Annotated in this window: 54 protein-coding genes and 3 tRNA genes (1 of these 57 running past the window's edge); 35 read left to right on the top strand and 22 right to left on the bottom strand. The window is 61.7% G+C overall.

Annotation, left to right across the window (positions count from 1 at the left end; genetic code table 11):
• The 7 genes from ACT3TP_RS12740 to ACT3TP_RS12710 all read left to right on the top strand — a co-directional run.
• On the top strand, window positions 1-385 hold the 3' portion of the coding sequence (locus tag ACT3TP_RS12740) for an NUDIX hydrolase (RefSeq protein ID WP_444620727.1). 338 nt of this gene lie to the left of the window's left edge; the window shows 385 of its 723 coding nt (coding positions 339-723); its start codon lies off the left edge, out of view; its stop codon occupies window positions 383-385.
• Window positions 382-1,665, top strand: a complete 1,284-nt coding sequence (gene nadA, locus ACT3TP_RS12735) for a quinolinate synthase NadA (protein ID WP_444620726.1) — start codon at window positions 382-384, stop codon at window positions 1,663-1,665. The genes ACT3TP_RS12740 and nadA overlap by 4 nt, the downstream gene beginning before the upstream one ends.
• Entirely contained in the window at window positions 1,662-3,275 is a 1,614-nt protein-coding gene (locus tag ACT3TP_RS12730) for an L-aspartate oxidase (protein WP_444620725.1), read from the top strand. The genes nadA and ACT3TP_RS12730 overlap by 4 nt, the downstream gene beginning before the upstream one ends.
• On the top strand, window positions 3,272-4,138 hold the full coding sequence (gene nadC / locus ACT3TP_RS12725; protein ID WP_444620724.1) for a carboxylating nicotinate-nucleotide diphosphorylase: 867 nt from the start codon (window positions 3,272-3,274) through the stop codon (window positions 4,136-4,138). Before ACT3TP_RS12730 ends, nadC begins: the two co-directional genes overlap by 4 nt.
• The gene (locus ACT3TP_RS12720; RefSeq protein ID WP_444620723.1) at window positions 4,135-5,280 is read left to right on the top strand and encodes a cysteine desulfurase family protein; all 1,146 of its coding nucleotides are present in this window, start codon (window positions 4,135-4,137) and stop codon (window positions 5,278-5,280) included. The genes nadC and ACT3TP_RS12720 overlap by 4 nt, the downstream gene beginning before the upstream one ends.
• Before the next feature lie 134 nt (window positions 5,281-5,414).
• Window positions 5,415-5,849, top strand: coding sequence for a hypothetical protein (locus ACT3TP_RS12715; RefSeq protein WP_444620722.1), 435 nt, complete (start codon window positions 5,415-5,417; stop codon window positions 5,847-5,849).
• Window positions 5,850-6,069: 220 nt separating this feature from the next.
• Entirely contained in the window at window positions 6,070-6,708 is a 639-nt protein-coding gene (locus tag ACT3TP_RS12710; RefSeq protein WP_444620721.1) for a hypothetical protein, read from the top strand.
• 150 nt (window positions 6,709-6,858) lie between these two features.
• Here the strand turns inward: ACT3TP_RS12710 and ACT3TP_RS12705 are convergent, their stop codons facing one another.
• Window positions 6,859-8,244, bottom strand: coding sequence for a D-alanyl-D-alanine carboxypeptidase family protein (locus ACT3TP_RS12705; protein WP_444620720.1), 1,386 nt, complete (start codon window positions 8,242-8,244; stop codon window positions 6,859-6,861).
• 271 nt (window positions 8,245-8,515) lie between these two features.
• Here ACT3TP_RS12705 and ACT3TP_RS12700 point away from each other — a divergent pair, with 271 nt between their 5' ends.
• Window positions 8,516-9,028, top strand: coding sequence for a GNAT family N-acetyltransferase (locus ACT3TP_RS12700; RefSeq protein WP_176484279.1), 513 nt, complete (start codon window positions 8,516-8,518; stop codon window positions 9,026-9,028).
• Window position 9,029: 1 nt separating this feature from the next.
• On the opposite strand, the gene ACT3TP_RS12695 is transcribed toward ACT3TP_RS12700, so the two are convergent.
• Window positions 9,030-9,401: an ArsR/SmtB family transcription factor gene (locus ACT3TP_RS12695; RefSeq protein WP_444620719.1), complete on the bottom strand. Its 372-nt coding sequence runs from the start codon at window positions 9,399-9,401 to the stop codon at window positions 9,030-9,032.
• A 163-nt stretch (window positions 9,402-9,564) separates the two neighbouring features.
• Between ACT3TP_RS12695 and arsB the strand changes: the two genes are divergently transcribed.
• The 4 genes from arsB to ACT3TP_RS12675 are packed head-to-tail and all read left to right on the top strand — an operon-like array spanning window position 9,565 to window position 13,005.
• Entirely contained in the window at window positions 9,565-10,617 is a 1,053-nt protein-coding gene (gene arsB / locus ACT3TP_RS12690) for an ACR3 family arsenite efflux transporter (protein ID WP_444620718.1), read from the top strand.
• A 4-nt stretch (window positions 10,618-10,621) separates the two neighbouring features.
• Window positions 10,622-11,041, top strand: a complete 420-nt coding sequence (locus tag ACT3TP_RS12685) for an arsenate reductase ArsC (RefSeq protein WP_444620717.1) — start codon at window positions 10,622-10,624, stop codon at window positions 11,039-11,041.
• A 21-nt stretch (window positions 11,042-11,062) separates the two neighbouring features.
• Window positions 11,063-12,484: an FAD-dependent oxidoreductase gene (locus ACT3TP_RS12680; RefSeq protein WP_444620716.1), complete on the top strand. Its 1,422-nt coding sequence runs from the start codon at window positions 11,063-11,065 to the stop codon at window positions 12,482-12,484.
• Between the two features lie 44 nt (window positions 12,485-12,528).
• Window positions 12,529-13,005, top strand: coding sequence for an SRPBCC domain-containing protein (locus ACT3TP_RS12675; protein WP_444620715.1), 477 nt, complete (start codon window positions 12,529-12,531; stop codon window positions 13,003-13,005).
• Between the two features lie 6 nt (window positions 13,006-13,011).
• On the opposite strand, the gene ACT3TP_RS12670 is transcribed toward ACT3TP_RS12675, so the two are convergent.
• From ACT3TP_RS12670 to ACT3TP_RS12660, 3 genes are all read right to left on the bottom strand, one after another.
• The gene (locus tag ACT3TP_RS12670) at window positions 13,012-13,341 is read right to left on the bottom strand and encodes a hypothetical protein (protein ID WP_444620714.1); all 330 of its coding nucleotides are present in this window, start codon (window positions 13,339-13,341) and stop codon (window positions 13,012-13,014) included.
• A 229-nt stretch (window positions 13,342-13,570) separates the two neighbouring features.
• Window positions 13,571-14,029 (bottom strand): MarR family winged helix-turn-helix transcriptional regulator, encoded by a 459-nt coding sequence (locus tag ACT3TP_RS12665; protein ID WP_096288552.1) that lies wholly within the window; start codon window positions 14,027-14,029, stop codon window positions 13,571-13,573.
• Entirely contained in the window at window positions 14,013-15,149 is a 1,137-nt protein-coding gene (locus ACT3TP_RS12660; RefSeq protein WP_444620713.1) for an LLM class flavin-dependent oxidoreductase, read from the bottom strand. Before ACT3TP_RS12660 ends, ACT3TP_RS12665 begins: the two co-directional genes overlap by 17 nt.
• A gap of 435 nt (window positions 15,150-15,584) precedes the next feature.
• Here ACT3TP_RS12660 and ACT3TP_RS12655 point away from each other — a divergent pair, with 435 nt between their 5' ends.
• On the top strand, window positions 15,585-15,863 hold the full coding sequence (locus tag ACT3TP_RS12655; protein ID WP_096288557.1) for a helix-turn-helix transcriptional regulator: 279 nt from the start codon (window positions 15,585-15,587) through the stop codon (window positions 15,861-15,863).
• Window positions 15,860-17,260, top strand: a complete 1,401-nt coding sequence (locus ACT3TP_RS12650) for a type II toxin-antitoxin system HipA family toxin (RefSeq protein WP_444620712.1) — start codon at window positions 15,860-15,862, stop codon at window positions 17,258-17,260. Before ACT3TP_RS12655 ends, ACT3TP_RS12650 begins: the two co-directional genes overlap by 4 nt.
• Before the next feature lie 573 nt (window positions 17,261-17,833).
• On the opposite strand, the gene ACT3TP_RS12645 is transcribed toward ACT3TP_RS12650, so the two are convergent.
• Window positions 17,834-18,502 (bottom strand): response regulator, encoded by a 669-nt coding sequence (locus ACT3TP_RS12645; protein ID WP_444620711.1) that lies wholly within the window; start codon window positions 18,500-18,502, stop codon window positions 17,834-17,836.
• Between the two features lie 15 nt (window positions 18,503-18,517).
• Window positions 18,518-19,867: a sensor histidine kinase gene (locus ACT3TP_RS12640; protein WP_444620710.1), complete on the bottom strand. Its 1,350-nt coding sequence runs from the start codon at window positions 19,865-19,867 to the stop codon at window positions 18,518-18,520.
• Between the two features lie 140 nt (window positions 19,868-20,007).
• Here ACT3TP_RS12640 and ACT3TP_RS12635 point away from each other — a divergent pair, with 140 nt between their 5' ends.
• Both ACT3TP_RS12635 and ACT3TP_RS12630 read left to right on the top strand, forming a co-directional pair.
• Entirely contained in the window at window positions 20,008-20,934 is a 927-nt protein-coding gene (locus ACT3TP_RS12635; RefSeq protein ID WP_444620709.1) for an ATP-binding cassette domain-containing protein, read from the top strand.
• A complete protein-coding gene (locus ACT3TP_RS12630; RefSeq protein WP_444620708.1) occupies window positions 20,931-21,725 on the top strand; it encodes a hypothetical protein in 795 nt (264 codons plus the stop codon). Before ACT3TP_RS12635 ends, ACT3TP_RS12630 begins: the two co-directional genes overlap by 4 nt.
• A 105-nt stretch (window positions 21,726-21,830) precedes the next feature.
• Here the strand turns inward: ACT3TP_RS12630 and ACT3TP_RS12625 are convergent, their stop codons facing one another.
• The 3 genes from ACT3TP_RS12625 to ACT3TP_RS12615 are packed head-to-tail and all read right to left on the bottom strand — an operon-like array spanning window position 21,831 to window position 23,170.
• Window positions 21,831-22,268: a DoxX family protein gene (locus ACT3TP_RS12625; RefSeq protein WP_444620707.1), complete on the bottom strand. Its 438-nt coding sequence runs from the start codon at window positions 22,266-22,268 to the stop codon at window positions 21,831-21,833.
• Complete coding sequence (locus ACT3TP_RS12620; protein WP_444615508.1) at window positions 22,261-22,683, bottom strand: organic hydroperoxide resistance protein; 423 nt, start codon at window positions 22,681-22,683, stop codon at window positions 22,261-22,263. Before ACT3TP_RS12620 ends, ACT3TP_RS12625 begins: the two co-directional genes overlap by 8 nt.
• Window positions 22,684-22,717: 34 nt before the next feature.
• Window positions 22,718-23,170 carry a MarR family winged helix-turn-helix transcriptional regulator gene (locus tag ACT3TP_RS12615; RefSeq protein ID WP_444620706.1) on the bottom strand — a complete coding sequence of 151 codons (453 nt, stop codon included), beginning with the start codon at window positions 23,168-23,170 and terminating at the stop codon, window positions 22,718-22,720.
• 219 nt (window positions 23,171-23,389) lie between these two features.
• On the opposite strand from ACT3TP_RS12615, the gene ACT3TP_RS12610 reads away from it, so the two are divergent.
• From ACT3TP_RS12610 to ACT3TP_RS12600, 3 genes are all read left to right on the top strand, one after another.
• Window positions 23,390-23,833, top strand: a complete 444-nt coding sequence (locus tag ACT3TP_RS12610) for a hypothetical protein (RefSeq protein ID WP_444620705.1) — start codon at window positions 23,390-23,392, stop codon at window positions 23,831-23,833.
• Between the two features lie 94 nt (window positions 23,834-23,927).
• Window positions 23,928-24,533 carry a DUF305 domain-containing protein gene (locus ACT3TP_RS12605; RefSeq protein WP_444620704.1) on the top strand — a complete coding sequence of 202 codons (606 nt, stop codon included), beginning with the start codon at window positions 23,928-23,930 and terminating at the stop codon, window positions 24,531-24,533.
• Between the two features lie 34 nt (window positions 24,534-24,567).
• Window positions 24,568-25,200: a CueP family metal-binding protein gene (locus ACT3TP_RS12600; protein WP_444620703.1), complete on the top strand. Its 633-nt coding sequence runs from the start codon at window positions 24,568-24,570 to the stop codon at window positions 25,198-25,200.
• A gap of 94 nt (window positions 25,201-25,294) precedes the next feature.
• Here the strand turns inward: ACT3TP_RS12600 and ACT3TP_RS12595 are convergent, their stop codons facing one another.
• From ACT3TP_RS12595 to ACT3TP_RS12585, 3 genes are all read right to left on the bottom strand, one after another.
• Window positions 25,295-28,657 carry an efflux RND transporter permease subunit gene (locus ACT3TP_RS12595; protein WP_444620702.1) on the bottom strand — a complete coding sequence of 1,121 codons (3,363 nt, stop codon included), beginning with the start codon at window positions 28,655-28,657 and terminating at the stop codon, window positions 25,295-25,297.
• A gap of 853 nt (window positions 28,658-29,510) precedes the next feature.
• Entirely contained in the window at window positions 29,511-29,948 is a 438-nt protein-coding gene (locus tag ACT3TP_RS12590; protein ID WP_096288587.1) for a DUF6036 family nucleotidyltransferase, read from the bottom strand.
• Window positions 29,945-30,532 carry a helix-turn-helix domain-containing protein gene (locus ACT3TP_RS12585; protein WP_096288590.1) on the bottom strand — a complete coding sequence of 196 codons (588 nt, stop codon included), beginning with the start codon at window positions 30,530-30,532 and terminating at the stop codon, window positions 29,945-29,947. Before ACT3TP_RS12585 ends, ACT3TP_RS12590 begins: the two co-directional genes overlap by 4 nt.
• Window positions 30,533-31,005: 473 nt before the next feature.
• On the opposite strand from ACT3TP_RS12585, the gene ACT3TP_RS12580 reads away from it, so the two are divergent.
• Window positions 31,006-31,554: an OsmC family protein gene (locus ACT3TP_RS12580; protein WP_217990425.1), complete on the top strand. Its 549-nt coding sequence runs from the start codon at window positions 31,006-31,008 to the stop codon at window positions 31,552-31,554.
• A 66-nt stretch (window positions 31,555-31,620) separates the two neighbouring features.
• Here the strand turns inward: ACT3TP_RS12580 and ACT3TP_RS12575 are convergent, their stop codons facing one another.
• The 3 genes from ACT3TP_RS12575 to ACT3TP_RS12565 form a co-directional block, all read right to left on the bottom strand.
• Entirely contained in the window at window positions 31,621-33,111 is a 1,491-nt protein-coding gene (locus ACT3TP_RS12575) for a malate:quinone oxidoreductase (RefSeq protein ID WP_176484283.1), read from the bottom strand.
• A 59-nt stretch (window positions 33,112-33,170) separates the two neighbouring features.
• Window positions 33,171-35,012, bottom strand: coding sequence for an ABC transporter substrate-binding protein (locus tag ACT3TP_RS12570; RefSeq protein WP_217990426.1), 1,842 nt, complete (start codon window positions 35,010-35,012; stop codon window positions 33,171-33,173).
• 173 nt (window positions 35,013-35,185) lie between these two features.
• Window positions 35,186-36,124: a 2-hydroxyacid dehydrogenase gene (locus ACT3TP_RS12565; RefSeq protein ID WP_096288600.1), complete on the bottom strand. Its 939-nt coding sequence runs from the start codon at window positions 36,122-36,124 to the stop codon at window positions 35,186-35,188.
• A 173-nt stretch (window positions 36,125-36,297) separates the two neighbouring features.
• Here ACT3TP_RS12565 and ACT3TP_RS12560 point away from each other — a divergent pair.
• From ACT3TP_RS12560 to ACT3TP_RS12535, 6 genes are all read left to right on the top strand, one after another.
• Window positions 36,298-36,370 (top strand) — tRNA-Lys (locus tag ACT3TP_RS12560).
• Between the two features lie 700 nt (window positions 36,371-37,070).
• Window positions 37,071-37,856: a DUF4839 domain-containing protein gene (locus ACT3TP_RS12555; protein ID WP_096288603.1), complete on the top strand. Its 786-nt coding sequence runs from the start codon at window positions 37,071-37,073 to the stop codon at window positions 37,854-37,856.
• A 434-nt stretch (window positions 37,857-38,290) separates the two neighbouring features.
• A tRNA-Lys gene (locus ACT3TP_RS12550) sits at window positions 38,291-38,363 on the top strand.
• Between the two features lie 66 nt (window positions 38,364-38,429).
• The gene (gene bcp, locus ACT3TP_RS12545; RefSeq protein WP_096288605.1) at window positions 38,430-38,924 is read left to right on the top strand and encodes a thioredoxin-dependent thiol peroxidase; all 495 of its coding nucleotides are present in this window, start codon (window positions 38,430-38,432) and stop codon (window positions 38,922-38,924) included.
• Window positions 38,925-39,013: 89 nt separating this feature from the next.
• A tRNA-Leu gene (locus ACT3TP_RS12540) sits at window positions 39,014-39,098 on the top strand.
• 184 nt (window positions 39,099-39,282) lie between these two features.
• The gene (locus ACT3TP_RS12535; RefSeq protein WP_255248526.1) at window positions 39,283-39,852 is read left to right on the top strand and encodes a MarR family winged helix-turn-helix transcriptional regulator; all 570 of its coding nucleotides are present in this window, start codon (window positions 39,283-39,285) and stop codon (window positions 39,850-39,852) included.
• Between the two features lie 4 nt (window positions 39,853-39,856).
• On the opposite strand, the gene ACT3TP_RS12530 is transcribed toward ACT3TP_RS12535, so the two are convergent.
• Together ACT3TP_RS12530 and ACT3TP_RS12525 are read right to left on the bottom strand one after the other, a co-directional pair.
• Window positions 39,857-41,326: an SDR family oxidoreductase gene (locus tag ACT3TP_RS12530; protein WP_444615516.1), complete on the bottom strand. Its 1,470-nt coding sequence runs from the start codon at window positions 41,324-41,326 to the stop codon at window positions 39,857-39,859.
• Complete coding sequence (locus ACT3TP_RS12525) at window positions 41,323-42,141, bottom strand: tryptophan-rich sensory protein (protein ID WP_096288609.1); 819 nt, start codon at window positions 42,139-42,141, stop codon at window positions 41,323-41,325. Before ACT3TP_RS12525 ends, ACT3TP_RS12530 begins: the two co-directional genes overlap by 4 nt.
• A 118-nt stretch (window positions 42,142-42,259) precedes the next feature.
• Between ACT3TP_RS12525 and ACT3TP_RS12520 the strand changes: the two genes are divergently transcribed.
• From ACT3TP_RS12520 to ACT3TP_RS12480, 9 genes are all read left to right on the top strand, one after another.
• The gene (locus tag ACT3TP_RS12520; protein ID WP_096288611.1) at window positions 42,260-42,727 is read left to right on the top strand and encodes a MarR family winged helix-turn-helix transcriptional regulator; all 468 of its coding nucleotides are present in this window, start codon (window positions 42,260-42,262) and stop codon (window positions 42,725-42,727) included.
• Window positions 42,724-43,824, top strand: a complete 1,101-nt coding sequence (locus tag ACT3TP_RS12515; protein WP_096288613.1) for a polyprenyl synthetase family protein — start codon at window positions 42,724-42,726, stop codon at window positions 43,822-43,824. The genes ACT3TP_RS12520 and ACT3TP_RS12515 overlap by 4 nt, the downstream gene beginning before the upstream one ends.
• Window positions 43,825-43,827: 3 nt before the next feature.
• Window positions 43,828-44,706 carry a phytoene/squalene synthase family protein gene (locus ACT3TP_RS12510; RefSeq protein ID WP_096288615.1) on the top strand — a complete coding sequence of 293 codons (879 nt, stop codon included), beginning with the start codon at window positions 43,828-43,830 and terminating at the stop codon, window positions 44,704-44,706.
• On the top strand, window positions 44,703-46,292 hold the full coding sequence (gene crtI, locus ACT3TP_RS12505; protein ID WP_096288617.1) for a phytoene desaturase family protein: 1,590 nt from the start codon (window positions 44,703-44,705) through the stop codon (window positions 46,290-46,292). Before ACT3TP_RS12510 ends, crtI begins: the two co-directional genes overlap by 4 nt.
• On the top strand, window positions 46,289-46,639 hold the full coding sequence (locus ACT3TP_RS12500) for a lycopene cyclase domain-containing protein (RefSeq protein WP_096288619.1): 351 nt from the start codon (window positions 46,289-46,291) through the stop codon (window positions 46,637-46,639). Before crtI ends, ACT3TP_RS12500 begins: the two co-directional genes overlap by 4 nt.
• A complete protein-coding gene (locus ACT3TP_RS12495; protein ID WP_444620701.1) occupies window positions 46,629-46,964 on the top strand; it encodes a lycopene cyclase domain-containing protein in 336 nt (111 codons plus the stop codon). The genes ACT3TP_RS12500 and ACT3TP_RS12495 overlap by 11 nt, the downstream gene beginning before the upstream one ends.
• Window positions 46,961-47,821, top strand: coding sequence for a prenyltransferase (locus tag ACT3TP_RS12490; protein ID WP_096288623.1), 861 nt, complete (start codon window positions 46,961-46,963; stop codon window positions 47,819-47,821). The genes ACT3TP_RS12495 and ACT3TP_RS12490 overlap by 4 nt, the downstream gene beginning before the upstream one ends.
• A gap of 32 nt (window positions 47,822-47,853) precedes the next feature.
• A complete protein-coding gene (gene idi / locus ACT3TP_RS12485) occupies window positions 47,854-48,372 on the top strand; it encodes an isopentenyl-diphosphate Delta-isomerase (RefSeq protein ID WP_096288625.1) in 519 nt (172 codons plus the stop codon).
• A 133-nt stretch (window positions 48,373-48,505) separates the two neighbouring features.
• Window positions 48,506-49,657 carry a N(5)-(carboxyethyl)ornithine synthase gene (locus ACT3TP_RS12480; protein ID WP_444615519.1) on the top strand — a complete coding sequence of 384 codons (1,152 nt, stop codon included), beginning with the start codon at window positions 48,506-48,508 and terminating at the stop codon, window positions 49,655-49,657.
• Window positions 49,658-49,735: 78 nt separating this feature from the next.
• On the opposite strand, the gene ACT3TP_RS12475 is transcribed toward ACT3TP_RS12480, so the two are convergent.
• The 4 genes from ACT3TP_RS12475 to ACT3TP_RS12460 all read right to left on the bottom strand — a co-directional run bounded on the left by ACT3TP_RS12475 (window position 49,736) and on the right by ACT3TP_RS12460 (window position 55,640).
• Window positions 49,736-50,452, bottom strand: coding sequence for a Crp/Fnr family transcriptional regulator (locus tag ACT3TP_RS12475; RefSeq protein ID WP_444615520.1), 717 nt, complete (start codon window positions 50,450-50,452; stop codon window positions 49,736-49,738).
• A gap of 97 nt (window positions 50,453-50,549) precedes the next feature.
• On the bottom strand, window positions 50,550-52,553 hold the full coding sequence (locus tag ACT3TP_RS12470) for a heavy metal translocating P-type ATPase (RefSeq protein ID WP_444615523.1): 2,004 nt from the start codon (window positions 52,551-52,553) through the stop codon (window positions 50,550-50,552).
• Window positions 52,554-52,588: 35 nt separating this feature from the next.
• Window positions 52,589-52,825, bottom strand: a complete 237-nt coding sequence (locus ACT3TP_RS12465) for a heavy-metal-associated domain-containing protein (protein ID WP_188687147.1) — start codon at window positions 52,823-52,825, stop codon at window positions 52,589-52,591.
• Between the two features lie 166 nt (window positions 52,826-52,991).
• Window positions 52,992-55,640: a helix-turn-helix transcriptional regulator gene (locus tag ACT3TP_RS12460; protein ID WP_444620700.1), complete on the bottom strand. Its 2,649-nt coding sequence runs from the start codon at window positions 55,638-55,640 to the stop codon at window positions 52,992-52,994.
• Between the last annotated feature and the right edge of the window lie 303 nt (window positions 55,641-55,943).

Genomic DNA, 55,943 nt, shown 5'->3' with positions numbered 1-55,943 from the left:
GGTGAACATCGAAGAGGTGGAGATGAGCGTCCCGGATGAAAACGTCGCCTGGTTTGACGTCGATGACCCGCACATATTGGAGATGGCGTTTGACCACCGAAAGATCGTGGACTACGCGCTATGGCGGCTGGCAAATAAAACCGAGTACGGGCAGATCGCGCATCGGCTGCTCGGCGAACGGTTCACGCTCGCACAGCTGCGAATGGTGTACGAAGCGATCTTGGGTAAGGAACTTGATCCGGCGAACTTCCGCCGGCAGTTGAAGAACACCGCCTCCATCGAGGCCACCGACGAATATTTAGCAGGCGGTCAGCACCGACCGCCACGGCTGTACCGGTATCTAGGACACGGCCCCGATCCTATGGAAGTAGACACCAGCATATGAGCACGCAACTCACCGATAACAACTCCGGATCCGTGGCGCAGAACATCACCCGGCTGACCCTGCTGGCCCCGGGCTCCACCTGCTCCACCGAACTGGCCTCCAATCCCTGGGACACCCCGGCCGGATACGGCCCGGGCGCCTCGCAGGAGGACAAAATCCCGTCCGGCTACCCGGTGCAGGGCAGCTTGCCGGAGGAATACCTCAAGGCCAGCGATGCCGAACTCGATACCCGCATCCGCGCGGCCAAGGACACCCTGGGGGAGCGGGCGGTGATCCTCGGGCACTTCTACCAGCGCGACGAGGTGGTGCAGTATGCGGACTTCGTGGGCGACTCCTTCCAACTGGCCAATGCGGCGCTGACCCGCGACAAGGCCGAGGCGATCGTCTTCTGCGGCGTGCATTTCATGGCCGAGACCGCCGACATTCTCTCGCGTCCCGAGCAGGCGGTGATCCTGCCGAACCTGGCCGCGGGCTGCTCGATGGCCGATATGGCCGATGGCCCCAGCGTCCAGCAATGCTGGGATGAGCTCACCGAGCTGTACCAGGACGAAGAAGATGACGGCCGGATGCCGGTGATTCCGGTGACCTACATGAACTGCTCGGCCGAGCTGAAGGCCTTTGTGGGACGCAACGGCGGATTGGTGTGCACCAGCTCCAACGCGGCGACGGTGCTGGAATGGGCCTTCGAGCGCGGGCGCCGGGTGCTCTTTTTCCCGGACCAGCACCTGGGCCGCAATACCGCCAAGGCCATGGGGATTCCGCTGGAAAACATGCCCATGTGGACCCCGCGCAAGGCGCTGGGCGGAAACAGCGAGGAAACCATGCGCGAGGCGCAGGTGATCCTCTGGCACGGGTTCTGCTCGGTGCACAAACGCTTCAACACCACCCAGATCGCCAAGGCCCGCGAGGACTACCCCGGCGTGCGCGTGATCGTGCACCCCGAATGCCCGATGGAGGTGGTGGATGCCGCCGATGAGGCAGGGTCCACCGACTACATCCGCCGGGCCATCGCCGAGGCCACCGAGCCGACCGTGTTCGCCATCGGCACCGAGATCAACATGGTCAACCGGCTGGCGGCCGAATACCCGCAGCACACCATCTTCTGCCTGGACCCGGTGATCTGCCCCTGCTCCACGATGTACCGCATCCACCCGGGCTATCTGGCCTGGGTTCTTGAAGAGCTCGTGGCCGGCCGCGTAGTCAATCAGATCCGCGTGCCTCAAAACCAGCAGGGGGACGCCAGGACTGCCCTGGACCGCATGCTTGCGGCCAAGCCATGAGCGAAAGCACCGGGAAGCGGATCGTCATTATCGGTTCCGGGGCCGCCGGGCTGAGCGCCGCACTGGAGGCGGTGCGCCTTGGCTTGACGGTAACGGTGCTGACCAAGGATGCGCTGGGGGACGGGAACAGCAAGCTCGCCCAGGGCGGGCTCTCGGCGGTGACGGCACAAGGTCTGGCCGCCGGAGACAGCGTGGCGGCCCATGTGACGGACACCTTGAAGGCCGGGGCCGGGCACTGCGGGCACAACGCCGTGCAGGAAATGTGCGGCGCGGCCGGGAGCCTGGTCGCCACACTGGAAGAGCATGCTGTCGCCTTTGATAAGAACACGGATGGAAGCTACCAGCTGGGTCTGGAGGCGGCGCATAGCGCGCACCGGATTCTGCACGTGGACGGGGACGCCACCGGTGCGGGGTTGATCGAGGCGCTGAGGCAGGCTGTGCGCTCCGCCCAGACGGCCGGGCAACTGGAGATCATCGAGCATGCGCTGGCCATCGAGCTAGAGTTCTCGGCCCAGCGGCTAAGCGCGGTCCGCTACCTGCAAGGCGACGAGGAGCTATTGCTGGAAGCCGACGCGGTGCTGCTGGCCACCGGGGGATTGGGCGCGCTCTACCAGGCGAGCACCAACCCGAAGGGTGCCACCGCGGATGGGATCGCTCTGGCCGCCCGGGCCGGCGCGGTGATCACCGACGCCGAATTCATCCAATTCCACCCGACCCTGGTGGACCCCTCGGCGTACCCGGGCGCCGGAATGATCAGCGAAGCGGTGCGCGGCGAGGGCGCGATCCTGGTCACCGAAACAGGCCAGCGTTTCATGCCCGGACTCCATGAACGGGCCGAGCTCGCCCCGCGCGATGTGGTCGCCCGGGCGATCCACGCGCAGAACCTCGCCGGGCACCGGGTATTTCTCGACGCCCGAGGCGTGGAAGCAGCGCGCGGAGCCGGGTTCCTGACGCGGCGTTTCCCCTCGATCTCTGCGCGGCTCAATGCTGCCGGGCTGGATCTGGCCGCGGAGCCGATTCCGGTGGTGGCCGCCCAGCACTATGCCATGGGCGGGATCCACACCGATACCCACGGACGCAGCAGCGTGCCCGGGGTCTATGCGGCCGGGGAATGCGCGAATACCACCGTGCACGGGGCGAACCGGCTGGCGAGCAATTCGCTGCTCGAAGCGATGGTCTTTGCCCGCAAGGCGGTGGCGGCCATGGCCCAGGACGAGCCCGGAAGCGCCTGCGAGCTGGATAACGTGGAGCTCGGCGCATTGCCGCCGGTGCGCACCGACGCGCCCCTGGAACTGCCGCAGCTGCAGGCGCTGGCCAGCGAGCACCTCGGCGTGCACCGCACCGGGCAAGGACTGCAAACCTTGCTCCGGGTGCTGGGCTCCAGCGCCCCGGTGGCCCAGGGGCGGCGCGAACTGATCGAACTGGGCAACCTCTGGATCACCGCGCGGATAGTCGCCCAGGCGGCCGCCGCGCGCAGTGCCAGCCTCGGCGCGCACCACCGGCTCGACGGCGCGAGCCCGGACGAGCACACCACCACACGATACGGCTGGGTTCTGGATGCTGCGCAGCACACCGGCAGCCGGCCACAAAGCAAGGAAATCAACGCGTGAACCAGCCAATCCACCCGGTGCCCACCGCGGCCATCGACCGCATCCTCGAATTCGCCTTTGCCGAGGATAATCCGCGCGGGGATCTGACCGCGGATACCATCGTGCCCGCCGGGGCCAAGGCCACCGCCGCGGTGCGGGCGCGCGAGGCCGGGGTCATGGCCGGCGGCGCCGTCTTCGCCCGGGCGATGAAAATGGTCAACTCCGAGATCCACGTGGTCCAGCTGGTCAAGGAGGGGCACGTCTTCGAGGCCGGGGATAGGCTGCTGACGGTGGCCGGTCCGGCCGCCGCGGTGCTCACCGCCGAACGGGTGGCGCTGAACCTGCTGCAGCGGATGAGCGCGATCGCCACCGCCACGCGTCAGCTGGTGGATCTGGTGGCGCACACCAACGCAAGGATCGCCGATACCCGTAAAACCACCCCGGGGCTGCGCGTGCTCGAACGCTATGCGGTGCGCTGCGGCGGGGGAGTGAACCACCGCGACAACCTCTCCGAGGCGTTCATGGCCAAGGACAACCACCTGGCCTTGCTGGATGACGGCGAAGAGCTGACCAATGCGTTGAAATCGGTGCGCGCCCGGCTGGGGCACACCACCGCCATGGAGGTGGAAGTGGACTCCATCGAGCAGCTTCCGGCGGTGCTGGCGGCGAAGGTGGATGTGATCATGCTGGATAACTTTGCGCTGGCGGATCTGCCGGCGGCCATCAAGCTGATCGACGGGCAAGCGATCATCGAGGCCAGCGGCAATGTGCGGGCCGAGACGGTGGCGGGCATCGCCGAGACCGGGGTGGATATCATCTCCTCCGGGGCGATCACCCACTCGGTGCAGGCCATCGACCTGGGGCTGGATATGGTGGTTGCATGATCTACATGGATGCCGCCTCCACCGCCCCACCGCGCCAGGAGGTGCTGGATCTGGTCACCCCGTTGCTGACCAGCAACTTCGGCAACCCCGCCTCGCTGCACGAACTGGGGCACCAGGCCAAGCGCGCCAACGACTGGGCCCGCACGCAGGTCGCGGCATCGCTGGGCGTCACCGAGCCGGAAATCTACTTTACCTCCGGCGGCACCGAGGCGGATAACACCGCGATCATCGGCGCCGCGCTCGCGGCGGCGCGCGGCAAGGTGGTGGTGACCAGCTCCATCGAGCACCCGGCGGTGCTTGAAGCCTGCGCCTATCTGGTGGACTTCCACGGATTTGAGCACCGGATGATTCCGGTGGATGCCACCGGGATGGTGCGCCTCGATGAGGCGGCGGCGCTGATCGACGAGCAGGTAGCCGTGGTGTCGGTGATGGCGGTGAACAACGAGGTGGGCACGATCCAGCCGATCGCCGAAATCGCCCAGCTGGCTCGGTCAGCCGGGGCGCTCATGCACACCGACGCGGTGCAGGCCGCCGGCTGGCTCGATCTGGCCGAATTGGCCTCGCAGGTGGATGCCTTGAGCCTGTCCGGGCATAAGATCGGTGCGCTCAAGGGCAGCGGAGTGCTGTACTTCTCCAAAGATCACGCCCTGGTGCCGCTGCTGCACGGCGGCGGGCAGCAGGGCGGGGTACGATCGGGCACCGAAAATCCGGCCGCCGCGGTGGGCATCGCCCGCGCCCTGCAGGTCTGCGCCGAACAGCGCCTGGCCGGAACCGGAGATGGCTACGGCGAGTACCTGATTGAACGCATCAGCAAGGGTCTCAACTCCAAAGAAGAAGGCCTGGTCCAGCTGACCGGGCATCGAGCGCAGCGTGTGGGCGGGATCGTTTCCTTCGTCTTTCCGCGCACCGCGGGGGAGACCGTGCTGATCGAATTGGAACGCCGCGGGGTGCTCTGTTCCTCGGGCTCGGCCTGCTCGGCCGGAAGCACCGAGCCCTCGGCGGTATTAACTGCGATGGGCTACGAGGCGCAGCTGGCGCACACCGCCGTTCGGCTGTCCTTCACCCGGGGGATCAAGGAAAACGAAATCAGCCAGGTAGCCAGCGCCGTGGTGGCCACGGTCAAGGCGCTGGTGGACAACTGATCGCCCGGATCATCCGATCCCGAGCGGGCTTGGGTGAACTATGGCGGCCGTGATTCCATGACTTCATGAGGATCGTGCTGGTCGAAGGTGAAAGCGACGCGGTGGCGGTGCGGACGTTGGCCGCAAGGCTGCAGATGCCCGTCCCGCAGGTGCTGCCGGTGGGCGGATCCAAGGGCGCCCGCCGTGCCGCCGTGCAACTGGAGGGCGCGCAGTTGTTCGGTTTGGTGGACGCCGCCGAGCGGCGCGATTTCGAACGCGTACTGGCAACGGTGTTCGTCTGCGATCCCGATCTGGAATTCGAATTCATCCGGGCGCTCGGACCGCTGGGCGTCGAAGCGGTGATCGCCGGGCAGGGGGAGCTGGGGTCCTTCCGCCGCCTGCAGACCCAGCCCTACCAGCAGAACCAGCCGGTGGAACGCCAGCTGGCCCGATTCTTCGGCGGGCGCAGCGGCAACAAGGTGCGCTACGCGCGGCTGCTGGCGCAGGCGGTGCCGCTGGAGGACATCCCGGCTCCGCTCGCGGCCTTGCTGGAGCGTCTTTGTTCCCCGCTTCCAAAGGGCGAAGTCTGAGTTTACGAGCGCGGCGGAGATCTTTCAACCGCAGCGCGACCCGGCGGAGGTTTACTCAATAGCGCCGCATTGAGCGGCGTAAATTGTGCGGGTTTGTACGGAATCGAGCAGCATCGGTGATTTTCGTACACTGGCCACCAGTTTCTCGTTACCTTGATGAATAGGTGCTGACTAGGGCGCTTATTCAATGAGAAGGTTTGCGGAAGGGAACAGACGAACGATGGCTATCACTCGTGAGCTGTATGCGAAAAGTTTGGAAAGCGAGCACGGAACGTGGGCCGTGTGGGGCGATGCGTCGGGAACGGCACCGGTTACCGGGGCGAACTTGCATTTTCCCTCTGAAGATCCGGGAATGCTTGACGTGTTGCATGCCGAGGTCGTTGTGGTGGCACTGAACCGCGGCAGCAAGCGTGCAGCCGGAGGACCTCCGAATTTTCACACCAGTGTGAAATCCAATGACCATATTCTGGGAGAGGCGTTCCGCGGAACCGCTGTCTGGGGAGCCTACATGACCGATCTGGTCAAGGATGTCTTCGACCCCAATGCCAGTCAGGCAGTGCCTGCGGCATCCGATTTCGACGCGCTGCTGGCCGAAGTGCACGCGCTGGGGGCCACCAGTCCGACCTTACTAGTTTTGGGAAAACAGGCCCATGACTTTGTGCAGCAGCTGGCGCTCGAGCGTGGCTATCCTGGCAAGGTAGTTCTGCTGCCACACTACTCCGGCGCGAACAATGGCAATATCTCGCGATACTACAACGAGAGATTCGGGCCAGGGACCGCCTCGGAAGTGACCCATGGAGAGCGATACCGCAAGGTCGTCCAAACCATACTGGACGGGCACGTAACCGCACCCCAGTAACGACGGAGGATTACTATTCGCTCGGCGGTGACATCCGCTTCGGGATCCGCATGCCGGAGCATGGCTAATCAATAAAGCATCAAGGCAGATCCTCATAAACGCTGGGGTCTGCCTTGATGCTACCGGGATTATTGTGTGCCGCGAGGGATCCTACCTAAGATAAGTTCCCGAGACCCAGCCCGTCTTCGACTTGTACTTCACCGGGTACCAACCGGACTTCTTCGAACCGGTGACATTGACCTTTTTGCCCTTCGGGATGGTCAGGATGATCTTTTTCTTGGTGCTGTTGCCGGTACGCATATTCAAGTTCGCCGTGGTCTGCTTGGTGATGGACTTTTTCTTTGGCGTGCTTTCGGCCTTCGGATTGGACTTTTTCGGCGCGGAGGTATTGGCCACGTACGTCCCGGAGACCCAGCCGGTCTTCGACTTGTAGGTCACCTGCAGCCAGCCGGATTTGCTCTTGCCCGTGGCCTTGACGCTCTTGCCCTTCGGGATCGTGAGGATGACGCGGTTGCTCGTTCCGGCGCCGGTGCGCATGTTCAGATTTGCGGTGGTCTTCTTCGCCGAACCGGTATTCTTCTCCGGCGCCGGTTTCTTCTTGGTTTCGGTTTTGGGCTTCGAGGTCTTCGGCATGGACACGTTGCTCAGGTAAGTGCCAGAGACCCAGCCGCTCTTCGAGTTGTAGCTGACCTGGTACCAGCCGGATTTCTTCGAGCCGGTGAGCTTGATGGTCTTGCCTCGCGGGATCGTGAGGACAACTCGATTGCTGGTCCCCACTCCGGTGCGCATATTCAGGTTCGCGGTGGTTGTTGCGGTGCCCTTGCCGGACTTGGGAGGGCTCTTCTTGGTGGCGGCCACACCGTGGAAGTGCTCCAGGGTCTTGGCGCCCGAATTTGTGTAGGACTTGGCCAACGAGGTGCCGACATAGCGGAAGTGCCAGGGCTCGTACGCGTATCCGGTGACCGCCTCCTGGCCTTTGGGGTAGCGCAGGATGAAGCCATACTTGTGGGCGTTTTTCTTCGTCCATTTGCCGACGGGAGTGTTCTCGAAACAGGACTGCAGGGCGCAGGCACCATTGCTGTTTCCTACGTCTGCGGCTAGTCCGGTCTGGTGCTCGCTGGTGCCGGGCCTCGCGGAGATGCGTTCGGCATACTTCTTGCCGTACATCCTGGTGTATTGATTGAACAGCTGCGCTTGTCGGTCATAGGAGCGGTAGCCGCTGATCAGCTTGATGTGGACCCCGGACTTCTTGGCATCCTTGACCATCTTGTTGTAGGCGTTGGTCGCCTCCGGGCGCAGCCTGATGCCGGTTCCCGGCACCTTGCTGGTCTTCGGTACGTACTTCGCTGGCTTCAGCGGGTAGCTCTTATTGACGAAGACATCGAGGTGGCTTGGATTCCGGTCCAGCGTCCTGGCCGCGGCCACGGGCACCGAGGTGTAGCTCGCAGCGGTCTGAACCGCGCTTGATTGGCCGGAGGCCATGGCCGGTCCGGGCAGTACTCCGAGCGCGAGGACCGTGCTGACGGAAAGAGCCATTAAAAGCTTCGTGCGAGAATATTTGGGCATCTCGTGTCGCTCCGTTGTCCGAGTGATGATGATTCATTCGACCATCCTTGACCATGTGTGGGCAAGGGTTCAATCGACTTATTGCGCGAAGTTCGTCTGCCGATTGTTGTTTATTGCGGCGGGTGAAGAATGAGAATTCACCTATAGGGCATGGATTTAATCGGCGTGATGCCACGTGGACGTGAGATCCTGTGAACTATCGAGTCTTCATCGGACCCACAATTTTGGTAAGTTATCCATCATGCAGATCAGGCAAGAAGTCTTTGATGACAGGGCGGGAATCTACGCTGTGACGCATGCGGCCTTCAGTAAGGACGACCATTTGGTCGAGCCGATTGAGGTCGGATTAGTGCAGCGGCTTTTTGATTGCGACGCCTATTCGCCGACCTTTTCGCTGGTGGCAACGAACGACAAAACGGTGATAGCACATGTGATCGCCACCTGGGGTTCGGTCGATGGCAAACATAGCCTGCTGGGTCTCGGGCCTCTTGCGGTGGCTCCCGAATACCAGAATATGGGCGCCGGGACCGCACTGATGCAGGCCATCGCGGACCGCGCGGAAAACGAACGCATTTCGGGGATTGTGTTGCTGGGAGCGACGAAGTACTACCAGCGCTTCGGCTACGAGCCGGCCATTGCCCGCGGCATTATTCCCACGCAGCCTTCGTGGGGAGATAACTTCATGGTTCGTGTTTTTGATGAGCGAAGCTTGCCCGCCGGAAAATACCGGTACGCCTCCCCGTTTGGGTGTTGAGCTAGCTCTTGAGTTCCAGGGTCCGGGCTAGTTCTCCCAGGGCTCCGGGAACCACGGAGTAATAGGCCCAGACTCCGCGCTTCTCACGGTGCAAGAGGCCCGCGTCCACCAAGATTTTCAGATGGTGGGAGACCGTGGGCTGCTTGAGCGCCAGCGGTTCGGAGAAGTCGCAGACGCAGGTTTCGGCTTCGGCGCTGGAAGAAATGATGGACAGGATGCGCAGCCGGTTTGGATCGGCCAGCGCCTTGAAGCGCGCGGCCAAGAGCTCGGCATCGGACGCGTTCAGCGATGGTTGGCCGCTTTCGGGCACGCAGCAACCGGGGCCCTGTGCAGGGTCGGTGCGGTTGGTTTCGAGTACGACGTTTTGTGGCATCCCTGTGTTTCTTCCTGAACGGCTACGGCAGATCGATCATATTGACAACCTTCGATACACCTCATCATACTAGGTATATCGATATTCTTCGATGTCTAATGATTTGGATGTACACGTGAGTCAATCTGCAGCGCCCGTTGACACCGCCAAGGTGGCAGCAAAAATGTCCACCCTTGATCGCTATCTAGCCGTCTGGATCCTCGCCGCAATGGTCCTGGGCCTGGCCTTGGGGCGCGTGATTCCCGGGCTGGGCGAGGCATTGGATTCCCTGCAGGTCGCCGGGGTTTCACTGCCTATCGCCATCGGCTTGCTGGTGATGATGTATCCGGTTTTGGCCAAGGTGCGCTACGACCAGACGCATCGGGTGATCGGCGATAAGAAGCTGATGATTACCTCGCTGCTGATCAACTGGATCCTTGCCCCGGCATTCATGTTCGTGCTGGCCTGGGTATTCCTGCCCGATTTGCCCGAGTACCGCACCGGCCTGATTATCGTCGGCCTGGCCCGGTGCATTGCCATGGTGCTGATCTGGAACGATCTGGCCTGCGGTGACAGCGAAGCGGCCGCGGTGCTGGTGGCGATCAACTCGGTGTTCCAGGTATTCGCCTTCGGCGTGCTCGGCTGGTTCTACCTGCAGGTGCTGCCGGGCTGGCTGGGGCTGGAAACCACAAGCGCCGAATTCTCCGTCTGGGCCATTACGCTCTCGGTGCTGGTCTTCCTCGGCATCCCGCTGCTCGCCGGATTCCTCACCCGCACGCTGGGCGAAAAGGCCAAGGGGCGCGAATGGTACGAGTCGCGCTTCCTGCCAAAGATCGGCCCCTTGGCGCTCTATGGCTTGCTGTTCACCATTGTGCTGCTCTTCGCGCTGCAGGGGGACACCATCATTTCCCGTCCGTGGGATGTGGCCCGCATGGCGGTGCCGCTGCTGACCTACTTCGTGGTGGTCTTCGGGGCCAGCATGCTGATCGGCTGGGCGCTGAAGCTCGGCTACGCGCGCACCACCACCTTGTCCTTCACCGCGGCCGGCAACAACTTCGAACTGGCCATCGCGGTGGCCATCGCCACCTTCGGCGTCACCAGCGGCCAGGCGCTTGCCGGCGTCGTCGGACCGCTGATCGAGGTGCCAATCCTGGTCGCCCTGGTCTACGTGGCGCTCTGGTCGCGCAAGTTCTTCCCCACCCAAGTCCTCGCCAACTCGGCACCTAGCAAAGGCTAAGATCTTGTCTACTTCTCTAAAGAAGCCATCGGTCCTGTTCGTCTGCGTGCATAACGCCGGCCGCTCGCAGATGGCGGCAGCGTTCTTGTCCAACCTCTCGGATGGTCGCATCGAGGTCCGCTCGGCCGGCTCGGCTCCGGCCGCGGAAATCAACCCGTCCGCCGTGGCCGCGATGACCGAGGTGGGCATCGACATGTCCGCCGAGGTGCCGAAGGTGCTGACCGCCGAAGCGGTCAAGGAATCCGACGTGGTCATCACCATGGGCTGCGGAGACACCTGCCCGGTCTTCCCGGGCAAGCGCTACGAGGACTGGGTGCTTGAGGACCCTGCAGGGCAGGGCATCGATGGGGTGCGTCCGATCCGCGACGAGATTCGCACACGCATCGAAAACCTCATCACCGAATTGCTCGAAAACAAAGCCTAGAGTTTGTAGCTAAGGAACATCATGGAATCCCAGCTCCCCGTTGTCGTTATCGGCGCCGGCCCCATCGGCTTGGCGGCCGCAGCACACCTGCTCGAACGCGGACAGGCGGTGCGCATCCTGGAAGCCGGAGCATGCGCTGGAGCCGCCATCAGGCAGTGGGGGCACATCAAACTGTTCTCCACCTGGCGCTACAACATCGATGAAGCCAGCCGCCGGCTGCTTGAAACTCCGACCGAACACTACGCTGGCGACTGGGAGGCACCGAATCCCAAGCGCCTGCCTACCGGGGACGAGCTGGTCTCCGAATACCTTGAGCCGTTGGCTGCCCACCCGCAGCTGCGCGAAGTCATCGGCTACGGGCAGCGCGTCACCGCGGTCAGCCGGGTGAGTGCCGAGGGCAGCGGGCTGGACAAGGGACGCTCGGCGGACCGCGATGATTCGTTGTTCCTGGTCCGGGTCGAAACCGCGGACAGCGAGTCCGAGCTGATGGCACGTGCGGTCATCGATGCCTCCGGCACCTGGGAAACTCCAAATCCGATTGGCCGCTCGGGTCTCCGCGCGCTCGGTGAGGAAGCGGCGAGCAGCGAAGGTTTCATCACCTCGCCCTTGCCGGATCCGCTGGGCGCCGACGCGCAGCGTTTCGCGGGCAAAAGGGTGCTGGTCCTCGGGGCCGGGCACTCGGCCGCGAACACGCTGATCCTCCTGGGGCGGCTGAAGCAGCAGAATCCGGAAACCCAAATCTTCTGGGGACTGCGCGGGCAGGCTAATCCGGTGCGCCTCTATGGTGGCGGCTCCGCCGATCAACTGCCGGCTCGCGGCCAGCTGGGCACAAGCCTGCGCCGACAGGTAGAGACCGGACAGGTGACCTTGCTCGAACACGTCTCGGTGCGCGCGCTGCACTCGGCAGAGAATTTGCAGGTGTTGCTCGCCGATGGGCGCGAGCTCGAAGTTGACTTCGTGGTGCCTGCCACCGGCTTCCGTCCGGATCTGGGCATGCTTTCCGAGCTGCGCCTGGACCTGGATCTCGCGGTGGAAGCGCCGCGTGAACTGGGCCCGCTGATCGATCCCGAGTTCCATAGCTGCGGCACAGTCTCGGCCCACGGGGAACGGGTGCTGGCGCACCCGGAGGAGAACTTCTACATTGCAGGCATGAAGAGCTACGGCCGTGCCCCGACCTTCCTGCTGGCCACCGGCTACGAGCAGGTTCGCTCTCTGGCGGCGGCCCTTTCCGGGGACCGCACCGCGGCGGATCAGGTGGAACTGGATTTGCCGGAAACCGGAGTGTGCTCCACCGACACCGGCAACTCCTGCGATGTGCCTGCGGCCTCCGCCGCCGAAGCCCCTGCGCAGGAGGACTCCTGCTGCTCGGCTCCTGTGCCGGTGGCTTTCGGGTTAGCCACCGGAACCCAGCACGGATTCGCAGAACTGGTTGAACGCCAATAACCTCAACCGTTGACGCGCGCAGGGCAGCGGGGTAAGGATGCAGTATGGAAACTAATCTGCCCTCTGAACCGCTGTCCTTCAACGTCACCGGCCATATCTCCAAAACGTGCCACGAGGTCTATGAAGCCGTGGCGGATCCGGAAAAACTCTCCGCCTACTTCACCACCGGAGGTGCGCAGGGACGCTTGGAAACCGGCGCCGAAGTCAGCTGGGATTTCCACGATTTCCCGGGCCGCTTCCCGGTGCAGGTGCGCGAGGCCATCCCGGACAAGCGAATCGTGCTGAAATGGGCGGGCGAGGGCGTCGCCGCGGATGACGGAATGAACACCGTCACCTTCGAATTCGAGTCGATCGACGATGATGCGCGAACCAAGGTGAAGATCACCGAGTCGGGATGGCTCTCCTCGCCGCAGGGGCTCACCGGGGCCTTCGGCAATTGCGAGGGCTGGACCGGGATGCTCTGCGCGATGAAGGTCTGGCTGGAGCATGGAATTAATCTGCGTGAGGGCTTCTACAAGTAAACGCGGCTACTCCATCAACGGCCGGATCTCCACGCTCCCGTAGGGCAGATGCGGCATGCGCCGGGCAATTTCCTGGGCCTGCAGTTCACCGGAGACCTTGATCGCGTGCACGGCGAAGACGATCTCCGCTTCGGTATCCAACTCGGCGTTGGTATCCTGCGAGCACACCGAGCCGCGATCCTGGAGGGCGTAGGCCGAGATCAGGATGTCTTCGGAGCGCAATTGGGCATCCAGCGATTCCCACTGGAGCATTTCCGCATCGAACTCTTCGCTCGGCGGTTGCGGGCCGCTGCCCGGAAGATAGCGGTGGATGAGAAGGTGCGTTGCGATGTTCACGAGAACTCCTGCACGTCAGTTGGTTGCTGCCACAGACGATACCGGATCGGGCCTGCAGATACAGGGGGAGTTGTTCCGATTGGGCAAATCGTCGCCGGGAATTCACTTCTCGACGAATGCTGGGCTTGGCCGCGATCCGTCGCGGCCGCTGGCTACCAGAGCTGATTGGCTACGCCAAAAGGGCTGCCAGTGCAACCCTGGCAGCCCTTTTGGCATGAACTTGTAGCCCTTACTCCACCGCGTTGCGCAGCTTGGTGCTCAGCCGCTGGAGCTCGATGAATTCTTCCTCGCTCAACGCCTCGCCCATCAGCTGATGCAGCTGTTTGACGTGGGCCCGGCCGATGTCCCGCTGCGTGGCCAGGCCTGCTTCGGTGAGCCTGATCCGGCTTGCCCGCTGATCGGTGGGATCGGTGCACCGGGAGACCAGCCCGCGCTCTTCGAGGCGAGTGATCATCCGGCTCAGGCTGGGCTGGGAGATCAACAGGTGCTTATTCAAATCCACCAGTCGGGTCTCGTTCTCCGGTGCGTGGCGCAGGTTGAACAACACGTCGTACTCCCGGATGGAGAGCTTGGCGAATTCGGGCATCGCGGTGATCTGGCGCATCACCGCGACCTGCGCCCGGAACAGTGCCTCCCACGCGTCGGTGGTGACCTTCAAGGAGGCCTGGGTGCTACTGGTCCCGGTCACTGACTTCAGGCTCCTTCGGGGCGTTGGCTTGCTCGGCTTCCAGTTTAGCCTTGCGGGCAGCCACGCGGCCTGGGTGGGTTGGGGCGTCGGCGATATCCGGAGCCGCACGCGAGGCCATTTCCTTCTTCAGCTCCGGCAATACGTACTCGCCGAACATATCCAGCTGGTTCAGCACGGTCTTTAGCGGCAACCCGGCGTGGTCGATGAGGAACAGCTGGCGCTGGTAATCGCCGAAGTACTCCTGGAAGCTCAGGGTCTTCTCCAGTACCTGCTGCGGGGAGCCGACGGTGAGCGGGGTCTGCGCGGTGAAGTCCTCCATGGACGGGCCGTGGCCGTAGACCGGGGCGTTGTCGAAGTACGGGCGGAATTCCTTGACGGCCTGCTGGGAATCCTTGGCCATGTAGAACTGGCCGCCCAAGCCGACAACCGCCTGGTGCGCCTTGCCATGGCCGTAGTGCTCGTAGCGCTCGCGGTAGAGGTCGATCAGCTGCTTGTAGTGCTCTTTTGGCCAGAAGATGTTGTTGGCGAAGAAGCCGTCCCCGTAGTAGGCGGCGATCTCGGCCACCTGCGGGGTACGGATCGAGCCGTGCCAGACGAAAGGCGCCACGTCGTCCAGCGGGCGCGGGGTGGAGGTGAAGTTCTGCAGCGGGGTGCGGAACTTGCCTTCCCAGTTCACCACGTCTTCATCCCAGAGGCGGCGCAGCAGGTTGTAGTTCTCCACGGTGAGGTTCACCGAGTCCTGCATGTTCTTGCCGAACCAGGGGTAGACCGGACCGGTGTTGCCGCGGCCCAGGACCAGATCCACGCGTCCGTTGGACAGGTTCTGCAGCATCGCGAAGTCCTCGGCGATCTTCACCGGGTCGTTCGTGGTGATCAGCGTGGTCGCGGTGGACAGGATGATGCGCTCGGTCTGCGCGGCGATGTAGGCCAGCGTGGTGGTGGGCGAGGAGGAGAAGAAGGGGCGGTTGTGGTGCTCGCCGATGGCGAAGACGTCCATACCGATATCTTCGACCTTCTTGGCGATGGCTACCGATGCGTCGATGCGCTCTTTTTCGGTAGACATCTTGCCGGTGGTCGGGTCGCGGGTGATGTCGCTGACTGAAAAGACTCCGAATTGCATGTCCGCTCCTAAGTTGTCGAGATAGGCTGTGTGCTTACCTCTAATTTATATGCGTATGCATGTAATAACAAGTTGATGCGTCAAATATTCCCTGAGGTGGAGTGTGGCGTCGGACACGCGCCTGTGCGAGAGTTCGGAAAATTGCGCATTCGAAGCAGTGCCACCCTATGCGGATTGAATGCTTGGTAGTTGCCGGCGAGTGCGGGTCGCGGTGGTGGGTGGCGTGTTGACCGGGGATCCGTGGCCCGCATTTCCGAACCTCGGTAGTGGCCAACCCGCCCATTGCATCGTTGCGTGCCATCGGGATCGTCGGCTGAAGCTTGGGCCGAGCCTCATTCGTTAGTTGGTGATGAGGTGAATTCTAGGCATCGCAATGTAGCTATTTGCCCTCACTGTATGAGATAATGTTTATAAGTAGCTACATTAGGAGCTTGAATGCTTGAGGCTCAAAAGCTCGGTGCAAGCCTGCAGGAATGGCGCATTATTCTTGGGTTGACTCAAGAACTGGTTGCCGAGCGGGCCGGCATCTCCAGGAGCACGCTGATCAAACTAGAACAAGGCGCAGGAGCAAAACTCGAAACCTTCCTTGTAGTCGCCAAGGTTCTCGGCATTGTCGACCGTATAAATGATGCTGTAGAGCCACTCAACACCGACTTGGGTCGTGCCAGATCACGACTGCTTAGTCGCCAGCGTGCACCAAGGGGGAGTTCATGAGCCCGCGGAACCGCATAAAAATCAGGCGTGTCGAGGTACTGACTGGCGAGACTGCAACGGGCACTTTGACGATCGAGTCCGATGCCTTCTCACCACTGGAGCATATAGCCTTCACGTACTCCGACTCCTGGCTTGCCTCTGACTGCTCCTTCGCTATCTCGCCCGAACTTCCGTTGATCAAGGGGCCGCAGCGCCCCACCTTGGGACGGGAGATGTTCGGCTCGTTCATGGATGCTGCACCGGATGCATGGGGTCAGCGACTCCTCCATGAGGAGGCACGGCTGCATTCCAAGGCAACTGGCGTACCAGCACCGAGGAATACGCAGATATCCCGGCTCTTCATGGTCAACGACCAGACGAGGCAAGGCGCACTGCGGTTCCGGGAAAACGGAAAATTCCTCTCTAGCTGGGGACAATGGGCGGGTGTTCGCGACCTGCCAGAGCTTGCCGAACAGTCACGCGCTTACGAGGAGACCGGGTACATAGACGAGCAAAACAGCTTGCTCATCGGGGCTGGATCATCTCCTGGAGGTGCTCAGCCAAAAGCTTGGGTTCGCGACGCGGATGGGTCGATGTTGCTCGCCAAATTCCCAAAGACCTCGGACCTGGGCAATGTCCAGCTCTGGGAAATGGTAGCGATACGCCTGCAGCAGCGAGCTGGAATCGAGGTCCAACCTTCCCGGCTGATGAGGCTGGATGAATACCACCAGATCTTCCTCACCAAGCGTTTCGACAGGACGGGCGATGAGCGCATACCGTACATGAGTGCACGCACGGCCCTCCAGCTAAGCGACGGCGAGCACCCAAGCTATGTCAAGCTTGCCCGTGAAATTTCGATGGTCTCATCCAATCCCGTGGCAGATTCCAAGGAGATGTTCAGCCGAGCAGCGTTCGGCGCTATGGTCAACAATATCGATGACCACATGCGAAATCACGGCCTGCTCAAGATTGGCAGGGGCTGGAGGTTATCGCCGTCGTTCGACGTGAATCCCATGCGGACAGGCACCTCCGACACTCCTCTCGTGCCGGGTGGGGATACATTCGACCGGAACGTACTCGAACTGCTGGACCACCTTGACTCGTTCCGGCTCACCCGTACCGAGGCCGTCACGCGTCTGCGCCGGATCAATGAAGCTGTCTCCCATTGGGCCGAGGAGGCGATCAGGCTCGGTGCCGAGGCCGACGCGGCCGAATCAATGCACCGCGCCTTCGAGGGCTCGAACCGCAACCGAGTCGCGGGCCTCAAAGACATTTCGCCACCCACTGCCATCAGCCTCGGGGAAGCGGCTGGAGAACCCGGAGATTCCGGCCAGCCGAAAACCGGACAGGTGTGGATCAAAGCCCACCACCGCGCAGGCAGGTACGTCCCAGGACACTACCGGTCCCGCCCTAATTAGCAGCAGCACTGGATGGACGGGCAGCTTCCACCGGTCGCCGCTCGGCGCGCTGGGTTGCAAGAATGATCTATCCATGACGTCCTACGAGTTTTCTCCGGCCGAACTTCCGCCGATGTCAGCTAGGGATCCTCGGACCAGCTGAAAGTGCCAACAGCGAAGGCGTTTCGCGGGGTGGTTCAGCCTCGCTGGGAATCCACTTGGTTTGTCAAGGGAATCCCGATAATGCGGACGGACGGTATAGGGATAACTGGCACGAAACCCGGGCAGTTCTGGGAAAGCCGGCGGGCCTTCATCCCTGGTCTTCCAGAACGGATGAACGACCAATGGCCTGAATCCGAATAGCTCCTCTTCGGCATGCTTGAAAATAGGTCGACCATTGTTGCCATATCATCTGATGGCGTTTAAATCCCTGCCGCAACCTCGACGAACTCAGTTTCGATGAACGTGTCGAGAAGGCCGCATGCTGCGATGAGATCAACGGGCTGCTGCGTCGTGAAAAGCCACCTTTTGGGATGAGCGGTGCGTTCAACATTCTCCGCCCCTGCCGGCACCTGCGAAACATGTCGTGAGCCGCTACGGGTGGACCAGCCCCGCGCGATAGGCAATCAGCGCGGCGTCCACGCGGTTGCGCGCGCCGAGTTTGAGCAGGATCGCGGTCATATGCCCCTTGACCGTCGCCTCGGTGAGCACCAGCCGGGCGGCGATCTCCGCGTTGGTCAGGCTCGCGCCCACCAGCGCCAGCACCTCGCGTTCGCGTACGGTCAAGGCCTGGACCAGAGACCGGGCGCGGGCCAGCGAGGCGGTATCGATGCCGCGCACCTTGTCGATCACCCGCCGGGCAATGCGCGGGGACAGCGCCGCGGCGCCCTCGGCCACCGCATGGACGGCTCCGAGCAGTTCCTCGGGCCCCGAGCTTTTGAGCAGGAATCCGCAGGCTCCGCCGGACATGGCCCGGTCGATGTAGTCCTCCTCGCCGAAGGTGGTCAGGATCAGCACCTTGGCCTCCGGGGCCTGGCCCAGGATCGCTTCCATGGCGCCCAGCCCATCGAGCTGCGGCATGCGGATATCCATGAGGATTACCGACGGCGCCAGGCGTTCGGCCAGTTCGATGGCGCGCACCCCGTTCTCCGCTTCGCCGATAATCGAGATGCCTGGGTCGCTGGCGAGGATCGCGCGCAGCCCGGCGCGGATCAGGGCGTCGTCATCCACCAGCAGGATGCTGACTGGGGTATCCATGCTCATCTGCAGCTCCTTTGGTTAGCCGGCGGGGTAGAGGTGGTCGGTGGAGACCAATACGTCATCGGTGAAGCACAGGCGGAACATCTCGCTGCCCAGATCCAGCAGGCCGGTCCGCGCCGCATAGTAGCGGCACTGCGCATTCTCCGGCGGCGCCGGTTCGTCGATCACGGGAAGCGGTTCATCCAGGCCCGGGGCGCGGACCAGCGAAGCTACCTCGCCCGAGTCCATGCCCACTTTGAGCTTCTGGTACTCCGACGGGTGCAGGGCCGTGGCTTGGTAGGTGGCATGCTGCAACAGCAGCAGGGCCGCGGAAATCACCGTGACGGCGAGGATCGGCAACAGCACCAGCATCGAGGTGCTGGTGCGCTTCACCGGAGAGTGCATCCCGGCAGGCGCCGGGGGCGAGGATGACTGGGCAATGCAGGCGCGCAGTTCGAAGCGCTCCTTCGTGCGGTGCACCGCCAGCGAACCGCCGGCGGCTTCGAGGGCGCCGCGCAGCGAAGCGATTCCGGTGGCCCCGGGCCGGACCGGCGGGACAGGGCCATGCAGGGGATTGGAAATCCTCAGCACCGCCTGCTCCGAGCGCGTATCGAGTTCCAGCTCCACCTCGGCGTGCGGCGCGTACTTCGCCGCATTGGTCAACGCCTCCTGGGCCACTTGGCGCAGCACGGCGGCCCACCGGATGGATCCGGGGGACTGCGGCGAGGGACCATGCCAGGTGAAGTTGATCTTCATGCCCTTGGCCCGGGCTTGCTCGACCAGCTGCTCCAGCGATGAACCTGCCGGACCCAGCGGCGCTTGCTCGCCGTCCTCGTGCAGCACCCCGATGATCTGGTGCAGATGCTCGATGGACTCATCGGCCTGCTCTCGGATCCGCGCCGCCTGTGCATGGGCTTCCGTGCCCTTTTCCAGGGACACCTGCAACCCGCCGGTGGACAGTGCCAGCAGCGCCAGATCGTGGCCCAGCTGATCATGCATGGCCTCGGCAATGCGTGCCCGTTCGCGCAGCTCGGCCTGCACCACCACATGCCGGCGTTCCTGGCTTCGGAACAGCACCGCATTGCGCCGCGCCCGGCCGGCCCACCAAGGCAGCAGCGCAAAGAGCACCAAACCGGTGAGGATATTCAGCGCAAAGGTCAACAGGCTCAGGTGCGAGGACAGTGCCAGCGTCACCCCGGCGGCCAGCGTCCCCGCCCCAAGGGCCAGCAATCCATGGGCCAGGGAGGAAACATGCCGTCCGGCCAGGTAGCTACAGGCCGCGGCCAGGGGAGCGAGCACAACCCAGGCCCCGTTCGTGGAGATGGGGACCAAATAGGCGCAGAGAGCCAGCAGCAACAGCAGAACCAGCTGCTTCCACGAGGTAGTCATGAACAACATGCTACGCAGAATCGCCGCGGGCAGACACCGACCAAGGTAGGGGTTCGGTGCCGCGAGAATGCAGACCTCCAGCCGGTGCGCGGCGGCAGCGGCGAATCCTAGGGTGGAGAGCAGAACTAAAGGAGCACACCATGATCGCATTCGAAGCGCTGAGCAAGGACTTCGGCGCCACCCGCGCAGTCAATGCGCTGACCGCAACCATAGAACCCGGGCAAGTGACCGGATTCCTCGGCCCCAACGGGGCCGGCAAATCGACCACCATGCGCATGATCCTCGGACTGGACGCACCAAGCAGCGGGCAGGCTTTGCTCAACTCCGTTCCCTACGCACAGCTGCGCTACCCGCTGCATACGGTAGGTGCGCACATTTCCGGCACGGCGGGGCACCCGGGGCATAGCCCGCGCACCTTCCTCAAGGCCTTGGCGCAAAGCAATCGGATCCCGGTAGACCGCGTGGACGCGGTGCTGACCGAAGTCGGCTTGCAGCCGGTGGCCGGCAAACGGATCGGCGGGTTCTCCCTCGGCATGCGCCAGCGGCTGGGAATCGCCGCCGCCCTGCTGGGCGACCCGCAAATCCTGATCCTGGACGAGCCAATGAACGGACTGGACGCCGAAGGCATCTCTTGGATCCGGCAGCTGATGCGCACCCGGGCCGAGCGCGGCGGAACCATCTTCGTCTCCAGCCACCTGATGAGCGAGGTGCAGCAGGTCGCGGACCAGCTGATCCTGATCGGACGCGGGGCGCTGATCACCCAAGCACCTACCCAGGACCTGATCAAGCAATTCACCGAACCGGTCATCACGGTGCGCTCGCCGCAGGCCGCCGCGCTCGCCGGGTTGCTGCTGCAACCCGGTGTCGAGGTGAATGCCACCGCCGGAGACCGTCTGGAAGTGATCGGAATGCCGCTGGAAGCTATCGGCGCCTCGGCCTTTGCCGGTGGTTTCGAGCTGCATGAACTCAGCGTTGCCCACGGGTCGCTGGAAAACGCCTATAACCAACTGACTCACGACACGGTGGAATACTCCACCGAACTAGCAGGGAGAGTGGGAAGCAAATGAGCACGCTGCAGATCGGTGAATCCAGGACCGGTGACTTTGCCGGACCGCTGTTGCGGGCAACCGGCGCCGAGGCCACCAAATTCTTCGGGCTGCGTGCCCTGGTCGCGCTCTATGCCTCGGGAATACTGGTGACCATCGCATTGGGCTGGCTGCTAGGGGCCAGCGCGAAAGCCAGCGGGGACAATGGCTTCGACACCGCGATGCCGGCGCCGCTGCTGGTGTTTGCGACCCTGCAATTCAGCCAGCTGTTCTTTGCCGCGGTGGCCGCCTTGCACATCACCAACGAGTACTCCAGCGGGAGCATCTACACCACCTTGCAGTCGGTGCCGCGCCGCTCGGTCATGCTCGGCGCCAAGGCGCTGCTGCTGGCCGGGCTCGGCTTCCTTGCCGGGGTCTGCATGATCGGCTTGGGAACCATTCCGGCAGCGCTGAGCGCAGGGCAGTACGGCGCCTTCACCTTCTCCGATCTGGTCTCGGCCTGCCTCGGCGCCGGTGCTTATCTGGCGCTGCTGAGCTTGATGGTGCTCGGCCTCGGGCTGCTCTGCCGGAACTCGGCGGGAGCGATTGTCTCGGCGATCGTGCTGGTGATCGGGCTCCCGCAGATCCTGCAGCTGATTCCGTTCGAGTGGGTGCAGACGCTGGCCCAATACCTGCCGACAAACGCCGCGACGTTCATGGCCACCGGTGCCACCGAGCCCTATGGGCCGCCGGCGGCCCTGCTGGTGCTGATCGGCTGGACCGTGGTCCTGCTCGGAGCCGGATATTTTGCGCTGAAACGGCGTGACGCCTAGCCGCGGTCCGGAACTGGGGAACCTGCCAACGCAGCCCGCAGGCAGCGCAAAGCGAGGTATCCGGCGTTTAGCCGGATACCTCGCTTTGCGTCATGGCAGCTGTCACTATGCCTTGGACCGGAGCTGCGACCGGTCGCGCCATGCGGCGGTGCTCCAGAGCGCAAGCGCTATCAGCACCGGTTGGAAGAACAGCCGGGTGAGCCGTTTCCCGTCGGTATCCAGTCCGAACGCGTCGCGTCCCTCCTGCCATTGCGCGAAATTGCCGGGGAACACCGCGACGAAGAAGAGTGCGGCAATCCAGCCGACGGCCACACGTTTCCTGACCAGCGCCAGCAAGGATAGCCCCAGCCCGATTTCGGCCACGCCGGAGAGAATCACCGTCAGGTCCGGATCCAAGGGGACAAAGTCCGGGACCTGGGAGCGGAATTCCTCACGGGCAAAGGTCAGGTGGCTGACCCCGGCGAAGCCAAGGAATGCTCCGAGCCCAATGCGTGCGCCGTGCCGGGCGAACCCCAGCGGTTTTGCCGCCGGCGATTTAGTCATCGCTGACGCTCACCAATACATCGATGTTGCCGCGGGTGGCGTTGGAGTAGGGGCAGACCTGATGGGCCGCATCGGCGAGTTCCTGGGCCAGTGCGGGTTCCATGCCGGGAATGATGACTTCGAGCTCAACTGACAGCTTGAATCCGTTCTCGCCGTCGCGGTTCAAATGGACTCGCCCGCCCACGCTGGAGTCCTCGATCTTGACCTTGCGGCTGCGCGCCACCACGTTCAATGCCGAGTGGAAGCAGGCGGCGTAGCCCGCGGCGAAAAGCTGTTCCGGGTTGGTTCCGGTTCCCGAGCCGCCCAGTTCTGCCGGGGAGGTCAGGGCCAGGTCGAGCTTGCCATCGGGAGTCTGTACGCGGCCTTCGCGGCCTTGGCCGGAGGACAGGGATTCTGCGGTGTATAGGGTTTCCATGGAACTGCCTTTCGATGATGGTGAAAACTTGTAGTTATTCTCCGGAGGGTTGATCCGGAGAAGAGATTTCCTGCATGGAGGTGGTGATGCGGTGCAGGGCTGCCAGCAGTGCCTGCGCGCTTTGGAGATCCGGGAGTCCGGTGCCGCAAGCAATTTGCGCCGGAATATGTGCCAGTTCTTTGCGCAGGGATGTTCCGGCGGGGGTCAGGCTGACGTTGACGACGCGGCTATCTTCCTCATCGCGCCGGCGTTTTATGAATTCCTTCTGTTCCAGCCGGCGCAGCAGCGGGGACAGGGTCCCGGAGTCCAGCTGGAGCATTTCGCCGATTTCGCGCACCGGCTTATCGCCTTCGGACCACAGCGCAACGAGCACCAGGTACTGAGTGTAGGTCAGCTGCCATGGGGCGAGCAGCTCGGCGTAGGCCCGGGTGGTTGCCCGGCTCGCCGAGTAGAGGGAGAAGCACACCATGTCGTCAACTATTGCCATAAAATAATGATTGCACGCAATTCAATTGTGCGCAACTTAAATTCTTGATCCTTTGGGTGTGATGCTGCGCGGGCTACCGATCGGGCTCTTGGCGATGGCGTCGAATTGGTTATGGATTCGGGGTGCTTAGCTAGCTGGAGGCATCGGGAGAACTCCAGCCCTGTAGCTTGATCCGGTCACGTTTCGCGCAGTTCGGCTGGCATCGCTAAGCTGGGATTCATGAACATCGGCAAGCATCTGGCGAATGCCGGCGGGCGCAGCTACCCCCGCCTGGCGATAGTTCGCTCGCTGTTGCTGATTAGCGCGGTGCTTTTCGGTTTGTTCTCGATGCACGTGATGAATCATGGACTCTCGGCTGACTCCTCGGCCCCGCCGGCGCAGGCGCATTCGGCAGAAGCCCTGCCCATGCACCTGCATCATGCTCCGCTGGCGGACCCGGGCCATCCCTCCGAGCAGGGCTGCACCGACTGCCCGCTGGGCCATGAGATGGCCGCCGCGGGTTGCGTCTTGGCGCTGCTGGTCATGCTGCTGTTCTTGCGGCCACCACATACCGTAGCCGTGGCCCGGACTGTGTTCCTGAGGATCTTGTGCGCGGCTTCGAGGCTTTGTGGGGTCGCGCCGGACAAACCCGATCTGACGGCCTTGGGGATTTGCAGAACGTGAGAGCTTGGCAGGTCATTTGACCTGCCGCCAGCTAGTTCCGGCGCCGCCGCAGGCAGGCGCCGCTCACGTTCCGAACTCATCAGGAGAATCACCCATGAACAAGCAGACCTTCTTTTCCAGCGCCCTCGCACTGGGGGCGATGCTCGCCCTCGCCGGTTGCGCGGGGGAACCATCAAGCACGCCGGCGCCGAGCGCCTCGGCTTCCGAAGCGCATTCCGGGCATTCCATGGAGCAGTCCCCATCGGCCAATGACGCCGATATGGCGTTCGCCTCGGGCATGAAGATGCACCACGAACAGGCGATCGACATGTCCGAGATCCTGCTGGACAAGTCCGGGGTTCCCGCCGAGTTGGTGGCCCTGGCCGAACGGATTAAGGCGGCGCAAAGCCCGGAGATCGAACGCATGGACCGCTGGCTTTCCGAGTGGAACATGCCCGAGGGCATGGATCACGGGGCTATGGACCACGGCGACGGGATGGTGCCGGAAGATGAGATCAAGGCCTTAGAGGACGCCACGGGGTCCGAAGCTGCCCGGCTCTTTCTTGAGCAGATGATCATGCATCACGAAGGTGCCGTGGTGATGTCTGAGACCGAGATCAACGAAGGAAGCTACCCGGCGGCCATCGACCTGTCCAAGCAGATCGTTGATTCCCAGACCGAGGAAATCAATGAGATGAAGCAGCTGCTTGAAACGCTGTAGCCGGGAATTGAGGACAGAGAGGTTGGGATTGACCGTGCCCAAAAAATTCGCAGGCGGCAAAGGCACTCGTGCCAGGATTGCGGCCGCCGGCTCGGTACTCGCGCTGGCCGCGTTGACCGGGTGCAGCACTGCCCCGGCCCCAGTCGCGCAGCCCGAGCCTACGGTGGTTGCGGCCGAGCACACCGGACAGTTCCTCGCGGAGCTTGGCCTGGCCGGGCTCGACGCCAGGGCGGCGATCGATCGGCTCGACCGGATGCCGGTGGCGCAGCGGCCGGGCGACTTCACCGCCTCGGTGCAGCCGGACCAGCTGGTGCTCACCGATGCGTCGGGACGCACCGCGGCTCTGCCGATGCCGGAAGATGAGTACTACCTTTCGGCGGCACCCTATGTGAGCCGGACTCACAGCTGCCACTTCCATAGCCTGACCACGTGCCTGGGGGAGCTGGCGGGAGAGGAAGTCCAGGTGAAGGCAACTGACGCCGACACCGGCGAGGTGCTGGTGGAGAAGAGCGCAAAAACCTTCGACAATGGATTCCTTGGCCTCTGGGTTCCGCGTGGAATTAATCTGGATCTGGAATTCAGCTACGAAGGCAAAACCGCGAAGACCACCGTGTCCACCGCTGGCAGCACAAACGCCACCTGTCTGACCGAGCTGCCGCTGGTCTAAGGCAACGCGTCTGGAGAACTGCACAACCAAAAAAGCATTCGGGCCTGCAATCACTTTTAGTGGTTGCAGGCCCGAATGCTTGGCGCCGGAGAACTTAGTCCTTGGGCTCTTCGGCCGCCTTGTTCATCATTTCCTCGAACGCCCGGCGCTCCTTGCGGGAGACGGGGATCTGGCCGGTCAGCGGATTGACCACCTGGCCCGGAACCGCCTTGGGCTGATGCGGATCCGCCGGCTTGATGTCCGGCACCTTCGGCTCGGGCTTGGCCTGCTGCTTGTCCTTGGCCTTCACTGGCGTCTGCTTGGCCCCCGGGGTGATCTTCGCGGTGGCCCCGTTCATGGCCAGCGCAAGATCCTGAGCTCCCGTGTGCTGCTCGGCGGAGTGCTTGCGTCCCGCACGGCGCAGCTCGCGCTTCTCCTTGCGCGACTCCACCAGGCGGTAGAGCACCGGTACCAGGATCAGGGTCAGCAAGGTGGAGGAGACCAGGCCGCCAATGACCACCACGGCCAGCGGCTGCGAAATGAACCCGGACTGGCCGGTGAGTCCCAGACCCATCGGGATCAGCGCGAAGATGGTGGCCAGCGCGGTCATCAGAATCGGGCGCAGACGCTGGCGGGCACCTTGCATGATGGCCTCATCCAGCGCCATCGCCGGCCGCTCGGGGGTATCGGCCCGATACTGGTTGATCAGGTCGATCAGCACGATCGCGTTGGTGACCACGATGCCCACCAGCATCAGCATGCCGATCAAGGACGGCAGTCCCAGCGGGATGCCGGAGATCAGCAGCAGGCCGATGGCCCCGGTGGCGGCGAACGGAATGGAGACCAGCAGGATCAGCGGCTGGATCAGCGACTTGAAGGTAGCCACCATGATCACGTAGACGATCGCGATGGCCGCCAGCAAGGCGAGGTAGAGCTGGTTAAAGGATTCGGCCTGCTCGGTGGCCGCGCCGCCGATTTCGGCACTGGCGCCCTCGGGCAAATCCACCGAGTCGAGGCGCTCGGTGACGTCCGCGGAGACCTTGCCAAGCATGTTCTCTGCCGGGGTCAGCGTGAGGGTGGAGATGCGCTCGCCATTGGAGGTGGTGACCTGCTGGACGACCTTGGTGCGTTCCACCGTCGCCAGGTCCTGCAGCTGCACCAGGCCGGCGGCGGTGGGGATCTGCAGTTCGCGCAGCTTGTTCAGCCCGTTCAGATCCATGGGCTCGCCGATCTGCACGGTCATGTCCGTGTAGTCCAGGCGCAGGGTGCCCGCCGGGACGGCGGAGACCTGGGAGGCGACCAGGCCGGAAAGCTGCGCCTCGGTCAGCCCCGCCTCGGCTGCCTTGTCCGCGTCGATATCGATGGAGACCTGCTCGCGTTCCGCGGAGAGGTTGTCTGCGATGCCGGTGACATGCTCGGTGCCGGCCAGCGCTTCGCGCAGCTGCTCGGTGGCCTCGCGCAGAATATCCTCATTCGGGGCCTTGACCTCCACGGTGACGTCGCTGGACATCATCGCCGAGGAATTGGAGCCGAAGCTCAGGATGACATCCTCGGACATATCGAGTCCCTGGATCTGGTCGCGGACCGTATTGCCCAGCGCTTCCTGGTCGAGATCGGGGTCGGTGATCGCGGTGAAGCTTGCGGTGTCCGCGCCGGAGGCGAACATCGCCGCCATGCCGCTGGCGGTGCCCACGGTCATCTGCACATCTTCCAGGCCCTCGATGTCCTGCAGTTTTGCTTCCACCTTCTCGGCTTCGGCCAAGGTGGTCTCCAGCGCGGTGCCCGAAGGCAGCTTCGCGGTGATGGAGATCGAGTTCTCCCCGGTGGAGCCGAGCAGGTTGGTGTTCAGCAGCGGAGTCATCATCACGGTCCCGGCCAGGATCAGCACGGAGGCCAGCAGCGTGATGACCGGGTGCTTCTGCGTGCCGTTGAGCACCGGCACGTAGGCGCGCTGCAGCCAGGACTTGTCCTCGGCCACGTGGACGGTGCGGGTTGCCCCGGTCCCCGGGCGGTGCGGCAGGAACCAGTAGGCGAGCACCGGAACGATGGTCAGCGAGACCAGCAGCGAGGCGAGCAGGGCGATGGCCATGGTCATCGCGAAGGGGCTGAACAGCTCCCCGGCCATGCCGCCGACCATGGCGATCGGCAGGAACACCGCCACGGTGGTCAGCGTCGCGGCGGTAATCGCCCCGGCCACCTCCCTGACTGCCAGCAGGATGGACTGGGCCTTGGATTCGCCGTGGGCCAGGTGGCGCTTGATGTTCTCGATCACCACGATCGAGTCATCCACCACGCGGCCAATGGAGATGGTCAGCGCGCCCAGGGTGAGCATATTCAGCGTGTACCCGAACACGTTCATGCCGATGAAGGTGGCCATCAAGGACAGCGGGATGGAGATCGCGGTGACCAGCGTGGAGCGCACGGAGAACAGGAAGATCAGGATGATGATCACGGCGAAGCCCAGGCCCAGGGCGCCTTCCAGCGCCAGGTGGCTGATGGAGTCCTCGATGAAGGGCGCCTGGTCGAAGATGGTGGTCATCGTCGCCTTGTGGCCGAGCTCGGCTTCCAGATCCGCGATCATCGCGGTGACCGCGTGGGAGATCGCGACGGTATCCCCATCCGGGGTCTTGGTGACCTGGATGGACAGGGTCTCATCCCCGTTGGTGCGCGTGACGCTGGTGGCCTCGTCGGCCTGCACGGAGACCTCGGCGAGATCCTTGAGCAGCACCGGACCGGTCTCGGTGACCAGCGGAATGTCTTCGATCGCAGCCAGGGTGTCAGGGGAGGATCCGGCGATCACCGGAAGCTGCAGCCCGTCGACGTCCATATTGCCCACCGGCATGGGGGAGCCGGCGTTCTCGATGCCGTCCTTCAGGTCGGCAACGCTCAGCCCGGCGGCGCTGAGCTTGTCGTCGTCCGGGATCACCGCGATGTGCTGGGAAGCGCCGCCGGAGACTGCGGCTTCACGCACCCCGTCAATCTTCTGCAGCTTAGGCAGCGCGATGCGTTCCACATCATCGTTCAGCGCTTGAAGCGACTCGTTCGAGGAGACCGCGAGCATCAGCACCGGAAGGTCGGCAATGGAGCCGGCCAGCGCCGTGGGTTCCACGTCTTCGGGCAGCTGGGTCTTCACGTTGGAGATCGCGCGTTCCACCTGCGCGCGGGCACGGTCCATATCGGTGCCGTACTCGAAGGTCAGCGCGATGCGGGTGAACCCGGTCTGCGAGGTGGCGGTGGAGGATTCCAGCCCCTCGACCGCCTGCAGCGCGGTTTCCAATGGGGCGGCGACCTGTTCGTCGACCACCTCGGGGCTTGCACCCATCTGGGTGGCCATCACGGAGATCTGCGGGAACTCCAGCGAGGGGATCAGTTCCTGTTTCAGCGATCCCATGGAGATCACGCCGAAAACGGCGGCGAAGATCGTGATAAGCGCGATGAGCGCCCGGTTCTTCAAAGACAAGATGGCCAAGCGCTGCATGCGTGTGTGGTCCTAGCTGTGTCGCAGTGGGAGGGGCTGAGCACAACTTTAGTTGGTTGTCATTGCTCAACAGTCACCGAGAGATGTTAAGCACGCAAAAATCATCCGAATGGATTACCCAGGAGTGGCCTGCAACAGCGGTGCCGGAGGAGATAGCGGGTTTTTTGGGGCGTCTACTGTTCTCCGCGCCATGCCTTGAGGAACCATGTGCCAGCGCCGCATGGAAGGAATTTGCGCCTGTAGAACCCCAGGCTCTGTTTGGCGCGTTGTCGACGTTGTCCCGCCGCAGGACAAGGCCTGCACCTCGCACTGAGTCCGAAGGGTCTCGCAGACGTGCGCCGAGCGTGTGATGGTGACTTCGGCCCGAGAACTTTGGCTGCGGCGCCCACCACTCTTAGACGGAAGTGGGTAGGGAAGAACCGGGAAATCGAGTTAGCGGCGGTACGTGGATTATTGGCCATCGAGAACGGCTATTTACTCAGGGGCCGCATCATTTCCGCGAGCGCCACCGATGGCTGTGGGATTGGGCAGCCGAAGTTCACCGCGGAACTCCGGTACGGCTGGCGCCGCACCAAACGCACTTGGATGGTTTGCCCGACATGGAAGGGCTCCGTTGGAGCCGTTGCCTTGAGGTATGAGGTAGGCAGGAACGTTGCGAATATGAATGCTCGTTGGAGGAGTCCTCAACGTTGCGGAACATTCATGGATCCACAGAGGCCGCCTCCGCGGAGGGCCAACGCCTAGTTGTGTTTGTTTTTTCGCTTTTGGTTTATGGCTTCTTCGGCAACGATAGGAGCATCTTCGCGGCTCGTCCTAGAATATGCGACGTCATCGCCGCCATAGAGCTCTGCGGCTATTTCCGTAGCCGCATCCACGTTTTGAATACCCAGCTTTCCAGTAAGAAGCTGAGGTCGGGCATGTCCCGATCTCGAGCCGAACTGAGCTTCATTGCAAGCAGCGTTTCAGGCGAAGCGATATATGCCTCGAGCCCTTCACCAAGGTTGATACTGACCCATTTTGCTCCTGCGGGGATGAAAGCGGTCGCACTGGAGTTCAGCCACCCGGAGGGAAGATTGCGTTCCTGAGCCATTAATTCAACTACGCGCTCAACGTCGGCTGGGGGTGTATAGGAGGCATCAATGTCTTGGGTCACCCGACGCTCGTTTCCCGTGAAGGCGATGGCCGCCCCGCCGACCAGTCGGATCGTCGGGGTGATTCCCTTGGCACGCAGCCTGCTCCCAAGCTCGCCAAGCAGTTCGCGAATCTCATCGATGGTGAAGTCTTTGCTCACGCCATCTCCAGCGAATTATCTTTGAGGAAAATATTAAAATCAGCCAATGTCTTCGGGGTGCGCTTGATTGTCAGTTCTCTGAATGCGTCGCTCATGCTCCGCGTGTCACTACCTGGAAACCAAGGGTCCTGCAGTTTTACACCCCACCGAGGTTTTTGTGCAGAAACGCCTTCAAGTGCGATTCGCGCGCCCGCTGCAAGCAAAGCATCAAATCGTTCGCTTCCGGTGGGGCCGGGCTTCTTGAGGTGCTCCGGCTTCATCATTTTCAATTGCTTCAATGAATCCATTGCAATTCGTAAAGCGAATTCACTGTCACCGGAGGACAGCTCGCGGGCAACATCGCGGGCCGCCTCGTCGAGGACCGCCTGAGGCGTCGGAGCCGGGGCAGCCCAGCGGATGTTCAAGGCGTCGGCAACTCTAAGCGAAGCGCCAAGCTCAGCTGTCTCTTTGCCGGATTCAAGCTCATAGATGAATTTTCGGGAAAGCCCGGTTTTGTTTGCAAGCCCCTGCTGGCTCAACCCGCTTTGAATCCTTGCGCCACGGATTGCTCGCCCCAGTTCTTGCGCGGTACTAATCGTTCCCATATTTACATTATGACACCGTTCGCTCACAAAATGCAGATATGCGCGTAGGTAGATTGGAAGCGGGCGTAGGTCGTGATGAGAGTTTCATGGAATTTTCACTCATAGATATCGAGCGTCGTTGCGTTGTGGTTTGGTGGTTATTTCCGCGCACACCCCAAAACCATCCCTACGGCGGTTCATGAATCTTCATTGGCGCACAGACTAGGCCCCAGGGGTGCTAGATCATCGGCCGCCGGCACTGGACATTCTAATTCGCTCTGGCAGCGATGTCGGGATAGTACCCTCGCCCTAATGATTTGTGGATGAACGCTAGTAGGAGATCCTTACAAGCGGGGACGTTCCTCCAAGGGCCTCAAAGATTCAAGTACACGGAACGGCGATCCTGACGTAACGAATTACGGCTGCCAGCAAGCAGGTGCTAAAACTGCCAACTGATCGGGTCCCATAGTGGGATTCGAGCGCATACTCGGTGTATGGGAATGCCCCACGGAACTTCGCAGATGGGTAGGACGGCCATGGACCGGGACACTTTACGCAGCGTGCAGCGGCCGTTGAAACAGCTTTACCGCGAGCAGCCGCAAGCCGGAAGCATCGTATTGGAGGCCACCGGAACTCTCGGAGAAGAAGGACTCTCCTGTTCGGTGCAAACCGGTCAGGCGCTGGTGAGCGCCGGCCTGCACCCGTCCACCGGCGGGGATGGGACGCTGGCCTGTTCGGGGGATCTGCTCCTGCAGGCGCTGGTGGCCTGTGCCGGGGTCACCCTGGCTGCGGTCGCGATCAACCGCTCGCTGAGCGTTGCCGGCAGCGTCCACGCGAGCGGTGTGCTGGATGTGCGCGGCACCTTGGGGCTGGACCCCGAAGCCGCGGTGGGATTCAGCTCGATCAAGTTGTCCTTCGAGCTGCACACCGAGGCCAGCGAACAGGACATAGCGCAGCTGATCGAGGCGACGGAAAAATATTGCGTGGTGCTGCAGACCTTGCGATCCCCGCTGGCCATCGAGGTCACTGCGTCGGCGGAATGACAAAGGCCCGGTTCGCTTCCCTGGCCGCTAAGCGGCAGGAAGCAAACCGGCCCTTGCCCCCGTTGGCTAGCTCAGTTCCAGGCTCTTATCGGTAGCAGCCTTGACCTCGGCGTAGAGCGCCGGGTTTTCGTTCAGCTTGGTGCCGTAGGAAGGGATCATTTCCTTCAGCTTTGCTTCCCAGCCTGCGAACTGCTTCGGGAAGCAGCGCGAGAGCAGGCCCACCATGATCGGAGTCGCGGTCGAGGCGCCTGGGGAGGCACCGAGCAGACCGGAGATCGAACCGTCCGAGGAGGTGATGACCTCGGTGCCGAACTGAAGGACGCCGCCCTTCTTGGCATCCTTCTTGATGACCTGTACGCGTTGGCCGGCGGTAATCAACTCCCACTGGGAGCCATCTGCTGCGGGGAAGTACTCGGCCAGGGCCTCGTCCTTCTTGGCACGTGACTTGAGCACCTCCTTGATCAGGTAGGCGGTCAGCGACATGTTGTCCTTGCCCACTGCAAGCATAGGGATGATGTTATGCGGGCGCAGCGACAGCGGCAGGTCCATCTGTCCGGTGGACTTCAGGAAGTTCATCGAGAAGCCGGCGTACGGGCCGAACATCAGTGAACGCTTTCCGTCAACGAATCGGGTATCCAGGTGCGGCACGGACATCGGTGGGGCGCCGACCGAAGCCTGGCCATAAACCTTTGCGTGGTGCTGGTTGATGATCGCTTCATCGGTGCAGCGCAGGAACTGACCGGAGACCGGGAAGCCGCCGAAGCCCTTGATCTCATCGATGCCGGACTTCTGCAGCAGCGACAAGGCGCCGCCGCCCGCGCCGACGAAGACGAACTTGGCCTTCACGGTCTTCACAGCGCCGCTGGCGTTGTCCTTGACGGTGATTTCCCAGCCGGCGCCATCGCGCTTGAGGGTCTTGACCTTGTGGCCGTAGTTCACCGACGCGCCTGCGGCACCCAGCGAGTTGGTCAGGTCCTTGGTCAGGCGACCGAAATCAACGTCGGTGCCCGAGGCCACGCGGGAGGCGGCGACCTTCTGCGAGGCGTCGCGTCCCTTGGCGACCAGCGGAGTCCACTCGTTGATGGTGTCTAGATCGGTGGTGTGCTCCATTTCGCCGAACAATGCGTTCGGCTTCAGCGCGTCATAGCGCGCCTTGAGGTACTTGGAGTGGTCCTCGCCAATGACGAAGGACATATGCGGCAGCGCGTTGATGAAATCCGCGTCTGCGACGCGCTTGTTCTCAACTGCCCACGAGTAGAACTGGCGGGATACCTGGAACTGCTCGTTGATGCCGATTGCCTTGGCTGGGTCAACCGTTCCGTCGGCCTTGGCCGGGGCGTAGTTCAGTTCGCACAGTGCCGAGTGACCGGTACCTGCGTTGTTCCATGGTGAGGAGGATTCCTCTCCGGCCTTGTCGAGGTTTTCGAAAAGACCAATAGACCAGGTTGGTTCCAGCTGGTTGATCATGGTGCCAAGGGTGGCACTCATGATGCCGGCACCGATTAGTACTACGTCAAAAGATTCGGTTGACGTTTCAGAAGGCACGAGGATCTCCATCGACAGTGATACTTTGCTCTACTACAGACTAGACCTAGTAGACCACCGGTTAAAAATCGTTAACTGGAAAGTGCAGGTGAGTTAGTCATCTGCACGTCCAGATAGCTCTCATTGAGCATGGGCGAGGAAGGGTAGTAGGTGACGTTCGGGTTGAAGGCCAAGGCGGAAATCGGAAATACCAGTGGGACCAGCGGTAGATCGGTGTTCAGCGTGGCCAAAATGGCAGTCATGGCCGCCGTGCGTTCCTCGCCAGGAGGCAAGGAGCGGGCAGCCAAGGCCTGTGAGTCAAGTAACTTGGAGGTGTATCCGAACTCATGCTCCTTGGCGTCGAGAATTCCGGAGATGAAGTCATCTTCCAGGCGATAGCCACCGGAGAAGCCCAAGAGGTGCATCCCGTTGAATTCCTCCGAACGCACCGTATCCACATATCCGTCGGTCCACGCAATGGGGCGTGGCTTGATCCGGATGCCTACCGCAGCCAGGTCTTCGGCCAATTGGGCGAAGGTGCGCTCGGGCAGCGGAAGGTAGTTTCGCGAGACCCGCAGCGGGTAGGCGAACTCGATGATTTCGCCCTTGTAGTCGATGTCCGCCAGCAGCTGCTTGGCCTTATCGGAGCTGTGGTTCAGCGTGCCCTCCGGATCCGGGACGCCGAAGGCCGGCGGCAGGATGCTCTGCGCGGATTTGGAACCCTGCAGGAAGAGGTTGTCGGCCAACCGTCCACGGTTGACCGCGTGGGTGATGGCCATGCGGAATTCGGGTTTGGCCAGCCATTCGTTGCGGTGATCCAGTCCGAGATACAGCACCGAGAACGGGTCGCGCTGCACGACGACTTTCGCGTTGCGCACCAAGGTACGCATGATATCGACCGAAACCATGTCGAAGCCGTCGATTTCCTCCGCCATCAGCGCGCTTTCGCGGTTGTAGGGGGAGGGGACCGGGGAAACCACCACTACTTCTGGATGGTTCGGGTTGTTGCTGAGCTTTGATTTGTCCCAATAGTCGGCGAAAAGCTCCAGATTCACGGTGCCCTCGTCGTTGGATACGAACTTGTAGGGGCCGGTGCCGGAAGGCGCGGTGAGCAGCGCTTGGCTCGGGTTGCTTTTTGGGCCCCCGGCGAGGGAATCCGGTGCGGCGATCGCCATACCCGGCAGGGTGAGCGATTCGATGAGCCCGGCACGGCGTCGACGCAGCTTCAAGGTGAGAACGTATGGCTCCGTGGCCTCGACTCCGGCGAAATAGCTTGCGCTGCCGCCGAGGGATTTTCCGGTGAATAGGTCCTGAGCGTAAATGGCCTTGAGCTTCTCCAGCTCGGCCAGGCGCTGGGTCTCGGCCGCCTTCTGCTCCTCGGTGACCGTGGTGCCCTGGTCCAGCTTGAGCTTCAGCTCCGCCTCGGTAGGCAGCTTGGGAATGTCTTTTTCGTGGTGGAAGACGTGCATGAAGCCCTGGCTGGAGCGCAGCTGCAGATCCTTGGGCAGCTTGACCCAGCGGTTGAAGTTCGCCACGACGGCTGCGGCATTGAATTCGCTGCCGTCGTGGAAGCGCACCCCGCGCCGCAGCGCGAAGGTATAGCGCAGCCCGTCTTCGCTCTCGGTCCATGATTCGGCGAGGCCGGCAATGGGGCTGCCGGTATTCGCATCGATGGAGATCAGCGTCTCGTAGATCTGGCGGGTGATGCGGAAGGATTCGTTGTCATTGGCCAATGCGGGATCCAACGACACCGGGGGAGCGGAAGCTGCCAGACGCAGGGTACGCGGAATTGCAGGTTCACTTGCCGACGGGCTGGCGGAGGCTACGCCTTCACCGTTCTTAGAGGTGCAGGAAGCCAACGCCAGTGTTGTCGCAGCGAGCGATCCAGTGAGCAGCAAGCGTCGCGTCACGAGATGTTGTTGCTTCGAAGGCACGGTTGTGGCTCGACTTCCTCTTGATTGCTTTCGGTTCCCAGCCGCGGTGAACCGGCGGCTTTCGCGGCGGTAAACGGTTTGGGTATTTATCAAAGATAGCGCACGCCGCTAGCGGCACCCCCAGTAACTCTCGGGGTGCCGCTAAGTGGAATCAAATTGTTAGCTAAAAAGCATTAACTAGTGATCTGATGCACAGCGTTCTGGCCAAGTTCGCCTTCGGACCAGGCCGGGAGCTGCTTTTTGAGCAGGCGCACCATCCGCGGGAAGAAGGCGCCGGTGTTTCCGCCGTTATGCGGCAAGATCAACGCGTTCGGGCATTGCCACAGCGGGTGGTCCGCCGGCAGCGGCTCTGGTTCGAAAACATCCGAGGCCACCGACAGCCGGCCGGAGGAAACTTCGGCGACCAGCGCATCGGTGTCCACCACTGGACCGCGGGCCACGTTGACCACCAGTGCTCCGTCGGGAAGTTTGGCGAGCAGCTGGGCATCCACCAGATGGTGCGTGGAGTCATTCAGCGGAACAATCAGAATCAGCACCTCGATTTCACCGGCGTGTGCGGAGAGCTGGTCAATGGAGAGCACCTGGCCGTGCGCGTCGGTGCGGGCGCGGGAACCGAAGCGCAGCAGGTTCACCTCGAAGGGATCCAAGCGTTTGCGGATCTCCTCGCCAATGCCGCCGACGCCTACTAGGCCCACCGTGCGATCGGCCAAGCCGGGCCACTGCATGGGGTTCCACGCCCCTTCGCGCTGGTCGCGTACCGCCTGTGGGAAGCCCCGCAGTGATGCGATGGCCAGCCCTAGTGCCATCTCTGCGGTGGCTGCGGCGTGCACCCCGGCGGCCGTGGTGATGCTTGCCCGGTCGCCAACGAGATCAACCAGTCCGTCGTAGCCGGTGGTCTGCGTTTGAACGTGGCTGACGTTTGGCGCCCGATCGATGTTGCGCAGGCTGTGCGGTGAAGCCATATAAGGGAAGATCGCTATGTCGATCTCCTCCAGGTTCGTGGATGGCTCGTTGACCAAGTCCCAAATAACTGGCTTGAGGTTGCGTGGCAGCTCGCCGACAGCGTTGAGGAGTTCTTGAGTGGGAAAGGAAACCGTGCGTTGGCTGTTCATGGGTTCACTGTATAAAGCAGGAGATGCCTATGGAAATAACCCCAAGTCATCTGCTGTAACGAAGGTCACCGGCCGGAGGGCCCCTCTCGTTTTGCACTCTCGCCGAAAGCTGGTAAAGTTTTATCTCGTTGCGAAAGCGCGAAGCATAAAAAGCTTCTAGAACATCGCAGCGGGCGCCTCTAGCTCAATTGGCAGAGCAACTGACTCTTAATCAGTAGGTTTCGGGTTCAAGTCCCGAGGGGCGCACAGTGAGAAAGGTCGGACTTCGGTCCGGCCTTTTTGCGTACCCGGATCAAACTTCGGCACCTAGCCCTGAAATGCGGGCCGTAAACCTCGGGTCGGATTTCTTCTCTCACGGCCGACTTTGATCGTCCCCTCATTTGCCCCAGCCTCAACGCTCGTTAGCCGTTCATCGTTTGGCTCATGGCAGAGAGGAATGAACAGCGGACCACGACTATGGGGGAGCGCCATGCCCGAGCCAGAACGTGAATACCAAATCAATGTCCTGCGGGAATTTCGAGGCACAGAATCCATCACCATTTCAAACTGGACAAAAAGAGGCTGGGAAGTAGCCGAGGTAATGGCACTGGCTGCTGTTAACGATAATTACCTTGCGTCGGCCCAGGCAGAAGCTCCCGAAGCACGCCTAAGTGATACTTGGCGTGTGCGTTGCCGCGCTGTTCCTGAAAGGTGGAATCTTGGCATGGATGGAAGGTCACCGCGAAGTCGAACCCGCTGAACGGGCACCGCATCGGTCAGTAAGAGTAGGTGAAGGAGCTGTCGCCAAAAAGACGGAGAAAGTGGAAGTACGAGCCGAACCCGCGTTTGCTTCTGGTGGCTACGGAATGTTTCTGCGTATTTATCCTCATAAATAACGAATAGTTGAAGCTCACAGTTAGAATCACGGCAGTTGGAGAAGTGCAGAGTTAGTACCTATGGGGGCGAAATGTCTGAATCGGAAATTGATTACCACTCTAAAATCGTGAAAACGATCCGAGGCGCGGAGTCCAGGGCGATTTCGAAGTGGACAAGTGAAGGGTGGGAACTCGTAGAGGAAAAGCGCGGACGACTCCAAACTCAAATTACCTTCCGTCGCCCAAAGCGCAAGTTGTCTAGACGAGCGATGGTAGTTCTTGGCGGAAGTATGGCCGCGTTATTTATTTTTATTGGTGTCATGGCCGTTCTCGAAAGTGGAAATGAACAAGAACCAATTGCGCCAGTTGCTCGTGAATCGGAGCAATCAAATGAAGAACCAATAATCGATGCGACCGCGGAAGTGATAGACGCAGAGCTGCCGTCCGGTGATTCGTTGCTGACCGAAGTTCCAAGTGCAGCACCCGCAGAAGAAATCTTGACCGTGGACAACAGCAAAGACTTAGCTGAGCTTCTGGCTGGGAGCGATTCCGGTCCTGTGGTTGAAAAGTTCGCAGCGAAGTACAAGGACCAGTTGATTGAATTCGATGCCAGCGTTTGGGCTCTCGCGCAACATGGTAACTACAAAACTCGGTATGACATCTTGATCGCTGCCGGGAACTTTGATGAAAACCGGTCGCCTGGCCCAAGCTTCCAATTTCGTGATGTCAATACCACTAACGACCTGCACTACACCAATGAGAGCCCCACAGGCACTATTGGCATCCGAGACAACATCCATGTAGTTGCCAGGGTCGGAAAATATAGCCCGGATAGTCTTCTGTTCCAACTGGAACCAATCGAAACTAGCTTTAGATGAGCCGCCAGCCTTTCTGCGGAACTGTCCTTGCTGGATTCTTCCGCGGCCTCATCTTGCGCGTGTAATCCGATAAATATTCCCCTTCTCGAATCCGTTGCACTTTTGGAACCCATAATTTCTCAGAGTCGAGGAATCAGTTTCTTCAGCATGGGCTATTTGCTTGGTCCGAGCCTGCAGATGACTAAACACTAGATCTCGTGGAATTAATTCATAAGTTCCCGCAGGACGATTCAGAATGTGGTTCAAACCACGCAGGAAATTTTAACGAATTTCCTGCCCTGCGACCCCAGGGGATCCGGTAAGTCCTATCTGACTAGGTGTTTGTAGGGTTCCAAGGGTGCGGGCAGTCGATTTTCCTTTTTGGGTGCCTTCTGCCTATGATTATCTACGTCGCAACGACATGAACCGGAAACGGACTAGTCAGAGCGAAGTAAGCGCCTCTAGCTCAATTGGCAGAGCAACTGACTCTTAATCAGTAGGTTTCGGGTTCAAGTCCCGAGGGGCGCACAATGAGATCCGACCTGAACTATCAGGTCGGATTTTTTGTATATCCACGGAAAAGGGGTTCTACGAATGAGCAATGAAGCCACTACGCCAACTCGCTTGGCTGCGGGGGATCAGGCGCCAGACTTCACGTTGAGCGACGCCGAGGGCAATGAAGTGACCTTGTCCAGCCTCCGCGGCAAGAAAGCCATCGTGTACTTCTACCCGGCGGCCTCCACGCCAGGCTGCACCAAGCAGGCCTGCGATTTCCGCGACTCGATCCAGTCCCTGAAGGCTCTGGGCTACGAAGTTCTCGGAATCTCCCCGGATGGGGTCACCAAGCTGGCAAAGTTCGCCGCCAAGGAAGAGCTCAACTTCCCGCTGCTGGCCGATGAGGACCATGCCGTCGCCGAAGCCTATGGCGCCTGGGGTGAAAAGAAGAACTATGGCCGCACCTACGAGGGGCTGATTCGCTCGACCGTTGTGGTCGACGAGCAGGGTCTGGTTTCCCTGGCGCAGTACAACGTTCGTGCCACCGGTCACGTTGCAAAGCTGCGTCGTGACTTGGGGATTGATCCCAAGTAGAACCATGGTTCGCCGATTTTATATCTGCGAATTATTCCGCTAGACTAGTTGAGGTCGAGTTACCGGACTTCAAGTCAGGTGTAGCGCGAGCGAGTATGGCGGAATTGGTAGACGCGCTGGATTTAGGTTCCAGTGTCTTCGGACGTGAGAGTTCAAGTCTCTCTACTCGCACCAACCAAACGAAACCTCCCGAACTGGCAAAGTTCGGGAGGTTTTGTGCATCCTGCAAGGTGGCCGCTGGCGTGCGGAGCGGTGCAACAGCCCGGATCCTGCTTATTGCCGCAGGCCGGGGGAGTAAGCTTTGGAAGAGTTATCCCGCGATCGGGATCGCTGTAGGTGATTATTCAAGGGGTGGAATGTGGAGCGCGAAAAGCTGCCCATGATGTATAGCTTTGCCCAGTCGGATCCGGAGCAAGCGCTCATCCCCCGCGCTGGCATCCCCGCACAGGACCTCGCTCAGATCGAGCGCATCATGGCGGAACTGGGACGGCTGCGTGCGGTGGAGCGGCGCATCATGCACAGCGCGCAGAGCTTCATGAAGCTCAACGAAACGGATATGCGCGCCATTCGCCAGCTCATTTCCGCCAAGCATGCCGGGCAAGCGGTGACCCCTGGTTTGCTTGCCCGCCATTTGGGGGTCACCACCGCCTCGGTGACCAAGATGATCGACCGGCTCGTGGCCGGAGGGCATGTGGTGCGCAAGGCCCATCCCACCGATCGGCGTTCCTGGCAGGTGGAGGTCAGCGAGGAAACGCATCTGGCCGCCCGCGAGCAGCTGGGCCGCCACCACGCCAAGCGATTCGACGTGGCGCTGGGGTTGAGCCCCGCAGAGCGCGATGTGGTGATCCGCTTCCTCGCCGGCACCTCCGAGGCCCTGCAGGACAGCCTCTACGGGGTCGACCCCGAAGCACCAGAGCCCGGCCGGTAGCTCCTTAGGCCGGGGTGCTCTCGTTTTCGGCGTGCGTGATGATGCTGCGCAGCATCGAAGAGAAGATCAGGCCATGGAACGGGTACACGGACCACCAGTAAAGCCTTCCGGCGAGACCGCGCGGGAAGAAGATGGCCCGTTGGGTCAGCCGCACCTTTCCGGCCTCCTGGTCGCTGAGCCGGAATTCCAGCCAGGCCCGTCCGGGCACCCGCATTTCGGCGCGTAGGCGCAGCAGCTGGCCCGGTTCCAGGGCTTCGACCCGCCACCAGTCCACCACATCTCCGAGCGCCAGCTTTTCGCGTTGCCGCCGTCCGCGGCGCAGGCCCACCCCGCCGGCCAGCTTGTCCAGCAGCCCGCGGGCCTTCCAGAGCAGCGGGAAGGAGAAGTAGCCGGACTCTCCGCCGATGCGGCCGAGCACCGTGAACAGCCCGGCGGCGCTTGCCGTGCTGTCCTGGGACCGCTCATCGACATAGACCCGGTGCCCGGCCCACTCGGGGTCCGAAGGCAGCGGGTCCGCGGGGGCCGACACGGGGTGCGCCGTCGCCCAATTGGTGTCCACCGAGTCGGTGCGGATCTTCTCCAAGGCCAGCGCGACCGCGCGCGGATAGTCCGTCAGCCCGCCGTCGGGGCGGTCAATCAGCTCATCGATTTCCCGGTTGCGCACCAGGCAGTCGTGCTGCAGCGAATCAACCAGCGCGCCGGCGAGGGTATGGGGCAGCGGAGTGACCAGATTAACCCAATGCGAGGCCAGCCGCGGAGTCAGCAGCGGAAGCGGTATCACCCACGGCTTGCGCAGTCCCGCCTGGACGGCGTAGCTGCGCATCAATTCGGCGTAGCTGTAGGCAAGCGGGCCGCCAATGTCATAGGTCCCGGCGCTTCCGGCCGGTAGTTCCGCGCAGCGCGCCAGATAATGCAGGGCGTCGCGCACCGCGATGGGCTGGACCTGGTTCAGCACCCAGCGCGGCGCGGGCATCACCGGCAGCACATCGCTCAAATGCCGGATCATTTCGAAGCTCGCAGATCCCGAACCGATCACCAGTCCCGCCTGCAAGGTGAGCAAGGGGACCGGGCCGGATCCGAGGATCCGCCCCACCTTGGCCCGGGAGGCCAGATGGTCGCTGAGTTCGCCCTCGGGGTGCAGCCCGGAGAAGTAGACCAGCTGTCCCACCGACGCCTCGGTGGCAGCTTTCAGCATGCTTTGCGCGCAGCGCTCCTCGGCGGCCATGAAATTCTTCGTGCTGGACATCGAATGCACCAGGTAATAGACCACGTCCGCTCCGGCGCAGAGCCGGGCGACCGCCGAGCCGTCCTCCAAGGTTCCGGTGATGACCTCCACCTGCTCGCGCCACGGGACGTCGCGCAGCCGTTCGGCGCTGCGCGTGAACACCCGCACCCGGTGCCCGCGTTCGAGCAGCAGCGGAACCAGCCGCCCGCCGATGTAGCCGGTCGCGCCGGTGACCGCAATGGTGCTCATGATTGCCTCGATTTCTCTCGGGTGCCCAAGCGCAGTGCGATTCCTCCCGCGCTGAGCAGCAGCAGGACCGCAATCGCCAGCGCGCCGTAGCCGACCAGTTCGGATTCATTGGTCCCGGTGAGCCGGCTATGCCCAATCCAGGCGATGCCCCAAGCCATGGCCAGCGCCGTGTAGAGCTTTCCTGCACAGTACCAGCAGACCGCCACCGCGATGAGTGCGGCAACCACCAGCAGGGCCAGCGCCGCCACCCGAGCCCACGCGGCGTCTTCTCCCACGCCCCAGGAGGAGAGCAATGCCGAGACATTGGCAATGCTGGCCACGTTCACCCAGCCCAGGTAGACGCCGAAGGTCAGCCACATGATCCAGTGCTCGGCCCGCGTGCTGCTGGGGAAGCGCACCAGCCGGACCAGGATCCAGAGCAGCACCAGCAGCAGCGCGAAGATCACCACGGCGCTCAGCGCCAGCAGGTCGAATTGCACCACCGCGATCCAGGCCGCATTCAGCAGCGCGGAGGCCGCCACCGGCAGGCGCAGCGCCCTCAGGGTTTCCGAGCGCCGCCCGGCGGGCAAAGCCTGGTAGACGGCGAACACCGCAAGTCCCAGATAGATGAAGCTCCAGATGGAGAACGCCGGCCCGGACGGGGACAGCAAGGTCGAGTCGGCACCGAGGTAGCCGCCGGCGGCATCTTGGATGGAGGTGCCGCCCAGGGCGCCGCTGCCGATGAAGGCCGCCGTGATCGCCGCGCCCAGGGCGGCGATTTCCAGGATCACCGTAGGCCAGGAGGCCAGCGATGCGCTGCGTTGTGGTTCTTTCATGATCCGCTCCTCGCGGTTGGTGGGGCAAAAATCTTGAAACTGGAGTCGACAAATGAAGATACTTAAACCATGATGTATCTAGCGAAGCTAATAATCAACCTAGCGAGAGAAGTTCTTCATGGCTACCACTGCGGACCCCAGGTCTTCTAGCGTGCTGCGTCTCATGCGCCAATTCCAGCATGCCTACGCGGCGGCCGAGGACGAATACCGCAGGGAACTGGGCCTGAACGACACGGATCTGCGCGCGTTGAACGCGCTGGGAGTCAACCGGCAGCTCGGTCCCGGACAGCTTGGCGCCAAGCTCGCGGTGTCCACGGCGGGAATCACCTCCGTGCTGGACCGGCTCGAGGCCCATGGCTACATCCGCCGCGAGGACCATCCCCAGGACCGGCGCAAGAAGATGATCTTGCATGGAGAGAACTTTCCCGGCCTCCCGGAGCAAGCCGCGGGAAGCCTGCGCGGAATCTACCGGGCCTTCCGGGAACTGGACGAGCAGCAACAGCACACGGTGCTTGGCTTCCTGCATGATGCCTGCCAAGCGTTGGAATCCGACACCGAAACCCACCTATGGAGCAAAGGGCCATGACCATCCACGCCACCTCACACACGGCACCATCCAGTAAAGACCCCGGATTGCCCGGCTTTGCCGATGCCCGGACGCTGGCCGAAATCCGCCGGCATCTGGAAACCATCCTGAACCGGGCCACGGCGCGGGCGAGCGCCTATTCCCCGCACACCGCGCAGCTCTGGGAGCAGATCGCGCGCAGTGTGGAACACGGAAAACTCACCCGCCCGGCGCTGGTGTTCCTCGGCTACCAGGCGTTCGCCGGCCGGGATCCGGGCCGTGCCAAGGATCTGGCCTGCGCCTTCGAGCTGCTGCATACCGCCTTGCTGATGCATGACGATGTGATCGACCGCGACTACATGCGCCGCGGCCAGCCGACCCTGTCGGCGCACTACCGCGACCAGGCGCTGGCCGCCGGACGCGGCACGGCGGATGCCGAGCACGTGGGCAACAGCGCCGCGGTCATCGCCGGGGACCTGCTGCTGGCAGAGGCCATCAAACTGGCCGCCCGCGCCGGGCACGGACTGGACTGCGAGGGAGCCGTGGAGGACGCCTTCGCGCAGGCCATCGCCCAGGCCGGGGCCGGTGAGCTCGAAGACCTGCTCTACTCGCTGCTCGATGCACCGGCCACCACCGGAGAGGTGTTGCGCATGGAAGAGCTCAAAACCGCCGCCTACTCCTTCCAGCTGCCGCTGCAGGCCGGGGCCCTGCTCGCCGGGGCCAGCGCGCAGCAGGCCGCGCGGCTGGGCGAGGTGGGCTGCCAGCTGGGCATTGCCTACCAGGTGATCGACGACGTGCTGGGGACCTTCGGGAAGCCGGAATCCACCGGAAAGCCCAACGATTCGGATCTGCGCGAAGCCAAGAGCACCATTCTGACCTCGCTGGCCAGCGAACAGGAAGGCTTCAGCTCGCTGCTGGCCGCCTACCGGGCCGGGCACAGTGATATGGCCACCGTGCGCCACGCCCTGGAAGAATCCGGAGCCGAGCAGTTCGCCCGGAAACTCGCCAACGAGCTCTGCGCCTCCGCCACCCGTTCGGCCACCTTCCTGCGCCTGCCTGCCGCCGCGCAGCGCATGCTGCACGAATGCACCGCCCTGATCCTCTCCCGGAGAAACTGAGCCATGGAACCCACAGATCTGCAACGCTACGCGGACACCGCCCAGCGCAGCGCCCGCGTGGTGATCGGCTCCTACTCGACCTCGTTCTCGCTGGCCTGCAAAATGCTGGACCGGGCCACGGCCAGGCATATCGCCAACATCTACGCCCTGGTGCGGCTGGCCGACGAGGTGGTCGACGGGGTAGCCCGCGAAGCCGGGCTGGATGCCCGGCAGGTCGCCGCCGCGCTGGACGCGCTCGAAGCGGAAACCGAGCAGGGGCTGGGCAGCGGATACAGCACCAACCTGCTGGTGCACGCATTTTCCGCAACCGCCCGGGCCACCGGCATCGGCACGGAGCTGACCCGCCCGTTCTTCGCCTCCATGCGCGCGGATTTGCTGCGCAGCACCCACGACGCCCAATCCCTGGAGCAGTACATCTACGGGTCGGCCGAGGTGGTGGGGCTGATGTGCCTGCAGGTGTTCCGCGCCATGCCCGGAAGCCAGCGAAGCCGCACCCCGGAGGCCACCGCCGCAGCCCGGAGCCTGGGCGCGGCCTTCCAGAAGGTGAACTTCCTGCGCGATCTGGCCGCAGACAGCCAGCAGCTGGGACGCAGCTATTTCCCGGGCACCCCGGCCCAGGGTTTCTCCGAAGCGCAGAAATCCGCGCTGGTGGCCGAGATCTACGCCGACCTTGCCATCGCCGAGCGCGGCATCTCACTGCTTCCGCCCGGCGCGGCACGCGCGGTGCGCATGGCACACGATCTGTTCGCCGAACTGAACCGGCAGCTCGAACGCACCGCGGCCAGCGAGCTGCTCACCCGGCGGATCTCCGTCTCAACCCCGCGCAAGGCCCTGATCGCGGCCAGGACCATGCTCGGCACTATTTCTTGGAGCACTAAATGAGCACTTCTCCCTCCCGCGTCGTGGTGATCGGCGCCGGGTTCTCCGGGCTGGCCAGCGCCGGACTGCTGGCCGCCAGCGGGCACCAGGTGACCGTGCTCGAGCAGCACCCCACCCTCGGCGGACGTTCCGGCCGCCTGCACCGGGAGGGTTTCCGCTTTGACACCGGACCCTCGTGGTATCTGATGCCCGAGGTCTTCGAGCATTGGTTCAACTTGATGGGCACGGGCGTGGAAGAGCATCTGGAGCTGCGCGAGCTGCCGGTGGGCTACCGGACCTTCTTCGAAGACGGCGCCGCGCCGGTGGACATGGGTACCGGCGACGCGGTCCGGGAGCTCTTCGAGGAGCTGGAGCCCGGATCCGCCGCGGCGCTGGATAAATACCTGGCCCAGGCCGGCACCAGCTACGCGCTGGCGCTGAAGCATTTCCTCTATGACGACTTCCGCTCCTTGAGGGGACTGCTCAACCCCGGACTCGCGCGCCATGCGCGGAGCCTGGCCCCGCTGCTGGCCAGCGACCTGCACGGCTACATAGCCAAGCGGTTCGCCAATCCGCAGCTGCGCCAGATCCTCGGATACCCGGCCGTTTTCCTCGGCTCCAGCCCGCGGCGCACCCCGGCCCTGTACCAATTGATGAGCCACCTGGATCTGGTGGACGGAGTGAAATACCCGATGGGCGGATTCGCGGGCCTCGCCGACGCCATGGGCCAGCTGGCCATCTCCCGGGGCGCCACTGTGCACCTGGGCGCCACGGCGACGAAGATCGAAACCGCGAAGCGCCCCGGACCGGCGGTGGAAGCGGTGCGCTGGGTCGATGCCGCGGGCAATCTGCAGCGCACCGAAGCGGACTTCGTCATCGGCGCCGCGGATCTGCACCACCTGGAAGGCGAGCTGCTGGACCCTCAATTGCACAGCCACCCGGCGAAAAGCTGGAAGTCCAAGGACCCGGGGCCCAGCGCGGTGCTGCTCTGCCTGGGCATCTCCGGCCAGCTCCCGGAACTGGAGCACCACAACCTGCTGTTCACCCGCGACTGGGATGATAATTTTGCCCGGATCCACGAAGGACGCGAACTTGACGAGCAGACGAGCATCTACGTCTGCAAACCCAGCGCCACGGACCCGGGCGTGGCCCCGGAAGGACATGAGAACCTGTTCATCCTCGTTCCCGCGCCGGCGCTGCCCGAGTGGGGCCGTGGGGGAGCCGACGGGCAAGGGGATTTCATGGTCGAGCAGGTCGCGGACGCGGCCATCGACCAGCTGGCCGCCTGGGCACGGATCCCGGATCTGCGCGAGCGCGTGGTGGTGCGCCAGAGCATCGGACCGGCGGATTTCCTCACGCAATATGGCGCCTTCCGCGGTTCCGCCCTCGGCCTGGCCCACACCTTGGGGCAAAGCGCGATGCTGCGCCCTGGCAACCAGAGCAGCAAGGTGGCCGGGCTCTACTTCGCCGGCAGTTCGGTGCGCCCGGGGATCGGGGTGCCGATGTGCCTGATCAGCGGGGAGCTGGCCGCCAAAGCGGTGAACGGCATCGGCACGCCGGGCGCCATCGACGAAGCCCAGTGGGCGCAGGTGTGCGGAGTGGGCCAATGACCTATCTGCTGATCTTGCTGGGGCTCATCGTTTGCATGGGGCTGCTCGACGCGCGCTTTAAGCTCTTTGTTTTCGCCAAGCCCTGGGCCGCGCTGGCCAGCCTGGTGCTGGGGACGGTCTTCTTTCTGCTCTGGGACGTGATCGCCATTGCCCAAGGCATCTTCCTGCACCTGGACTCGGCGCTGATGACCGGGATCATGGTGGCCGAGCAGCTGCCGCTCGAAGAGGTGTTCTTCCTGTTCTTCCTGTGCTATTCGACAATGATCGTGGTCAACGGGGTTGCGCTGCTGCGCCGGCCGAAAGCCGCTGCGCGGCCACCCCGGGAAGGAGCAGGAAATGTTTCTTGAATTGGGTTTCTGGTTTACGGCCAGCGCCGCCCTCGCCCTGATCGCGGCCCTGCTGTACCGGCGGATCAGGCCGGCCGCAGCGCTTCCGGACTTGGCGCTGGGACTGCTGATCATGGTGCTGCTCACCGCGATCTTCGACAACGTGATGATCGCGGCGGGCCTGTTCGACTATGGCGAGCAGACCTTGCTGGGCGTGCGCATCGGACGCGCCCCGCTTGAGGACTTCCTCTACCCGTTGTGCGCGGTACTGCTGATGCCCGCCCTGTGGTGGCTGCTTGGCGGGAAACCAACGGCAGAGCATCAAAACCAGGGGAGCAGCAAATGATCCGCGCAATCCTCGCCACCTCCCGCCCCATCTCCTGGGTGAATACCGCCTACCCCTTTGCTGCGGCCTATCTGATTGCCGGGCAGCGCATCGACTGGCTGCTGGTTCTGGGAACGCTCTTCTTCCTGTTCCCGTACAACCTGCTGATGTACGGGGTCAACGACGTCTTCGACTACGAGTCGGACCTGCGCAATCCGCGCAAGGGTGGCGTGGAGGGCGCGGTGCTGTCCAGGGATGCGCACCGCACGATCCTCTCCGCCTGCCTGATCATTTCGCTTCCGTTCATCGCGGTGTTGGCCCTTGGCGGGACCGCGCTGTCCAACGCGGTGCTGGCGGCCAGCGTGGCCATGGTGCTGGCCTACAGCGCACCGCGGCTGCGCTTCAAGGAACGCCCGGGGCTGGACTCGCTGACCAGCGCGGTGCATTTTGTGTCCCCGGCGGTCTACGGCTGGGTGCTGGCCGGCAGCGGCTTGACCCTGACCCAGTGGTGCGTCTTCGGCGCGTTTTTGCTTTGGGGGATGGCAAGCCATGCCCTGGGCGCCATCCAGGACATCATCCCGGACCGCGCCGGGGAGCTGGGCTCCATTGCCACGGTGCTCGGCGCGCGGATCACGCTGTATCTGGTGCTGTGCGCCTATCTTCTGGCCGGGGCGGTGCTGCTGCTGGGCCTGTCCTGGCCTGCGGCCGGCGCGGGCCTGCTGGCAGTTCCCTACGTGCTCAACGTACTGCCGCATCTGGCGGTGAGCGATGCAAGTTCCCCGGCGGTGAATGCCGCGTGGAAGAGATTCCTCTGGATCAATTACCTCTGCGGCTTCCTGCTCACTATGCTGATTATTTACACCACCATGTTCGCGTAGCCCAATTGGCAGAGAAGGAAGTACAACATTCTATGGACGTCATCTTGCTTTCCGAGGATGGCGAACCGATCGGTTCGTGCCCGAAGGAATTAGTGCATACGGAGAACACCGCGCTGCACCAAGCCTTTTCCTGCTACCTGTTCAACGCCCAGGGGCAGCTGCTGGTGACCCGCCGCGCCCTGTCGAAGCTGACCTGGCCAGGGGTTTGGACCAACTCCTTCTGCGGCCACCCGGTGCCGGGCGAGGAACTGGTGGATGCGGTGCGCCGGCATGCGGCTCATGAGCTCGGTGCGCAAATTGCCGACCCCCAGGTGGTGCTCGCGGAGTTCGCCTACCGGGCCGTGGACGCCAGCGGAATTGTGGAGAATGAACGCTGCCCGGTCTTCATCGCCACACTGGAAAATGAGCTGGCGCCCAACCCGGAGGAAGTTATGGACTACCAGTGGGTCGAGCCGGACAAGCTGGAAGCCGCCGTGCAAGGCACCCCGTGGGCTTTCAGCCCGTGGATGGGCTGGCAGCTGGCCGAATTCTCGCCGCGCCCCAATCCCTGAGTCCTCGCGTTTTCCCGCGTCCCGAGCAGTGCGTTGCCGCCGAGCCAAGCCAGGGGTTTGGTAGGGCACTGTACCGTGGGTTGTATGGGGCGGTCCGTTGTGGCCTGTCCCACACAGAAAGAGAAAACCACGCATGGATTCGACAAATGGCCTGTCACTGGGTGTCATTGCAACTTCGCAGAAGACCGATGAACGGCGTTTACCGATCCACCCGATGCACTTTGAGCGCATCGAAGAGCGCTTCCGCAAGCGAATGATGGTGGAAACCGGATACGGGCTGGCCTGCGGCATCGATGACGAACAACTCGCACCGCTGGTAGGCAAAATTGCCTCACGAAGCGAAATCATGAAAACCGCAGATATCGTGCTGCTGCCTAAACCGCAGCATGCAGACCTCGAAGAAATGCGTGAAGGACAAATCCTCTGGGGCTGGCCACACTGCGTCCAGGATCAGAAACTCACCCAACTGGCGGTAGACAAGAAGCTGACGCTGATCGCCTTCGAAGCGATGAACCACTGGGGTGCCGACGGAAGCTTTGGGCTTCATGTATTCCACAAGAACAACGAGCTAGCCGGCTACGCTTCGGTACTTCATTCCATGCAGCTGTGCGGGGTGACCGGAGACTACGGGCGCCGGCTGTCTGCAGTGGTCATTGGATTCGGCGCGACCGCTCGCGGCGCGGTGACCGCTTTGCGGGCGCACGGTGTCAATGAGATCAAGGTGCTGACCACGCGTGCTGTGGCAGCGGTGGCCTCGCCCATTCACGCGGTGGACATGGTGCAATTCGAACACGACGAGGGTCCTAATCTGGGCGAAGTAACCACCGAATCCGGCAAGGTGCCTTTGGCGCCGTTCTTGGCCGAACACGATATGGTTATCAACTGCACGCTGCAGGATCCCAATGCACCGCTGATGTATCTGAGTACCGAAGAACTAGGTGCCTTTGCCCCAGGAAGCCTGATCGTTGATGTTTCCTGCGATGAGGGGATGGGCTTCGAATGGGCTAAGCCGACCACCTTTGCTGATCCCATGTTCAGCGTGGGAAAGAACATCAATTATTACGCGGTAGACCATTCGCCTTCCTACCTGTGGAACTCGGCCAGTTGGGAAATCAGCGATGGATTGCTGCCATTCCTCGACGTGGTGCTCGCCGGGCCTGGCGCCTGGAATGAGAATAGGACCATTGCCAGCGCCATTGAAATTCAGGACGGCATCATCAAGAATCCGGCCATCTTGGAATTTCAGCACCGTGAGGCGAACTATCCACATGAATTGCTAGTTTAAGATCTCTCCAGACTGTGATTGGTGAGATCTAAGTCAGTCTTCTGCGTACCGACCGTTTATGGTTGGTACGCAGAAGCTCTATAGCGCGTTGGTCAGTTCGCTTAACGCATCGATATCGAGCAATGTGATTCGGTTTCCTCGTCCTTGAACGATGACCCGAGCCTCACTGAGCGAACGCAACTGACGGCTAATCGACTCAGGAGTGGTGTCCAACAGCGAGGCAATGTCTTTCTTCGCCAGGGGGAGTACCACTTCCAATGCTCGCTCAGCGGATGCCACCGCCGGAAGTGACAGCAAATAATCTGCCAGGCGAGAGCTGACATCTGCGGAAATCACCGCAGCCAAACGAGATTCTGTTTCGCCTAAGCGGCGGCTGACATCTTGAAGCATGCACAATCCGATGCTTGCATGACGTTGTACCAACTGGGCTAAGTCTGCATGGCGAAAAACGCACAACTGAGCGTCCTCCAGCGCAGTCGCATCATTCCCTGGACTGATTCCTGTCAGGAACGCAGACTCACCAAAAAAATCTCCCGGACCCAGAACCCGGATAATTTGTTCGTGACCGTTGGAATTCGTGCGGGAAATCTTTACCCGCCCGGTATGCACCACCAGCAACTGAGAATTGTTGCTGGCAGCAGAGTAGAATACCTCGGCGCGGTCCAAATGAATCGCATGTGCCACCCCGGCAACCTCTAGCTGTTGCTCGTAGCTCAATGATTGAAATAGCGGTACTCGGCTTACACAAAGCTCGTTTGCTCCCGCAGATTTCTCCGTAGCAATACTGGTGTGCATCAGATCTTCCTTACCCTCAGCTATGCCCTTATCCTCCATGAAAAGACGCACAACTGCCACCGCCAAAGTTATCTGGCTGTGGCAGTTGTTCTGCTGCTTAGCGAAGTGCTGCCTTATTCTTTTGATCCTCTCCCGTGGCGACCTGGTCAGGTACGGCAACTTGCGTGGGACGAACCCGCATCAGCCGCATGGCGTTGAGGATGACAATGAGCACCGAACCTTCGTGGACGAGCATTCCCAGCGACATGCTCACCCCGCCGGCAAAGACTCCAGCGAGCAATATCAGCACCGTGCCCAAGGCAATGGTGATGTTCTGTCGCATGATCCGTACTGTGCGTTGGGCCAGCCAGATTGCTTCCGGAAGTTTCAGCAGCCGGTCTCCCATGAGCGCGATATCCGCAGTTTGCACTGCGACCGCCGAACCGGCAGCACCCATGGCCACACCGATGTCCGCGGTGGCCAAGGCCGGCGCATCATTGACCCCGTCACCGACCATGGCCACAACGTGACCTTCGCTCTGCATTTGTGCGACGGCGGCGAGTTTGTCTTCCGGGAGTAAGGAGGCATGGATTTCATCAATTCCCGTCGCCGCAGCGATAGCTTCTGCCACCTTGCGGGAGTCTCCGGTGAGCATCACGACCTTCTTCACCCCAATGGCGTGCAATTCGCGGATCATTGCCGGAGCCTCGGCACGAATCGTGTCGGCTACTGCAATCACTGCGATGACACGGTCTTCCAGCGCGATAATCATGGCGGTTTTTCCTGCTGCGGAGAGCTCGTCAGCAACTTCTGCCGAAGCACCCAATTCAGTAATTCCATATTGAGCCATGAGCGCGGTATTGCCCACCAGAACCTGTTGTCCTTCAACGTGGGCAACTATTCCTTTGCCAATCACCGGGGTGACATCTTCGGCTAGAGTGGTGGGAGAAACCCCTTCGTCACGGGCGGTGTCCAAAATCGGTGCAGCTAGCGGGTGCTCGGATCCTGCCTCGGCGCCGGCGGCCCAGCGAAGCACTGCTGAACGATCCATCTTCGGATCGAGCACCACGATGTCGGTGAGCACAGGGCGCCCCTCGGTGAGGGTGCCAGTCTTATCTACGGCTACCGCGGTGATCCTTGCGGCATTCTCCAGATATTCGCCACCCTTGATCAGGATTCCGTTCCGTGCCGAGCGTCCTATACCTGCCACAATGGCCACCGGGATAGAGATCACTAATGCACCTGGGCAGCCAATGACCAGCAACGTCAGTCCAAGTACCACGTCTGCAGAGATGAGCCATGCCAGCAGGGCGAGCAGCATTACGGCCGGGGTGTACCACTTGGAAAAACGATCAATGAAGGTTTGGGTTTTAGCCTTGGCATCTTGGGCTTCTTCCACGCGGTGAATGATGCGTGCCAACGTGGTGTCAGCGCCGGTGCCGGTGGCCTTGACTTGAAGGAAGCCACCGTGAGAAATAGTTCCCGCGAACACCTGGTCTGCGGCCGACTTTTCAACCGGGATGGATTCGCCGGTGATGGTGGCTTCGTCAATCGCCCCGGTGCCGCTGATGACCAGCCCATCCACGGGGATCTTGGCACCGTTTTTGACTAGTACCGTCTCGCCCATCTTCACCTCGGTGGCAGGTACCTGAACCTGTTCACCATTGCGCAGGACGACGGCTTGATCAGGAACTACCGCGACCAGCTCGGCGAGAGCAGCGCGGGTTTTATTCATGGTTCCTGCTTCCAACGCGTGGCCTACGGAGAAAAGGAAGGTCACCGCTGCCGATTCCCAGAAGTTCCCAATCAGCACCGCGCCGAGGGCAGCGATAGAGACCAACAGATCAATACTGATGAACTTCACCTGCAGGGCCCGTACCGCGTTCACGCTAATTTTGTAGCCGGCCACGATTCCACCAGCAAGCATCAACGCGTTGGACAGGGTAAATACATGGCCCGTCTCGTGGGAGTGTTCGGTGGCTGCAAACCACCAGCGAGGCGTCAGCGTGGCGTTCCACTGCCCGGCAAACAGGTACTGAACACCGAAGGAGAGAAGAATTAGCAGACCGGAAACCACAGGAATAAACCAGTTTCCGTACCTGAATTTGCCAAGCGCTTTCACGAGCACACCGACCTTTCTGAATTATCGACAGGAGATTAGAAGGCCGAGACCGCGGACTTATATCCGGCCTTGTCCACAGCGGCAATGAGTTGCTCAACGGAGGTTTGGGCTGGGTCGTGGTCTACCTCAACGCGGCCCGAGGCGAAGTGCACCTGAACTTTTTCAACGCCTTCTAGTCGGCCAACCTGTTTCTCGATTTTGGATACGCATGAGGGGCAGGAGAAGCCTTCGGCACGGAGCAGGGTGTGGGTGCTTGCAGTCGTGTTGGACATGGTGGAACCTTTCGCTCAAAAAAGAGAAGGAGCAATAGTTGGAGGGGATTCCAACCATTGCTCCCGAGCGTATCTATGTGCTGAAATATTGTCCTTGACGTGGATCAAGTACCTGATTCGCGGAAGTTCTTGCTGGCAAAGCGCCAACTGCCAATGTGCTTGTGCGTTAGTTCGAGCGTGCAGTGAAATGCGCCGAAAGCTGTTGCCGATTACGCGTACCGGTTTTGCGGAATAGCCGCGTCAGCCGCGCCTCCACGGCACTGACCGTAATGAACAATTCTTCGGCGATGTCCTTATTTGTCATGCCTTTGCGAACCATGGCGACCACCTGAGCCTCGTCGGCGGAGAGCATTTTGAAATACGTGTCCTCCGAGGTGCTCTCGGTGACGTGTGAAAGCTGGGAATCGACGCGTTGCGCCCAGCCTAAGGCCCCAATATTCCGGTAGATGGTGCGCGCAATGACAAGCTGCTCGATGCTCTGTTCTTGCCGGCCAGCAGTTCCCAACCGGGTACCGAAGCAGTGGTGGATTCTAGCGAGCTCAAGTTGGCCATCGGCAGGTTGCCACGTATCAAGGAGAGCTTGGAAACGAGCAAGAGAAATATCCCCGGGCAATGCGATTGCTTGAGCGCGAAGTATCAGCATCTTTGCATGCCTGCCCGTTATTCTGGCCATCAACGATTGCGTCGCTCTGAATTCGTTGGCCGCTTCCTGGTCATGATGTGCGCAGGACAAGGCCTCGATGAGATTCACACAGGTTTCCACGTAATGGATACTGACAATCTCGCCATATGCCAGTTGCGCCTGCTGGAAGTACGTGATTGCTTCGTCAAACCTGGCGCTCATCAGCGCTTGGAGTCCTTGAAGCTCGGTGACGAGTGTGGAGTAGATTGAGGGCAGCTGACCTATAACAAATGGCCGCAAGGCATCCAGGATGGGACCAGCCTGATCGGGACGGGCTTTCATGATCCAATACCACGCGTTGACGATGCTTGGCAGCGGACGCATCAAGTCCACGCTAGGTGAGGCGTTCCAGCGTTCTACCGCGCGTAATGCCCGCGGTACATCATGGGCAGTGATAGCAAATTGGGCTTCGTAGAGCAGCCCTAGGGATTGGTAGACGATCTCGGTACTGGTCCCGTTCAGCACCGGCAAAAGTGCGGTGCGCGCCTGTTCGTGGTAGCCGAGCGTCGAGAGGGCCGAGGCGACAGTCAGGAATGTAATGCCATTAACGTCTGCTGCTTTTCGCTGGATCACCGACTGATAGCTGGACATCACCGACGCCTGATGTCCGGTATACGAATCATGGAGTACTTGCGCGTGTTGGAAACGTGGACTAGGCGCAGATTCAGCTGCAGAAAATAGTTCCCGGGCACGCTGCAAATCTGTGTGTGCTTCGCCAAGCTTTCCATCGAGGCACAGGGCAAGGGCGCTCATGCTCATGAGGTTTGCGCTGAGCGCGAGGTTATTGACGTGGTGCTCTTCCACCGCACTATGGATACTGGCAGTGGGGATGATTGAGCCTTCTATAACGCGTAGTTCTACCTCATGGTTCAGCAACATGAGTTTTTGCTCAGGGGCCAGACTGAAGCCATCAAGATATTTAATATAGCGCCAGGCAATACCTAAGTGTCCACTTCGTCCCAGTTGTTGAATGAATTGAAGGACTTCGGGAGCTGGATGCTCACTATCGAGGCGGGTTAGGGCCCATTCAACGACTTCAATGGCTGCATGGATTAAGCCGTCGTCAACTAGGCGGACGGCACCTCGGATTAGCTGGTGTGAGGGTATCTGCGAATCGTCAGCCCGGCTTTGATGAAATAGCTTGAGTTCTATGGAGTTTGCGGCTTCGGCAATGAGCAGATGCATCTGGCGGCGTTGCATAGAGCCGAGACCCCAAAACAAATGGCTGCGCATGAGGGCATTGGGAAGGTTGAGTAATTCTTGGCTGAATCTCACGACACCGGCGTTGACCAGTTCGCTGACGTCATGCTCCGTGACATCAGGAATTTTTATGGCCACGGCGAATGGCAGCACTGGGCCAATCGCGATGTATTTCAACGCCGTAATCTGCGTTGCGGTAAAGCGCGCTTCCAGAGCGCGCAGTGTGGAAGAGGACTCTATCCGTGCATGGTACGGAAGCGTCAACGGTTCCTGATTCGACTTTTGTGCCTCCGACAAGGAACTCAGGTGCTCGAGCAGAGTCCCTGGGTTTCCTCGAGCAAAGCAAACGAGAATTTCGGCGACGGACTCCTGCAGCTCAAAGACACTTTCGTCTATGGCGATTTGTTTCAGGGTCAGTGAATCCATCATTTCCAGCGGAAAGCGTTGGAAGACGTCGAATGGCTCAGGTACTGTGGCCGAATTAGTGGTTGCGATGAAACTGACCCGGTTGCCTTGAAGCCGGCTTGCAAGGAATCCTAAGATCCTTTGGCTGTCGGGATCCATGAAATCCAAATCGTCAATGAGGAATACCGTGTCTGGTTCAATTTTCTCGGTGAGTTCTTGAAGCAGGGCTATGGCGATTCGATAACGGTCCACCTCAGCATCCGTGGAATCAGGGACGAGTCCGGAGATCTCTGGTGAAAGCTTCAGCGGAATAGCCGAAATAAAAGAGAATAACCCTGATAGCGGCCAAGCCGAATCATGTTTGTTAGAACGGATAAGCCGGTGGGGTTGCCCATCGAGCCGCTGACCAATCTGCTCGAGTACCCAGGATTTTCCCAAGCCGGACCCGCCAGACACGATGGCAACTCTGTCACGGTGCCCTTTCGTGAATTTTCCTAGCTTTTCTAGAAGCACTTGCCTGTTACGCATAGGGGTGACCCGGCCAGAACTGATATCGCCCGGTGGCAGAATGCGGATTTAAAATCAACAAGTCGAGTACCCCCAAGGTACGTAAATCAGGCCCAGAACTGACGAACCTTTGCGAGTGCAGGTAACGCTCCCCAGCGAAACCTCGTCGATCATACTTATGGCCGACTAATCCAACAATACGTTGACATCGGAAATAGGTGAAAAGTATCACGTCGTGTTTCAGAAACTATTTACGGATGTGTTTTCACATCTTGGATGTATTCTCAACAAAAATAAACTTGGCATACATTCTTACGTCCAGTG

This window comes from Glutamicibacter sp. AOP38-B1-38, assembly GCF_052377485.1.
Lineage (GTDB): Bacteria > Actinomycetota > Actinomycetes > Actinomycetales > Micrococcaceae > Glutamicibacter.
This window is presented reverse-complemented; position numbering and strand designations above follow the sequence as displayed.

Coding starts and splice junctions, on each gene's coding strand:
- nadA (WP_444620726.1), top strand. CDS start 382: ATGAGCACGCAACTCACCGATAACAACTCCGGATCCGTGGCGCAGAAC.
- ACT3TP_RS12730 (WP_444620725.1), top strand. CDS start 1,662: ATGAGCGAAAGCACCGGGAAGCGGATCGTCATTATCGGTTCCGGGGCC.
- ACT3TP_RS12720 (WP_444620723.1), top strand. CDS start 4,135: ATGATCTACATGGATGCCGCCTCCACCGCCCCACCGCGCCAGGAGGTG.
- ACT3TP_RS12715 (WP_444620722.1), top strand. CDS start 5,415: ATGCCCGTCCCGCAGGTGCTGCCGGTGGGCGGATCCAAGGGCGCCCGC.
- ACT3TP_RS12710 (WP_444620721.1), top strand. CDS start 6,070: ATGGCTATCACTCGTGAGCTGTATGCGAAAAGTTTGGAAAGCGAGCAC.
- ACT3TP_RS12705 (WP_444620720.1), bottom strand. CDS start 8,244: ATGGCTCTTTCCGTCAGCACGGTCCTCGCGCTCGGAGTACTGCCCGGA.
- ACT3TP_RS12700 (WP_176484279.1), top strand. CDS start 8,516: ATGCAGATCAGGCAAGAAGTCTTTGATGACAGGGCGGGAATCTACGCT.
- ACT3TP_RS12695 (WP_444620719.1), bottom strand. CDS start 9,401: ATGCCACAAAACGTCGTACTCGAAACCAACCGCACCGACCCTGCACAG.
- arsB (WP_444620718.1), top strand. CDS start 9,565: ATGTCCACCCTTGATCGCTATCTAGCCGTCTGGATCCTCGCCGCAATG.
- ACT3TP_RS12680 (WP_444620716.1), top strand. CDS start 11,063: ATGGAATCCCAGCTCCCCGTTGTCGTTATCGGCGCCGGCCCCATCGGC.
- ACT3TP_RS12675 (WP_444620715.1), top strand. CDS start 12,529: ATGGAAACTAATCTGCCCTCTGAACCGCTGTCCTTCAACGTCACCGGC.
- ACT3TP_RS12660 (WP_444620713.1), bottom strand. CDS start 15,149: ATGCAATTCGGAGTCTTTTCAGTCAGCGACATCACCCGCGACCCGACC.
- ACT3TP_RS12655 (WP_096288557.1), top strand. CDS start 15,585: ATGCTTGAGGCTCAAAAGCTCGGTGCAAGCCTGCAGGAATGGCGCATT.
- ACT3TP_RS12650 (WP_444620712.1), top strand. CDS start 15,860: ATGAGCCCGCGGAACCGCATAAAAATCAGGCGTGTCGAGGTACTGACT.
- ACT3TP_RS12645 (WP_444620711.1), bottom strand. CDS start 18,502: ATGAGCATGGATACCCCAGTCAGCATCCTGCTGGTGGATGACGACGCC.
- ACT3TP_RS12640 (WP_444620710.1), bottom strand. CDS start 19,867: ATGACTACCTCGTGGAAGCAGCTGGTTCTGCTGTTGCTGCTGGCTCTC.
- ACT3TP_RS12635 (WP_444620709.1), top strand. CDS start 20,008: ATGATCGCATTCGAAGCGCTGAGCAAGGACTTCGGCGCCACCCGCGCA.
- ACT3TP_RS12630 (WP_444620708.1), top strand. CDS start 20,931: ATGAGCACGCTGCAGATCGGTGAATCCAGGACCGGTGACTTTGCCGGA.
- ACT3TP_RS12625 (WP_444620707.1), bottom strand. CDS start 22,268: ATGACTAAATCGCCGGCGGCAAAACCGCTGGGGTTCGCCCGGCACGGC.
- ACT3TP_RS12620 (WP_444615508.1), bottom strand. CDS start 22,683: ATGGAAACCCTATACACCGCAGAATCCCTGTCCTCCGGCCAAGGCCGC.
- ACT3TP_RS12615 (WP_444620706.1), bottom strand. CDS start 23,170: ATGGCAATAGTTGACGACATGGTGTGCTTCTCCCTCTACTCGGCGAGC.
- ACT3TP_RS12610 (WP_444620705.1), top strand. CDS start 23,390: ATGAACATCGGCAAGCATCTGGCGAATGCCGGCGGGCGCAGCTACCCC.
- ACT3TP_RS12605 (WP_444620704.1), top strand. CDS start 23,928: ATGAACAAGCAGACCTTCTTTTCCAGCGCCCTCGCACTGGGGGCGATG.
- ACT3TP_RS12595 (WP_444620702.1), bottom strand. CDS start 28,657: ATGCAGCGCTTGGCCATCTTGTCTTTGAAGAACCGGGCGCTCATCGCG.
- ACT3TP_RS12585 (WP_096288590.1), bottom strand. CDS start 30,532: ATGGGAACGATTAGTACCGCGCAAGAACTGGGGCGAGCAATCCGTGGC.
- ACT3TP_RS12580 (WP_217990425.1), top strand. CDS start 31,006: ATGGGAATGCCCCACGGAACTTCGCAGATGGGTAGGACGGCCATGGAC.
- ACT3TP_RS12575 (WP_176484283.1), bottom strand. CDS start 33,111: ATGGAGATCCTCGTGCCTTCTGAAACGTCAACCGAATCTTTTGACGTA.
- ACT3TP_RS12565 (WP_096288600.1), bottom strand. CDS start 36,124: ATGAACAGCCAACGCACGGTTTCCTTTCCCACTCAAGAACTCCTCAAC.
- ACT3TP_RS12555 (WP_096288603.1), top strand. CDS start 37,071: ATGTCTGAATCGGAAATTGATTACCACTCTAAAATCGTGAAAACGATC.
- bcp (WP_096288605.1), top strand. CDS start 38,430: ATGAGCAATGAAGCCACTACGCCAACTCGCTTGGCTGCGGGGGATCAG.
- ACT3TP_RS12530 (WP_444615516.1), bottom strand. CDS start 41,326: ATGAGCACCATTGCGGTCACCGGCGCGACCGGCTACATCGGCGGGCGG.
- ACT3TP_RS12525 (WP_096288609.1), bottom strand. CDS start 42,141: ATGAAAGAACCACAACGCAGCGCATCGCTGGCCTCCTGGCCTACGGTG.
- ACT3TP_RS12520 (WP_096288611.1), top strand. CDS start 42,260: ATGGCTACCACTGCGGACCCCAGGTCTTCTAGCGTGCTGCGTCTCATG.
- ACT3TP_RS12515 (WP_096288613.1), top strand. CDS start 42,724: ATGACCATCCACGCCACCTCACACACGGCACCATCCAGTAAAGACCCC.
- ACT3TP_RS12510 (WP_096288615.1), top strand. CDS start 43,828: ATGGAACCCACAGATCTGCAACGCTACGCGGACACCGCCCAGCGCAGC.
- crtI (WP_096288617.1), top strand. CDS start 44,703: ATGAGCACTTCTCCCTCCCGCGTCGTGGTGATCGGCGCCGGGTTCTCC.
- ACT3TP_RS12500 (WP_096288619.1), top strand. CDS start 46,289: ATGACCTATCTGCTGATCTTGCTGGGGCTCATCGTTTGCATGGGGCTG.
- ACT3TP_RS12495 (WP_444620701.1), top strand. CDS start 46,629: ATGTTTCTTGAATTGGGTTTCTGGTTTACGGCCAGCGCCGCCCTCGCC.
- ACT3TP_RS12490 (WP_096288623.1), top strand. CDS start 46,961: ATGATCCGCGCAATCCTCGCCACCTCCCGCCCCATCTCCTGGGTGAAT.
- idi (WP_096288625.1), top strand. CDS start 47,854: ATGGACGTCATCTTGCTTTCCGAGGATGGCGAACCGATCGGTTCGTGC.
- ACT3TP_RS12480 (WP_444615519.1), top strand. CDS start 48,506: ATGGATTCGACAAATGGCCTGTCACTGGGTGTCATTGCAACTTCGCAG.
- ACT3TP_RS12475 (WP_444615520.1), bottom strand. CDS start 50,452: ATGCACACCAGTATTGCTACGGAGAAATCTGCGGGAGCAAACGAGCTT.
- ACT3TP_RS12465 (WP_188687147.1), bottom strand. CDS start 52,825: ATGTCCAACACGACTGCAAGCACCCACACCCTGCTCCGTGCCGAAGGC.
- ACT3TP_RS12460 (WP_444620700.1), bottom strand. CDS start 55,640: ATGCGTAACAGGCAAGTGCTTCTAGAAAAGCTAGGAAAATTCACGAAA.